Here is a 57,671-nt window from a genome sequence, read left to right as displayed (position 1 = left end):
TTGCAGCGGCGGCCTGTAGCCCGAGGCCAGTTCCTTTTTGGCCTGTTCCGTGGTGGCGCGGTAGTCCTCGGGATAGGGCGTAACCGTGCGCAGCTCCAGCAGCTCCCCGCCCGCCGCGGCCTGAATCTGCCCGGCGATGGTCCGGGTGTTGCCGGTACGCGAAAAGTAGGCAATCAGATGCCTGCCGCCCTGTGGGGCCGCGGCCCCGGCCTCGCCGGAACCGAGGACAGCGGGCGCGGCCAGCAGGCCCAGCCCGGCGGCGGCCAGCTTGCAGAAACGCCGCCGCGCCGTATTGACGGAACATTCGTGGTGCTTGCTCATACCTGTCTCCTTTGGGATGCCGGAGCATCCCGGAATGCATTTACAGCACCGACATTACAACTGTCCGCCAACGAAATGGATATCCGATCCTCTCCAATCCTTGCCCGATTCTCTCATACCGCCGCCGGAAACAGCCGTTCGTCGCGCAACGGGCTGCCTCTCAGTCCAGTTCGCGGCCCACCCACACCGCCCTCCCGATAATCCGCACCAGATCCGCCAGCTGTTCGCAGGTATCCGCCTCGATCGGGGCATAGTCCGGATTGACGCTGGTCAGGATCAGCTTGCCCGGCATGGCATTGACGATCTTCAGATAGACCATGTCCTCCACGCCCACGGCATAGATCCGTCCGGGCACGGGATCGCTCTGGGACTGGTCGATGAGCACCACATCGTTGTGCAGGATGCGCGGCTGCATGCTGTCGCCGGACACGCGCAGCAGCACCATCTGGGCGGGATTGCCCTTGCGGTGCAGAAAATCCCAGCGGAAGGCATAATGGCGCAGGATTTCGCCGCCGGTTTCAAAGCTGCCCGTGCCCGCCGAAAGCCGCGCCTCCACCATGGGCACCATGACCAGCCGCGCTTCGGGCGTGTCGAGAACATCGCCGTCGGCGTCGCCCTTGCCCGCCAGCAGCCAGTCCAGGGAGCAGCGCAGCGCCTCGGACAGGCGCACGGCAAATTCGCCCTTGGGCAATTGCCCGTTTTCATATTGCTGAATGGTGGTCAGGCTCACGCCCACCTGGGCCGCCAGATCCTGCTTGCGCAGGGCGAGCTGCACGCGGCGCTGACGCAGACGCTCGGCGAAACCGCTATGCAGGCCGCCGGAAGAGAGAGGAGCTGTTTTCATAAGGCTCTCGTTTTTAAGCTAAAGAAGCGCTGGTTAATGACCCAAGGGAGTTAGGGAAAACCTCCTGAGGAAATTAACAATTTTTCCTTTGGAAAAAATCGGAAAAATATATTAGAATAGGCATTGTTCTTAGTGAAGATAAACCGGTTTTATCTGTAACGCAAGGTTTCCCTTGAAATAACCACAATGCCTTTGCCCGGAGGCGACCTGGCGGGCGTGACCCGGCCGGGGATATTTTCACGCGTATCAGATGGAATTATTTTAAAAATTAAAATTTTTCTTTTATATATGAACATTTTTCTTGCAATACAACATAAAAATCTATAATCCATATGGAAACAGTTTCACATACCGGGAAACTTTCATGAGGGAGCATAGCATGTCCGAACTACGCGATGAAATCCAAAACCTGAGCGCTGTGCTGGAACTTTTGCAGACTGAGGCCCGCGCGGGCCAGCGGCCCGTGCTGCGGCTGGCAAGCGACCATTTGCGGCTGCTCGCAAGAACGCTGAAAGAATACGGATGCGGGGAAATCGCCGACCCCGCCGCGCCGCTGCCGCCGTCAAGCGCGCCCCGGCCCGCCGCCGTGACGGAGGCCTGCCATGTACGCCAGTAAGGCCGCATCCCGTCCGGGCCGTCCACCTCTGGCGCGGGGGCGCGATTCCTGGGGCCATGCCCTGCGCCTCTCCCAGGAGGAACGGGAATGGGAGGAAATTCTGCTCCATCTGCCGAACAACGTGCGCCAGCTCTGGGACGCCCTGCGCGATACGCGCCAGCTCTGGCGCGTGCTGCATGCCTACGGCGGCCAGGACCTGCGCGTGCCCCGGCAGGAGCCGAAGCGCGACAGTCCTCTGCGCCGCCGCCTGGGCCTGCGTTGCCTGCGCAAGCTTATGGCCGCTTTCGGAGGGACGCGGGTCTATGTGCCGCGCTGCAATGCCCTGCTGGGCAAGCTGCGCCAGCGGGAGATCATTGAGGGCTTCAGCCGCCATACGGGCCACGGCCTGAGCAGCACGGCCGCCGTGGCGGCCCTGGCCCAGCGCCACGACATGTCCGACCGGCGCATCTGGCAGATCCTCAAAAAGGAAGCCTCGGCCCCGGCCAAGGCCCGTGTGCTTTACCGCTTGGGCGATTCCGCGGCCCTGGCCGGAACCGGCGACGACGCGAAAAATGAGGACAACAGCATGTAATCATTGTCGATCTCAGGAAAAACCAACCTTAAAAAAATTTTAAGCCCGCGATTTCGCGGGCTTTTTTTTTGATTTCCGGGGAAGTCGGCCCCCCTGAAACCAGCTGCCCCTCGCCGTGCAAGGCTTTGGCCTTACTGAAACCTTTCACTCTTACGCGCGCCGGACTTTTTGGCATGTTCTCCTCACGGCCGCCGGAATTCACGGCGGCAACCCAAATTCCGCCAAGGAGCGCACCATGTCCGACGCCTTTCAACTGGCCCATGCCTTCACCGCCCGCTGGGAGGGCGGCCTGTCCGATCACCCGTCCGATCCGGGCGGCATTACCAACCACGGCGTCTCCCTGCGCTGGGTACAGGATCTGGCCCGGCAGGCCCGTGAAGAGTGCCGCCGTCTGCTCCGCTCCTGCGACGGCTGCCGGGAACGCGCCACGACCCGGTGCGGCTGGCACAGCCTGGACCTGGACACGGACGGCGACGTGGATGCCGACGACATCCGGGCCTGCACCAAAGCCCAGGCCGCCGCGCTGTTCAGAACCCATTTCTGGGACAAACTGTCCTGCAAGGCCCTGCCCCTGCCGCTGGCCGTGGCCCTTTACGACGGCGCGGTGAATATGGGGCCGGCGCGCGCCGTGCGCCAGCTTCAGCAGGCCATGAACACCACGGGCGAAGCCCAGCTTGACCACTACAGCCCCATTGCCGAGGACGGGATCATGGGCCCGCGCACCCGTGAGCTGGCCGAAGCCCTGGCCGGGGCTCACCTGGACTTTTACGCGGCACGGCTGAGCCTGCGCCTGCGCGAGACCTTCTACCGCGACCTGGCGGCCCGGCGGCCTTCCATGAAGGCCTTTCTGCCCGGCTGGCGCAACCGCGCGCGGGCCCTGGCGCAGTACCTGGCGGAACTGGAACGGGGGGCCGCCTGATGTGGGCTCTTCTGGGAAAACTGCTGGGCGGCGTCATCGGCGGCGCGGGCAGAATTCTGCCGGACCGCGACCGCCAGAACGAAGCTCAGAGCCGGATCAACGAAGCGGAAGTGGGCGGCGCGCCTTCCAGCCGCCTGCGGCTCTGGCGATCCTTTCTGGGCTGGATTCTGACCCTGCTCTTTGCCTGGGAAGTGGCGGGACGGCTGATCGTGATCCCCCTGCTCTTTCCGGACTGGGGCCGAAGCCTGCCGCCCTCGGCGCTGGATCAGATCATGGCCTTGCTGCTGGGCATGCTGGGTTTGGGCTGTTAGAGCATTTTGCGCTTGAAAGTATCGCTTAACGGCGAAGTAAATTCGCCTTGCGATAATTTCGCGGTGCGGATTTTCCGTGAAAATCCGCACAGAGCGTTGAGATATTTTCAATATCAAAACGCTCCAATGAAGCACTGAGTAATGGTCTTTTGCCCTTCGTCCGCAGTTCGTCGCCCCCGGCAAAGAACAAAAATCTTCATTACCCGGTGCTTCACCAACACATTGGAGTTTTCATGCTTACCGACATCTTCACCTCTCCCGGCGCGTCACTGCTGATCCTCATCGTCCAGGGCCTGTTCGCCTGGGCGCTCTGGAGCCTGCGCCGGGCCTTTGTGCGCAACGACGACTATCTGCTCCATCTCCAGCGCGAGTCCCGGCGCGAATCGGCCACGGCCCGTCGCCTGAGCGCCCTGGAGGAACATTTGCGGCAGATGCCCGCAGGCGATGACCTGGCCGGTCTGCACGAAGAACTGGCGGCCCTGCGCGGGGAAATCCAGGCCCTCAACGCGCGCATTTCCGGCCTGGACCGCCTGTTGGAACGCCTGGAACACGGCCTGGACCGCCAGGAAGACCGCCTCCGTCTGCTGCCCGGCCCACACTGCTCCGTAGGCACGCCGCTGAGCGGGAGCGCGCGCTGATGGCTGCCAACGCCGCCGGATCCGCGCGTGCCGGGACGTCCCTGCCGAACACCTTGCCTAAGACCCTTCTGGACAGTCTGGAAAAACGCCTGGATTTGCTCAGCCGCACCCTGAATGAAGCTGAAATCGCGGACAAGAGCATTGATATCGTCAGGGAAATCAAGGAATTGCACGCAATTTTGCGTTCACTCCGGGAACTGGCGGCCCCGGCCGAACAGAGCGCCCGGCGTCTGGTGGTGGTCTGGGGCGGTTCCGCCGGACAGAGTGGACGGGGCGCTTCCGCCGCCGGACCGGGCACGTTGTCCACGGCCCGCAAAGCCGCCGCGAAACCCGTAAACCTCACGAACGAGTAAGGCCATGCCCTGCGTGATCCCCTATTGCCCACGCCCGCTGCAATGGCGCTTTCACGAAGAACGCACGCGCTTCTGCGTGCTGCTCTGCCACCGCCGCTTCGGCAAAACCGTGGCCGCCGTCAACGACCTGATCCGCGAGGCCCTGCGCCGGGGACGCGAGGACTGGCGGGCCGCCTATGCCGCGCCCTTCCTGGGCCAGGCCAAGGCCGTGGCCTGGGATTACTGCAAACATTTCGCCGGAGCCGTGCCGGGCACGCGTTTTCTGGAAAGCGAGCTGACCTGCATCCTGCCCCACGGCGCGCGCATCCGCCTGCTGGGCACGGACAACGCCGAAGCCCTGCGCGGGCTCTACCTGGACGATCTGGTGCTGGATGAACCGGCGGACATGCCGCGCCGGGTCTGGAGCCAGGTGCTGCGGCCCATGCTGGCCGATCGCCGGGGCCGGGCGCTGTTCTGCGGCACGCCGCACGGCACGGACAATCTGCTCTACGACGTCTGGCAGCAGGCCGGGGCCGATAGTGACGGGCAATGGTCGCGCTTCTGCTTCCCGGCCTCACAGACCGGCTACCTGCCGGAAACGGAACTGGCCGCCGCCCACCGCAGCATGGACGAAGCCGAGTACCGGCAGGAATTTGAATGTTCTTTCGCGGCGGCCGTGCGCGGGGCTTACTATGCCGCCCTGCTGGACCAGGCCGAACGCGAGGGGCGCGTCACGCCGCTTTCCCCGGCGCCGGATCTGCCGGTGCACACGGCCTGGGACCTGGGCATGGACGACGCCACGGCCATCTGGTTCTTCCAGGTAGAGCCCTCAGGCCAGTGGCGCATGCTGGACTATTACGAGGCCAGCGGCGAGGGCCTGGCCCATTACGCCCATGTGCTGCGGCAAAAGGCCCTGCCGCCCGGCCAGGGCGAGAACGGCTTGGGGCGCGGCTTCTGCTACGGCCGGCATCTGGCCCCGCGCGATATCCGCGTGCGCGAGCTGGGCACGGGCCAAAGCCGCCTGGAAAGCGCGGGCCGCCTGGGAATTTGTTTCAGCGTGGCCCCGGCGCTCTCCCTGGCCGACGGCATCGACGCCACGCGCCGCATGCTGCCCCGGCTCTGGTTCGACGCCGCGCACTGCGCCCGGGGAGTCAAGGCCCTGCGCTCCTACCGGCGGCTCTGGAGGCCGCGCCTGGAGGTTCCGGCCTCCGGACCCCTGCACGACTGGGCCAGCCACGCGGCCGACGCGCTGCGCTACGCGGTCACGGGCTTCCGTCCGGTTCCGGATACGCGCAACGCCTCACGCCGCGCACGCACGGAATACAACTTTTTCAAGGAACCGGCGGGAGGAGGCCGCTGATGATTCCGCGCCGCCCACACGGCGCGTCACTGTCAAAAACATGCAACCAGCCAAGGAGCCTTCCATGTCTCAGAATAACGAATGCGGCTGCGGCCATCCCCAGCTCACCATGCTGCCCGTGCACGGTTTCGGCCTTGCCGTGGACGCCAGCGGCCTTGTGCCCGCGCCCGTCCCGACGCCCACCGGCCGCGAGCGCGTGGATCACGACATGCACATCTATGTCAACGGCAACCTTGCCGAATCCGGCGACGGCCTGAGCCCGGAAACAGCGGTGAAGAGCTATGAGGACGCCATTCTGGCCCTGTCGCGATATGACGGCTGTAATATGCGCGTTGCGACGATCCATTTCGCGGACCTGGATGATCCAGAGGCCGCATATCCGGACATAAATATCTACATTCATAGCTATGCCACATTCCTAGCCTTAGGCATTATGGGCATCTCCCACGAAACGACAATTCTCGGCAGAATATACAATGCCGAGGGAACCCGTTTGACACTTAAAAATGTATGCATTCCCTATGTCGTCTCAGTCGGTTGGCTGTGCATCAACGGCAAACTGGGGTTCAAGCCAGGCCAATCCGGAGAATCTCCGCTTCAGGCCAACTGGGGCGGCCACATTCGTTTTTTGGAGGGCGCTGAACTGTTTCTGAATCCGGGGAAGTATCAGGCGGTGATTGACAGCACAAACGGCCATATTCTTATTCATGGGCCCACGAAATTCCATACTCTCGGGGCCGTAACCACCGAGTACGGTTTTGTACGCGCCCGCGGCAGCGCCAGTATGTGGATTGCGGCGTCCGTGGATTTCTCGGGCTGTTCGACGATCACGGGGCGGAAGTACAATATTGTTCAGCAGGCCTGCCTGATCAGCGGGGGGGCGGTGTTACCGGGCTCCCTGCCCGGCGTGACCGCGAATAACGGCCTGTACCTCTGACACCTTTCACGGCGGGGATGAAAATTTTTCCGTCCCCGCCGAGGAGAGGGGCGAACTGCGCGCCGCGCGCGCAAAATACGGCTTCTTAGAAAGGAACGCGCTGATGGAACTGATCTACCGGCAATGCCTGGACAAGCGCGGCCGCGCGGCCCTTTTTCGACAGATGGAGGCCGAGGGCCTGCTGCCGTTCGCCATGAGCTCCCGGGCAAAGCCCGGCCTGGCGGACTGGCTGGCCCTGACCGCTTGCCGCGACGGCATGGTGCTGCTGTGCTGCGAGGACGAGACAGGACAAATCCTGGGCTGCGGGCTGTTCACCCGCCAGCCCTACCGCGTCTGGCATTTTGATTTCACGGCCTTCCGGGCGGGCTTTTCCGTGGCCGCGCAACAGGCGCGCGGCGGTTTCGCCTGGCTGTTCAAGCATCAGGACTGCACGTCCATCATGGGCGTCTGTCCGGCCCCCAACCGCCACGCATGGCGGCTGGCCTCCGCCTGCGGCTTCCGCGTTCTGGCCCGCCTGCCCAAGGCCTGCTGGCACGCCCGCAAAGGCCGCTATGTGGACGGCGTGCTGGTGCTCTGCACCAGCGCGGATTAACTTTGAGATTTTACAATCCCAAAGTTTTGAGGACGCCCGCTCCGGCAGTTAACAGCACAAGTAAATCGCGCTTATGTCTTCGCGGCGGGCGGCTGCTTCCGCAGCCTCCAGAGCAATTTCACTTTGAAATTGCTCTTAAAAAGATCTGAACATGGTCACACAACGACATCCGGAGGTCATCATGGGATTTGGAGGAGGCGGTACGCCCAGCATTCCCGAGCCCACGCCCGCGCCCAAGCAGGAGGTGCAGAAACCCGTCACCGAAGCGGCCACGGCGGCCCGTCAGAATCAGAGGGACAAGGCGGCCAAGGCCGCGGGCATCGGCGGGTCCATCTACACCAGCCCCCTGAACCGCGCGGACAGCACGACGCGCAAAACCCTGCTGGGGCAGTAAGCCATGAGCGCATCTCCCTCCGGGCACGAAGCCGCGCCCGCAGACGCGCAACGCGGAACCGACGTGCGCGAACCGGCCCGCCGCCACCGCGCGCTGCTGCGCCGACGCGCTCCCTGGGACACGGCATGGCAGAGTCTGGCCGACCACTTTCTGCCCACGCGCTGCCGTCTGCGCCCGGCGGACAATGACGGCGGGCAGACGGAAGAAGGCCCCATGCTCAACAGCCGCCTGGTGGACGCCACGGGCATCCTGGCCATGCGCGTGCTGGCCGCCGGTCTCCAGGGCGGCCTGACCAGCCCGGCACGCCCATGGTTCCGCCTCTCCCTGGACGACGCGGACCTGGCCAAAAGCCGCGCCGGCCAGGCCTGGCTGGACGAGGTGGCGGCGCGCATGCGCGTGGTCTTCCAGCGTTCCAATTTCTACAACGCCATGCATACCCTCTATGCGGAACTGGGCACCTTCGGCACGGCCTTTGCCTTCGAGCTGGCTGATCCGCGCTGGGGCTTCCGCTTCGTGCCGCTCTGCGCCGGGGAATACGCGCTGGACTGCAACGCCCGCCGCCGGGTGGACACGGTCTTCCGCCGCGCGTCCATGAGCCTGCGCCAGATCGAGGAAGCCTTCGGAACCGCGTCCCTGCCCGACAGCCTGCGCGAGACGGCCCGCCGCAATCCCGAAGAGCGGCGCACGGTGATCCAGGCGGTTTTTCCCCGTTCCGGCCGCGCGCCCGGGCATATGGACGCGCTCCGGATGCCCGTGGCTTCGGTGCACTGGCTGGAAGGCCGCGACGGCGGCGAGCATCTCCTGCGGGAATCCGGCTTCACGGCTTTTCCCGGCTTCGGGCCGCGCTGGGAGACGGCCGGGGGCGATGTTTACGGCCGCTCCCCGGCCATGGACGCCCTGCCCGACTGCCGCATGCTGCAACAGATGGGCATCACCACGCTCAAAGCCATTCACAAGGCCGTGGACCCGCCCATGAGCGTCTCCGCAGGACTCAGGGCCGTGGGCCTGGATCTCACGCCCGGCGGCATCAACTACGTGGACAGCCTGCCCGGCCAGAGCCCTCTGGCGGCCACGCCCCTGCTCCAGGTCCGGCCTGATCTGGCCACGGCCCGCAAGGCCATGGAGGCCGTGCAGAACCAGATCCGCGCCGGTTTGTACAACGATCTCTTCAAATTGATCCTGGAAGGCCGCGCCCAGGTCACGGCCAGTGAAATCGCGGCCCGTGAGGAGGAAAAGCTGGTGCTCATCGGGCCGGTGCTGGAACGCCTGCACGACGAGCTCTTCATTCCGCTCATCGACCGTACCTTCGAACTCATGCGCGGCCTGGACATGTTGCCGCCCTGCCCGCCCGAACTGGCGGGCCGCCGCCTGAAGGTGGAATTCGTCTCCCTGCTGGCCCAGGCCCAGAAACTGGTGGGCGTGAGCGCGGCGGACCAGTACCTGGCCCTGACCCTCAGGGCCTCCACGGCCTGGCCCGAAGCCCTGGACAGCCTCAACGTGGATAATCTGCTGGACAATTACGCCGAAAGTCTGGGCCTGCCCGTGAGCCTGACCCGGCCGCCCGAGGAGCGGCAGAGCCTCAGGGACGCCCGCGCCCGGGCCGTTCAGGGCGAGACCCTGGGCAAACAGCTTGGGGACGCGGCGGGCCTGCTCAAAACCCTGGCCCAGAGCCCGTTGGCCCAGGCGCGGACAGACGGCGGCGACGGCAGCGTGCTGGACGGCCTGCTCAGCCTGCTGCGCCGGGTGACGGCGGGCGGTCCGGCAACAGGCGGCACGCCGACGCCGTCCGCGCCCACGGAGGAACTTCGCTGATGGACGTCTTTGCTCCCTATGAACAGGCCCCGCAACGCGAGGCCCGGTCCCAACGCCAAGGGGCGCTGCTGGACCGGCGGCTGCGAGCCGCCGTGGACACGCTCATGGACGGACCGGATGGCCGCTGCCTGCTGCGCTGGCTGATCCAGGTCTGCCAGTGCTTCCAGGCCCTGGTCCCGTCCGGGGACGGCGACAGCCCGGAGGTCCACAGGCTTGTCTTCGCCGAAGGCCGCCGCTTTGTGGGCATGCGCCTGCTGCGGCTGTTGCAGGAGGCCGATCCCGGCCACCTGCCCCGACTTCTGCAAACCAAGGAGGACGATCATGGCATCTGAAACCGACATTCCTTTGCCCGGCTTTCTTCCGGATGAACCCACTCCCGGGCCGTCCGGGGTCGGTGCGACGGCCCCGGAGCCGGAGGAACCTTCCGGCGGGCCGGGCGCTGCGGCCTCTCCGGCGTCCTCCGAGCCGGAAGCCGCGTTCAGCGAACGCCTCATGGCCCGGCTGCGCGAGCATGAAAGCGCACAGCGCACGCGCTGGCAGAGCCAGGTTGAGCAGTGGCGGCAGGATGTGGCCGGAGATTCCGAACTGGGCGGCGACAATCTGACCGCCTCCGTGGCCCGTGCCCAGCTGGCCCTGGACCGTTTCGACCAGGACAAGAGCATCGGCCGCCTGCTGGAGCAATCCGGCTACGGCAATCACCCGGCGGTGATCCGCTTTTTCAACCGCATGGCCGATGCGCTCATGGAGGATACTCCTGCTTTGGGCCAGCCGGGGGGCGATATGGCCCCGCTAGAAGAGCGCATGTACGCGGGCTGGAGCTCCAGAGGCTGATCTTTGTGACGTCGGCTGCGTTAAGCGGCGCGGCCGCCTCGGTCGAGTAGGCGGCTACACTCCCTTCGGCGGCCCGTTTGCGTGCCTTGCCGGCGGACAAAAATATCAGCCTCTGGAACAACCGTTCAGAAAAACTGACAGGCGCACCCTACAACACACATTTTCATACCAGGGAAGCGCTGATTGATGAAGATTTTTGTTCTCTGCCAAGGACGGCGAACTCCGGGCGGAGGGAGCATATTCAAACCCGACCGTCGCACGGAGTGAGGCGGACGCGGGCAGAGGACAAAAAGACCATTACGCAGCACTTCCCGAACGAGGATAGCTATGTCCAACTCTCTGGGTTTCGTGGTTTCTCTGGCTGAAATGGAGCAGTTCTATCGCGGCGGCAAGGCCGGACAGATCATCGAACTGATGAACAAGACCAACGACATCATGGACGACGTGCTCTGGATGGAGTCCAACCAGTCCGACGGCCATCTGACCCGCATCCGCACGGGCCTGCCCGAAGTCTACTGGCGGCGGCTCTATCAAGGCACGCCGCCCTCCAAGTCGCAATGGAGCCAGGTCAAGGAAGGCTGCGGCATTCTGGAGGCCATTATGGAGCTGGACGTGGAGGAACTGCGCCTCTACGGCAGCCGGGACAAATCCTTCCGCATGAGCGAGGGGGTGGCCTTTGCCGAGGCCATGCGCCAGAAGGTGGCCGCCACCCTCTTTTACGGCGACAGCAATCTCAATCCCGACGAGTTCAACGGCCTGGCCATGCGCTACCCGGCCCGCGACGCCAACAACGTGCTGGACGCGGGCGGCCGCGACGAGGCGGGCTGCACTTCGCTCTGGCTGATTTCCTGGGGGGCCCAGGCCGTGCACGGCATCTACCCCAAAGGCAGCAGCGGCGGTCTCTCCCATGAGGATCTCCGGACCTACATGGCTCAGGACCCGGACGGCCGCAAATACCAGGTGGTGGGCGACAAGTACAACTGGCGCTGCGGCCTGGCCGTGCGCGACTGGCGCGGCGTGGTGCGCGTGGCCAACCTGCCGGTCAAGGATCTGGGCAAGCGCAAAGGCCAGAGCGGCTTCATTGATTTGCAGAAGCTGACCATCGAAGCCAAGAACCGCATGCCCCAGCATCTGCGCCAGAAGGCCGTCTGGTACGCCAACGCCGACGTGCTCACGGCCCTGGAACTTCAGAGTTCCGACGCGGGCAACGTGCAGTTGCAGTACGGCGAATTTTTCGACGCCAAGGCCGTGCCCGTGCTGCACGGACGCCCCGTGCGCCAATGCGACGCCGTGCTTTCCGGCGAAAGCGCTGTGTAAGACAGTTGCCCCGGACCATTCCTCCACACGAACACAAGGAGCTTTCATGGCCATCATCGACCGCAATGCCGTCTTTTTCGAAGGCCCGCTGACCGCCGACGCCCGAGGCCCGGCGGTGGCCCTCACCGCCCTGAAGATTCCGGGCCGCATGGAACCCATGCCCCTGCGCGTGTCCATCACTGAAGCCTTTTCATCCGAAGAGGTGCAGAGCCTGGCCTTCAGCCTGGAAGAGGCCGACGCGACGGACGCGCCCGACGCGGTGGGCGATTCCTGGTCCGCCGTGCCCGGCGCGGCCTGGACCGTCGCAGGCGCGCAGCTTGCCCTCGGCGCCCGTCTGGGGCCTCGCTTTCTGCCCCAGGGCGTGCGCAAGCCCTGGCTGCGCCTCAATTTTACGCTTACGCCGCAAAGCGGCAAAAGCGTGAGCGCGGGCAGGCTTTTCGCGGCCCTGCTGCGGGAGGAGGATATGCCGTATGAACCGGCCCTGCAGGTAAAATAAGGCGGCGTTCCGTTCTTTAGAGCAGATTTCCTTTGAAACGCTACACAGTTCAAAGGGTTCATTCCGGCAAAAAACGCGGCGCTGCTGGCGATCCCCGTATGGCTCCGTTGTCGCCAACGGGGACAGCCCTTCGGGCTGCCTTCGGTCGCTTTTCCGGAATCCACGCCGCGTTGCTCTCGATGCCTGTACGCCCTTTGGGCTACAGGCACGACCCTACGGGCCGCCCGTCGGGTCGGTCTTCGCGGCGCGCCTCACCGTGTTCGGCGTTAGAGCATTTTGCGCTTAAAATTATCGCTTAACGGCGAAGTAAATTCGCCTTGCGATAATTTCACGGTGCGGATTTTCCGTGAAAATCCGCACAGCACGTTAAGATATTTTCAATATCAAAACGCTCTAGGGTCTGTTAACACTATAGAATTTTTGTTCGCCTGCAAGGAAGATAAACCTGCTTTGAGGGAGTGTACTCTTCTGGTACTCGACCGAAAAAGCAGGTGAAATCTGACGCGGCAGGAGGGCAAAAAGGCATAGCGTTAACAGGCCCTAGCCCGCTGCCCGCGTCAAACAGCGCGGCCCGCCCCGGTCGTGTAGACGGCTACACTCCGCTGCGGCGGGCCGCTTGTTTTCCTTGCCGACGAACAAAACTCCTGTCCCGCCGATCCGCTTCGCCCGGTCATAATCGGCCTGCGCCGCCCTCCGGGGCGGAAGCACCATACCCCAAAGGATGCCCATGACCATCAGTCAAATCTCCATCTGGAACCGCGCCCTGGGCTTTCTGGGCACGCGCACCGTGGCGTCGGAGCGTGAAAACACGCCCGAGGCCCTGCAATGCCGCCTGTACTGGGATTCCGCCCGGCGGCAAACGCTGCGTGACTTTCCCTGGAATTTTGCCCAGCGCCGGTCCTGGCTGGCGCGCCTGCCCCTGCCCGAGGGTTTCGAGCGCGAGTTCCGCTTCGCCTACGCCCTGCCGGACAACTGCCTCAGGGTCCATGAAGTGCGCCACGAGGGCATTGCGCCCCGCCCCTTCAGTCTGGCCCAGAATACGGACGGCACGGCCTCCCTTCTGGTGACCGACGCCGCCCGCGCCCTGCTGCTCTACACCGAGGACGTGCAAAACAGCCGCCTGTTCGACGATCTTTTCGCCCACATGCTGGCCCGCAAGCTGGCGGCCCTCATTGCCGTGCCCCTGCTCAAGAATAACAGCCAAAAGGTGGGCGAACTGGAAAAACTCTATGCCGAGAGCCTGCCCCAGGCCCGCCAGGCAGCGGCCTCGGAGCGACGCGAACGCACGGCGGCCGACGCCTGGCTGGAGGCGCGGCAACGTCTCTGACCTTAGAGTATTTGCCACGTGGAGTAGTTGACGCATTCCATGCGTGAACTGCTCTGGGGGCGGTTTCTAGAGCAGATTCGCTTTAAAATTGTGCCAATTTCAAAGCTGACGCTGCCCTCAGCCTATCGTTGCTGTCGTCATCCATAAGCCGCCCAGCGGTTCTCTTTATCCGTACGGCTCACAAGTTCGCCTACGGCTAAAGCAAGGCGAGCCCTGGGCGAAGGAAGTATATTCAAACCCGACCTTCGCACGGGGCGATCCTGACGCAGGCAAAGGGCAAAAGGACAATTTAGAAATGCGCCCCTAAAGGAGCTAGTTATGACCATGCCCTACAGCGCAAGCCGCGCGCTTTTTGAAGGCAACGGCGCGGCCACGCAATTTCCCTTTTCCTTCCGGGTCTGGGACGAATCCCAACTGGTGGTCAGCCTGACCTCGCCCCAGGGCAAAACCAGCCGGGCCACGGGCTGGACCGCCGCGCTGACCGACACCGGCGGCACGCTCAGTTATCTGCACGAGGGTACGCCGCTGCCCGTGGGCTGGAAGCTGGCCATCGTGCGCAACATGCCCTTCAGCCAGGATATCGATCTGGTCAGCGGCGCGCGCTTTGACCCCCAAGTCATGGAGGATGGCCTGGATCAGGCCGCCGCCGAGCGCCAGCAGCTGTTGGAACAGCTCTCCCGCGCGGTGATCATGCCGCCCACCGGCGAGCAGAGCCCGGAAGAGGTGGTGGCAGACATCAAGGCCGCCCGCGACGCGGCGGGAGCCTCCGCCGGGGCTGCGGGCGACAGTGCCGCGCGGGCGGCCCAAAGTGCGGCAAATGCCGCTGCCGACGCCAACCGCTCGGCGGCCGAAGCCGCCGAGGCCGAATACTGGGCCGGGCGCGCCGAGGACGCCAGCAACAACGGCCCGGCCACGCCCGGGCACATCGGCGGCGTCAAACCCCGTCACGGCCTGTCTGTCATGGAGGACGGCACCCTGGACCTCAATACGGGCGACGGCCTGGAAATCGACGCGGCAAAAAATGCCCCGCTCGTCAACGCGTCCGGCATCCGGCACGGCATCCTGGCCGTGGCGCACGGAGGCACCGGGGCCGACACGGCCCAGGGAGCGCGGGACAACCTGGGCCTCAACGCCTGGCAGAAAGGCATGGAGAACACCAATCCCCAGCGCCTGCGCAACGTCATCCTTGCCGGTCGGGAAAAGGACGGCTATCCGGCCTACCTCGTGGGCCAGGAATTCATTGACATGCAGCACGAGGACGGCGTGTACATCAGCAAGCGCGGCACGGTCAGCGCCGGCGGGGAATACAGCACCTCATACCGGGCCACCAAGCCCCTGCGCAATCAGCTTGTCTACCAGTCCACAGGCTGGCTGACGCCCAACACCGTGACCAGCGGACAGTGGGAATACGCCTTTGCCGACCGGGCGCACGTGCTCACGGGCCTCTATCTCCAGAATTTCGACAACTCGCCGCAGTATTTTCCCCGGAAATGGCAGCTTCAGGGCTGGAATGAAAGCAGCGGTCTCTGGGAGGACATCTACCGCCGCGACAATGATCAGGCCCTGCGCGGCAGCCCGGACAATCTCAAGGACAACGGGCGGATGTACTGGTTCACGGAAAATGCCACGGCCTACCGGCGCGTGCGCATCAATATCGAAAGCAACCACGGCGGCGCGTACTCGCAGCTTTCCGTCATCCGCCTGTACGAGGCGGTCATTCCCGGCCTGCACAAATACGACCTGGCCCTGTACGCCACGCCCGAAACGCCCTTTGCGGCCTCCGTGGCCTGCGGCCTGAGCGCGGACGGCACGGCCCGCACCCTGGATCATCCGGTGAAGGTCACGGAGCACGTCGTTTTTGACGGGCGCAAGCTGGCGGAAATGAGCCGCAACTACATCTACGTCGTCCCGGCCGATGCAGGCACCGGCCGACTTCCGGACAATCTGGACGCGGACAGGGCCGTGCCCCTGCCCGGCAATGCGGCCTTTCTGTACGCGGACACCCGCAAACTGCACTACGGCACGCGCGGCGACATTGAAAAAGAGTGTTTCGCCCTGCTGCAATCCCGGCACACCGTGGCCTACGATCCGGTGCCCAACGGCATGTTCGAGATGAACCAGGGGGCCTGGAACCATCCGCTGTACTTCCAGAACATGCGGGTGGACCCCACGGAAAAGCCACGGGGCGCGGCCTCCAGCTACAGGTTTGCGGGCGGCGACAGCTTTATCGGCCCCAATGCCGACCTGACGGCATCCCTGCTCGGCAAAAACGCCCATCCCTACAGCAACGAATGCACCGTGGAGCTGGATTTCAAGTGGAACGGCCCGGCCCCGGAAACGACCGACGATTATTTTATCCTCTATGATAACGGATACTATACAAGCCGGGGCTGGACGCTGGCCTATCACAACCGCAAAAAATGCCTAGCCCTGCATTGGGGCAGCAAAACCGTCACCAGCTGGTGCTACCATGTGCCGTTCAATGCCGTTGACGGCACATGGCATACGGTTTCCGTGAGCCAACGCGATTCCAGCCTGTTCATCCATGTGGACGGCGTTTGCCTCGGCGCGTTCAACAACGTCTCCCTGTGCAATCCCAATTACCGCTATTGGTTTCTGGGCCGCTGGATACACTCGGGCAGCCACCAATGGTACGGGCATCTCAATAATCTGCGCGTCACCCTGGGCACGGCCCTGTACCAGGGGCGGGATTATGCCGTGCCCCCGGTTTTCAACCGTGGCCCGATTCCCGACAAAACCCTGTGGTACGACGCTGCGGAGGGCGTGGTCAAGGAATGGCAAGCGGATACGGGCGCGTGGCTGAAAACGCCCATGCTGCCCGTGGGACATGTGGATACCGGGCGAAAAGAGCACCTCATGACCGACCAGCCCAGGGGCACCTGGCTCAACCAGCCGACCAAATATGTGCTGCCCGAAGGTTACGGGTCTGACGGTGCATACGCAGGCAACACCACAGCCGCCAGCCTGTTCAATTTCGGTGACGGCGGGGCCAATGTCTATGGTTCGCCCAACAACGCCACAACCGAACATTTTATCCATATCGCGCTGGAACGCCCCATGGCTTTTGAGCGCCTGATGCTCACGCCCGGCGTGGGCACGTTTTCGTGGAACGCCTTCCCCTGTAAATTCAGGCTGTCCGGCGGCAATGAGGACGGGCAGCCCTGGGTGATGTTGATAGACCGCACGGCTTTTGCGGATGACGGGGGCATGATGTTTGAGGGCGTCAGCCCCAACGGCTCCAGCCCCAACCTGCGGGCATACAAGTCCTTCAGCTACGATAATCCCACGGCATTCAGCATGTACAGGTTGGATTTCCCGGCCAAAAACGACGTCCCCTTGTACAGGGATTACGGCCACACGGCCACAGCCGCCCTGTTCACCTTCCGTGACGCCAGGCCCGAAGTGCTGGGCATCTCCAGCTATGCCGCGGGCGAGGTGTGGAGCATCGGCCCCATTCCGCTGGGAGTGGGCACGGAGGCCGAAATCCCGGTGCCCTTCGGCAATCTGCCCTTTTCCGTGGACGGCTGTGTGGAGGAAGAGCAGGACTACCAGGTCAGAAAGCGCAGGCTGGGCGAGTTGTCCGGCTGGTACAGCAGCGGGTATTGCGTCACCGGTGAAGTTGTGTACCAGAAAAGCGACGCCGTGGTGCTGGTCACGGGAAACCACGCCATCAGCCACTACAACGGCGCGTCCTGGAACTCGCCGTCCGTGAATACGCAAAGCAACAAGGCCAACTACTATCTCAGCCTGCGACGGAGGGGCGTGTAATGCAAATTCTTACCTGGCTGACGCCCGAGAATGAAGTGTACTGCGCCGCGATGCCGCGCGGGGCCGGAGACACGGCCATCGCCGACAGACCGGCGGACATGCCGCAGGGCCGCTACAACCGGGAAAGCGGGCAGTGGGAACGGGTCTACGAGGAGCCCGGACCGGAAGACATCAGCCTGGGCGAAGCCGAGCGGCTTTACGCCTGGGCCGAAGCCCAGGGCGAGGGCATGGCGGGCATCATTCTCAAGGCTTTGGGGCTGTAAGAGGTCGCTATGCGCGTAGTCCCGCAAAACCTTGCCGTCGGAGCCACTTTGAGATGGGGGAAAGATGCGTAATCAAAAACCCAGCCAGCCAAAACCCTTGGCCATGATGGCGGCCAACGCGACCCAGCCGCCGATCTGCCACTTGAGCAGGCGCATTTCCGATTCCTTGATCTGGGCCTGCAAGCGCAGATCGACTTCTCTAATTTCCTTGCGCACCACTTCAATTTCTTTTTGCAGGCGCAACTCCGTCTCGCGCAGTTCCGCCTTGACGGCAAAAACGTCTCCCTTGGTGGCGAGGTCTTTCTTCTGTTCTTCATTGAGCTGCTCAAGGGCTCCAATGATGATCAGGGCGGCTTCCTCACCCACGGCCTTTTCCAGCTTCTTTCCGGTGTCAAACAGCAGCATACGGCCTCCGATGTTCCAGATATAGCTGTAATATCAAATGTTGCCAACAGGAGAGTTTCATGCCTCGCAACTATACCAGCAGCAGCAAACAGTAAGAAACAGAACATGCGCATAGCCCTGCAAAACTTCACCGGCGGCGAGGTGGCCCCCACCCTTTCCGCCCGCTATGATCTGTCCCGCTACCACAATTGCGTGGCCTGCATGGAAAACATGCTGCCCGGCCTGCACGGCGACGTGAGCCGCCGCCCCGGCACCCGCTTTCTGGCGGATCTGGGCGGCTATGCGGTGCTGATCCCGTTCAGTTTCAGCGCCGAGGCCGGACAGAATTTCGCGCTTGTTTTCGGCGAAAAAAGCCTGCGCATCGCCGACGCCGACGGCCTTGTGGGCAGTCAGCCGCCCATTGCCGCGCCATACGCGGCCGAAGACCTCCTGGAGCTCTCCCACGCCCAGGCGGGCGACGTGATTTACCTGGCCCACCGCCGCTACCCCCTGCACAAGGTGGTGCGCCGGGACGCCGCCGACAGCGAAACCGGCGGCTATGCCTGGAGCCTGGAGGAAGTGGTCCTGAACACGTCCCTGCCCGCCCCGGCCGCGCCCTCGGTGGCCTTTTCCGGCAGCGGCGGCTCCTACGCCCTGCGCTACAAGGTGGCCGCCGTGGACGACAAGGGCCGCCAGTCCCTGCCTTCGGCCGCCGGCGAGGGCGCTGGCGCGCGCCACCCCTCGGACTGGGTGCAGGGCAACAGCGCCGCCGTTTCCTGGCAAGCCGTGGAAGGCGCGACGGAATACAACATCTACCGGGAAGAGGCCGGGTATTTCGGCTTTATCGGCATCTCGCAAAGCACCACGTTCAGCGACCAGAACTACCAGGCCGACACCGCCGACACGCCGCGCGAAGACTGGAACCCCTTTGCCGAAAACAACAATCCCGGCGTGGTGGCCTTCCACCAGCAGCGCATGGTCCTGGCCGCCACGCCCGCCGCGCCCCAGGCCTTTTACATGTCGCGTACCGGCGATTTCGAAAATTTCCGCAAGTCCCGGCCGCTTCAGGACGACGATCCCGTGGAATACCTGATCGCCTCGGGCTCCATTGACGCCATCACCTGGGCGGCCAGCTTCGGGGATCTGCTGCTGGGCACCTCGGGCAGCGAGTACAAGGCCGGGGGAGGCGGCGACGGCGCGGCCATCACCCCCAACAGCGTGAGCATCACGGCCCAGTCCTACTGGGGCAGCGCCGGGCTCGCGCCCATCATCATCGGCAACTCCATTTTGCATGTGCAACGCCACGGCGGCCGCGTGCGCGACCTTTTCTACTCCCTGGAAAAAGACGGCTACGCGGGCAACGATCTTTCCATTCTGGCCCCGCATCTTTTCGAGGGCCACAGCCTGAAGCAATGGGCCTACCAGCAGACGCCGGGCTCCACCATCTGGATCGCGCGCGACGACGGCCTGCTGCTGGCCTTCACCTATATGAAGGAACACGACATCTGGGGCTGGTCGCGCCAGATCACGGACGGGCGCGTGCGCTCCGTGACAGCGCTTTCCGGCCGGGACAGCGACGTGCTGCTCCTGGTCGTGGAACGGCGGATTCAGGGCGAAACACGTTTTTTCCTGGAGCGTCTGGCTGGCCAGTGGCGGGACGACGCGCCCGTGTCCGAGGCCTTTTTCGTGGACTGCGGCCTGACCATCCGGCGGGAAAATCCTTCCACCCTGGTGGACGGCCTGGACCACCTGGAAGGCCGGGAACTCTCGGTGCTGGCCGACGGCAGCCCGGTGGAGGGCTGCGTGGCGCGGAACGGGCGTATTGAGCTGCCCTATCCGGCCAAAGTGGTCCAGGCAGGGCTGGGTTTTGTCTCGGCCCTCTCGCCCCTGCCGCTGGAAAGTGACACCCGGTCCGGCTCCACCCTGGGCCGCAACCGCTCCCACGGGCGCTGCACCCTGCGCCTGCACCGCAGCGTGGGCGGCAAATACGGCCCCAACCGCGACGAGCTCTACGACCTGCCCTTTCTGCCCGAGCGCTGGGGCGAGGCCGTGGCCCCTTTTTCCGGCGACGTGGACTGCATCCCCGGCGGCGGCCAGGCCAGTTCGGCCACGATCTGGCTGGTGCAGGACAGGCCCCTGCCCTTCCGGCTGGCGGCCCTGGTGCTGGATGTGGATTTCGGCGAAAAATGACGGAGGTACGCCATGCTCCATTTTCAGGAAGAAACCTTCGCGCGGGTGCGTGACGACGTCCAGGCTCTGACCCAGGCCCACTGGGACGAGGTGGAAGCCGCCCTGCACGGCGATCAGGCCTACAGACTGGACAAGGAACGCTATGCCGCCCTGGAACGCCTGGGCATGCTGGCCGTGATCACGGCCCGGCATGAGGACGGCCCGCTGGCCGGGTATGCCGCCTTTACCGTGCTGCCCTGCCCGCACCGGGCGGACATCACGCTGGCGGCCCTGGACGGGCTCTATCTCGCGCCCGATGCCCGGCGCGGCCTGGCCGCCCTCAACCTGCTGCGCCGCGCCGAACAATGCCTGGCAAGGCGGGGCGTGGGGCTCATCCAATACAGTTCCCCGGCTTCGCGCCCCTGCGACGCGCTCTACCGCCGCCTGGGCGCGCGGCACACCGAGAGCGTCTGGCACAAATCCCTTACTCACGAAGAGGAGCGATAAATGGCTATTGCAACCGGCACCGCCGCCATCATCGGCGCGGCCATGGCCCTGGCGGGAACGGCGGCGGGCGCGGCAAGCGCCGCCCGGCAGGCGCAGACCCAGAAACAGCAGGCCCGCTATCAATCCCAACTGGCGGCCCGCAATGCCGCAATCGCGGAGCAGAACGCCCGGGTCGCCGACGAGGAAGCCCGCGCGGCCCGCAAGGGGGGAGCCGAGGACGCGGCCCGCAAACGGCAGGAGACGGCCCGGATCATAGGAATGCAACGGGCCGGAGCCGGGTCCTCGGGCGCGCAAGTGGACGCGGGCGGTAATCTGGACCGCGTGCTGGACACGGCGGAAAAAGGCGAGATGGACGCGCTCTCCCTGCAACAACAGGGCGCGGACGCGGCCTACAACCAGCAATTGCGGGCCTGGGGCCTGCGCAACCAGGCCGAGAGCGCGAGCCTTGAGGCGCAATACCTGCGCGGGCGCGGCAACACCGATTATCTGGGCCTGACCACCACCCTGCTCAACAGCGCGGGCCGCACGGGCCGCAATTTCTTCAACCTGGATAGGCAGGGTCCGCGCCTGCCCTGAGGTCCCGCCGGACCCATCGCGACGTCATCCGCAAAAAATAAAATTTTTTTCTGACGGCGAGGCACGGGGAAATTAGGCTAATCTGTATTTCAATACAGCAAAGCAAATTTCATGGTATAACGCGCCCACGCGGAAAAATCCGACTTTGCGGCTGGCCGTTTGCGCGTATTCTTCCCCACGTGCATCTGTTCTGAAAACCTTTCCAATAGTTAGATAAGACCATGTATATAGAGCCCCCGCTCTCTCGCGGGGGCTCTTTGTCTATACTCCCGTTTCCTATAACTCTTTTGCAGGAGAAAACAGCATGGCCCAGCACCGTCCGCAGCACTCCGCCACAAGCCGCCCGTCCGGAAACTCCCGGCGGCGCGATGGCGCGCGGGCCGCCATACTGCGGCTCGATGCCTTTGTCGCCGCCGTCTACCTGCCGCACGTCCGGCTTCGCAAGCGGAGCTGGCGGGTGGACGAACGCATTGCCCGGCAACGCCTTTCCCCGGCCTTCGGCGCTCGGAGGCTGGACCGCATCCGGCGCGGCGAAGTGGAAGACTGGCTGCGCGATCTGGCGGAGGAGGGGCTGTGCCCGGCCACCTGCAACCGTATTCTGGCCGTCTTCAAGAGCGTCTGCTCTCTGGCGATGCTGCATGGCGTCCTGCCCGCCGGGCAATCGCCCTGCGCGGACGTGCCGCCCTTCAGAATTCATCTGCAACGGGAACGCTATCTCGCGCCGGACGAAGCCCAACGGCTCATGCGGGAGCTTGAGCGCTCCGCGCGGCCCGAGGCCGCGGCCATCCGGCTGCTTCTGCTCACCGGCGCGCGCAAGAGCGAAATTCTCAAAGCCCGCTGGGAAAATGTGCGTCTGGACCTGCGCCTGCTCACCGTGCCGTTGTCCAAGTCCGGCAAGCCGCGCCACCTCCCCTTGTCCGACGCGGCCGTGGCCGTCATCCGCGACCTGCCGCGCGGGCCGGGCTGCCCGTGGCTTTTTCCCGGCCATGCGCCGGGCAAGCCGCTCAGCGACGTCTATCTTTTCTGGGACGGGCTGCGGCGCGGGCTGGGCCTTGCCGATGTGCGCATCCATGACCTGCGGCACACCTTTGCCAGCTTTCTGGTCAATGCCGGACACTCGCTCTATGAGGTGCAAAAACTGCTGGGGCACAGCGATCCCAGAACAACCATGCGCTACGCCCATCTGGGGCAGGCCTCCCTGCTGGCGGCGGCCCAGAGCGTCAGTTGCTTTCTGGTCCCGGACAAAGGGAGAAAGAACACGAAATAAACGGGGCGGACAGACAAAAAACAGAAAAAAAGACTTTTCCCGTTTGTCCGTCCGACTTGGATGGACGCCGGAATGGGCGCTGACGGGCCGTATGCCAAGTGTTCATTGACAGATGCACTGTCAATGAACACTTGGTACAGAATACTGTCAACAGGATAAATGTGCAATATAATTTTTTATGTAAAGTTTTTCAAAATTTTTTGCTCTATAAAAGTCTTTATTATTTCATCGAGATAGCCTTCCTCCAAATCCACCTGTTTCCCCCAAAAGCCGACAGTGCATCTGTCGGCAAAGGAAGGGAGCGTTGGGCTCCGTATGAATTCTTGGGGAGCGAAGTCTCCCGGGAGGTATGCTATGCTTACGAAGGGCGCTATCGGCAATCTTGTCAACAAATACCGGGCCGTACTCAAAAAATGCGGCCTGCTCAACATTTTCGGCAGCCTGGCCCTGGCCGGGGCTTTGACTGTGGGCGCGGCGGGCATGGCCGTGGCGGCGGACATTTCTATCTCGGGGGACGCCACATATTCCGACGGAACCAGCGTCTGGACTGAGGGTGACATTTCTATCACGAACGGCAATGTCTCTGTCAGCGGTAAAGGCTCGTTTCATCATCCCAGTTATCCGAATGAGACCTGGCGCGCCGGTTCCATGATCTGGGCCGAGAACAGCCTGAATATGAGCGGCGGCACAGTGACTCTGGACAATTACGGGGGCATGGGCGTCAGCGGCGATGTCGGGGAGTCCTCCAAAGACCATCAACTGAACATCACCGGCGGCGAGGTCAAGCTGAACAGCTCCGATTCCAATCAGGTCGCCTATCTGCGCGCTTCCGCGACCGCAGATTATTCCTCGGTCCTCAATCTGGGCGGCGGAACGGGAACAGCCACGGTTTCCGTGGCCAACGGCAAACACGGCTTCATCGCCGCTGAAACCCTGAACATGAATAAGGGCGGCAGCATCACCGTGACCAAGGGCGGTTATCTGACCCTGGCGGGCAGCCTGCTTTTCAAGGAAAATACAAACGCGGTCATCAATCCCGCAAGCCCCACCGGGCTGACCATCTCGGCGGGTAAAAACGGACTGCTGCCCAACCTGAATCTCAATGATGCCACCATCGTGGTAAACGACGATGCGAATGTCAAAGCCGGCAATCTGAACTTCAGCAACAGCGCCAGCACCATCAGCGGCCTGCACGGCAGCGATGCCGACAGCACATTTACTTTCGGCGCGGACAGCACGGCTGGCCCCACTGTCGTGCTTGAAAACGGCGGCGCGATCGGCAACAACGGCCAAATCGTCATCGCCAGCGGCAATTTTACGGTCGCAGGCGTGGGCACGTATGCCTCCAAGGGCGTAAAAACGGAAGAATGGCGCAAAGCTTCCATGATTTCCTCGGAGACGGGCATCACCGTCAACGGCGGCAGTATTACCTTGGGCGACCACGGCCTGCTCAGCGTCAGCGACCATGCCAGCACTCCGGCGGTTCTTTCGCTCAACGGCGGCACGATCTATATGGATGGTTCCGCCGCTGACAAGGCCGCCGTGATCCGCCTCACGGAAGCTGATCAAAACACCGTAGCGGCCAAATTCACTCTTAGCGACGGTTCTCTGAATGTGGGCGACGGCAAATATGGCGTCATCGCCGTAGCCGACAATAACTTTGACGTACAGGGCGGCACGCTCAATGTGGCCCGGAACGGCACCCTGGAACTGATCGCCAAGCTGGACCGCACCGCTGGCGCCGCGCTGGTTTCCACTGCGGCGGGCAAAGGCCTGACCGTGACCGGAACGTCCCTGGAAGTCTCAGACGGCGCGGTCAACGTCAAGGACGGCCTGACCCTGAATAAAGACGGCAAGGTCAATGTCAGCGGCGGCACGCTGGTCGTGGACGGGGCCACCACCTGGACGCCGGTTTCCGGTGGCGATACGTCCGGCAAGCTCACCATCGGCAGCGGCAGCGTGACCCTGATGGAGAGCAGTATTCTGGGCGCGTATGACGCAGGCACCCAAAAATATGCCGTGGCGGATCAGCTTACAAAGAACAATGCTCTGGATACAGACAAGTTGGGACTGACTGGCGGTGTTCTCTATTTGACTCGTACGGAATCGTACACCACCGCCCAGCTCGGGGCGGCAAGCACAGCTTTGAACGGGAGCACTGTCGCCTTTTTGGGGGCCAAGCTGGAAACGGAAAATGCCACGGACGTACATATCAACGGCACACAGACCGGGGGCGTTGGGGGTGCGGTAACTATTGCCAGCGGCAATAAGACGACCATTGAAACAGGTGGGGCTTCTGTTATCGACGTGCCGCTTCCCGACAACAGCGTCGCCGTGACGGATAACTCCAAAAATCTGCTGACTACCAACGACATCACGCTCAATTCCAGCAACACCGCAGGCGGATTGACCGTGGGCAATACGAACACCGATACGGCGGTCAAACTCACCTTTGACGGCAGCTCCACAAATACGCTGGTGGGTGTTAATGGCAGTTTGGTCCAGAATGAGCAGGGGCAGGCCATCATCACCGACGCCGAGGTCAAATCCGGTTCCACGCTGAATCTCGGCATGAGCAACAATGTGAACGCCCAACAGGTCAACCTCAACAACCTCACCGTGGCTGGTACGGTGGTGTTTGACGGCAATAATGATTCCACATACAGCGTGGCAGGCAAACTGAACCTCAGCGGCCAGGTAAATGCACTCAATTCAGTGACCACCATCAACGAACTGGACGGCACCGGCACCCTCTATGTGGACCCGGCCTATGTCAGCATTGCCACTCTTACCGGCGGTACGCTGGGCAGCGCCCTGCTGGTGGGCGACGGCTCTGTGGTGAACATCGGCGGCATGAGCGGCGCTGATCTCCGCACGGCTCTGGCCGAAGCGGGCATGAGCGTCGGCCCCAACCTGACCCTGGGCGACGGCCAGTCCGCGTTGGCCCTGGCCTCGCCGGTGACGCTGAGCGGCGCGGGCAAGATCGTGGTGGACGCCAATGTGGACAACAGCGGTAGCATCAATGCTAATCCTGTTACTCAAGCTGCTTACTTCGGCGCTGATTCCGCCCTTGTGGTGGACGCTTCCAAACTGAACGGTAAGGCCGCTATCACCGGAACAGGGACAAGCACGGCTCTCATTGCCCCCGACGCCCGATTGCAGGTCGTCAACGCCACCAAGGGCGAAGTCACCCTGCTGGCCGACTTCGCCGCTAACGGCATCACCAGCGATGGCGCCACAGGCACCGACTACGGCTGGGTCAAGAACAGCGTGGCCAATCCGGACCGCATGCTGACTTCCACGGCTGCGGTGGACGCCGCCGCTGGCAGCGTCACCCTGACCAACACGGTCAACAAGGCCAGCGATGTGCTGCCCGGTCTGGACGGCGAGCTGAATCCGGCCATGGCCGATGTCTGGGACAACGCCCAAAATGACGTGAACGCCGAGGCCAGGGGCGTGCGCTTCCTCAGCCGCGCCGCGCGCGCCGACTACATTGCCGACGCCAGGCAGGCCGCCGTGACCATTGAAAGCGCGGCGCGCATGGCGCTCGTCGGCGCGGTGCCGCAGATGACCATGGCGGCCAGCAACGCGGCGGGCAATGCCGTAACCCAGCGTACCGGCCTGGCCCAGCCCGGCGGCAACGCCATCCAGAGCATGGGCACGGACGGCTCCATGCAAACCGGCGCTTCCGCGGGCGACGCCGCCAAGACCGGCTTCGCCATGTGGATCATGCCTCTCTACCAGAGCTCCAACGGCTTCGGCATGAAGGCCGGAAACTTCGACATGGACTTCAGCGGCGGCCTGGGCGGCGTGGCCATCGGCGCGGACTACACCTTCGACAACGCCATCCGCGCGGGCATCACCTTCAACATCGGCGGCGGCTACGCGCAGGGCTCGGGCGATCTCAACGAAACCACCAACAACATGAACTTCTGGGGCATCGGCGCGTATGCCGGATGGGCTCAGAACAACTTCGGCGTGACCGCCGACGTGAACTACACCTCCACCTACAACAAGCTGGAGCAGGACCTGCCCGCAAGCATGCAGATGGGCAAGCTCAAGAGCGACGTGACGGCCTATGCGATCAGCGCGGGCCTGCGCGGCGAATACAAGTTCGAAACCAGCGTCATGGACATCACCCCGCACGTGGGCGTGCGCTACATGAGCCTGAACACCGACGAATACGACGTGAAGTCCGGCGGCACACTGCTCAAGGGCGACGCCATCAACCAGAACATCTGGACCTTCCCGGTGGGCGTGGCCTTCAGCAAGCAGATCGAGACGGGCAACGGCTGGCACTTCAAGCCCAGCCTGGACCTGGCCGTGATCCCGGCCGCCGGGGACATTGACGCCCGCAGCGACGTGCGCTTCACCGGCACGGGCACCAAGGCGGAACTGGACACCCAGACCATGGATTACGTCTCCTACATGGGCCAGGCCGGTCTGGAATTCGGCAACGATACCACGTCCCTGGGCGTGAACTACAACATCCAGCTCGGCGCGAAGAGCACGGCGCACGGCGTGTTCGGGACGTTCCGCTACGAGTTCTAGAGGGTGTCGCCATGAGTGGCTTTTCGGTTATCTCCGCGTCGGACATCGCCTTTTATTTCGGTCGAGTACCAGAAGAGTACACTCCCTGCATAAAAGGCTCGTTCTCCTTGACATAGCACGAAAATCCATCTCATGACGACACCCTCTAACATCAGCGCGGCGGCTCCGTTGGGTAAGGAGCCGCCGCGCCCGGACCTCCGGGAGGCGGGGGCTTCCCGGGTCCGGTTGCCGTCCACCGACATCGCTTCCCCGGCGGGCGGCACCTCCTGAAGTCCGCGCTCTTGTCCCTTCCTGAAGGGCGCGGGCAACGGCGCGGCGGGTGAATTCCGCCGCGCCGTTTTTTGGGGCGAGGGGGGCTTGTCGCCCGGACTGGATTTATAGTGCCCTGCGGGCACAGGAGCTTTACGCCTCCCGGCGATGGACCGCCTATCGTTGCTGGCTTCATCCGTAAGGCTGCCTTGCCGCCAACGGCTGAAGCCTCCCTCCGCGCCGCGCAATTGCCATTGACGGCTGGGCTTCGAGTCAAAACGCCGTCCGCTGCCGGAAATTGACGCGCGGCGATTTCGGGGCGCAGCGAGCCACGCGAGCAAGACCCGTGGGACGCCGCGTCACCACGTTACGACGTACAGCGGGGGCAGGGGGTTGTAGGGGGCCTGGGGGCTGCCGCCCCCGGCCCCCTGCCGCGCGCCGCGTAGGCGGCCAAAACGGCGGCACGCCGTAAGCACCCGTGCCCGCAGGGCACACAAAATATCATCCATATGACAAGACCTTTCCGTCTGGCAGGATAAAAAAAGCCCTCAATGACACGACAAAAAAAACAGGAAACCATCCCCATGCGCCACATTGCAACAACCCTTGCCCTCACGGCCCTCCTTGCCGCCTGCCTCCTGGGCGGCTGTCTGGAGGGCAGCACCAGCGCCGCGCCCCAGACCGCCGTGGTCGATCTGGAGCGGATCATGTCACAATCCCGCGCCGCCGAGGCCGGGCGCGCCCATCTGGCCCAGGCCCGCCAGCGCCTGGAACAGGGCTTTGCCGACCTGCAAAAAGCCTGGGCCAAAGCTCCGGACGAGGAGCGCGAGGCCGTGCTCCGCGACGGCGCGCTGACCCTCCGCCGCCAGATGGCCGCCGAGGAGGCCGCCGTACAAAATGTCGTCAACGGCCTGCTTCTAGAGGAGGTCAAAGCCTGGCGCAAGGCCCATAAGGCAGCCCTGGTTCTGCCCCGCCGGAATGTGCTGGACGCCGACGCCAGCCTGGACATCACCGCAGCCATACTCAAGGGCATGGACGCCCGCAAGGCCGTCTTCCCGGCGTTGCCCGTGGTGTCCGTCAAGCTGCCCGGCGAGAAGGGGAAAACGCCGGAAACCCCCGGCCAAGCCAATCACAACGCCGCCCCCGGCGCAAAAAGGAAGTAAGCATGAGCGCACAGAAAAATTCCGGCAAGACCGGGGCCGAAACCGCCGCTCCCACCGAAGGCCAACAAATCCGCGTGGCCCTGAACAGCGCGCGGCTCCGCACGTCCTACGCCAATGTCTTCCAGACCCGCTGCACGGCGGAGGAGGTCATCCTCTGCTGCGGCCTGAGTCAGCCCGAAAGCCTGAACACCCAGAACGGCGGTACTGAAAACGTCCTGGCCGTGGACCTGGACCGGCGCATCGTCATGACCCCGGCCTCGGCCCAACGCCTGCTCCTGGCCCTGGACCGCACGCTCAAGGAGCATGCCGCCCGTTTCAGCGGCAATATCGGCGGGGAAAACGCCTGACACGAGTAACCCGGCAAACGCGGCAAGGCCCCCGCATTCCGATGGATGCGGGGGCCTTGCCGTCTGAGGAAAATAAGCTCAGGCCATGAACGCGTCGTACAGATCAATGCCGGTCCAGCACTCATAGAGCACCAGAATCATCAGGATGGTATTGCCCACTCCGTGAATCAGCGGCAGCCAGAAGCGTTTTTTCTTGTATTTGTTCATGATCCCGCCGGTGATCAGTCCCAGAATGGACAGAACGATGATCGGCCAGGCCAGGGTGGCGTGGATGCCGGTAATATGGGTGGCCCCGAACAGGCTGTGCGTCACGTAAAAGCCGAAGGCCCCGGCCGTCCAGAGCAGCAGCCCCACAGTGCCCAGGCGCACGTGGGTCCGCCAGGGAAAAATGACCTTGCGGCCCCGCAGCATTTCAATGCGCTTCCAGCCCTGCCACATGGCAAGCAGGCCGATCAGCACCGCCAGGCTCTGCATGGCCGGATGCACCCAAAGAACCAATGTATCCCACATAGCACAATCTCCGGTAATAACGGTATGGCGACGTCCGACGCGCCACGCAAAAAAAGCCCGCGCGCCTCTTGCGAAAGAGGGCTGCGCGGGCGGGCGTGGAACAGCTTTAGAACGTGTAATTCAGCTCTTCAAAATAGGCTTTGGGATGGGCACAGGCGGGGCAGACGTCCGGCGCGCCGGTGCCTTCCACCAGACAGCCGCAATTGAGGCAGCGCCACACGGTAGGTTTGGAGCGCATGAACATGCGGCCTTCCTTGATGTCGCCGGCCAGTTTCAGGAAACGCTTTTCATGATAGGCTTCGGCCACGGCGATGTTGCGCATGACCGAGGCGATTTCGGAAAAGCCTTCCTTGGCGGCCACATCAGCGAAAGAAGGGTACATCTGGGTGTGTTCGTAGTTCTCACCGCTGGCGGCCTCGATCAGGTTGGCCTCGCTGCCCGCGATGACGCCGGCGGGATAGGCGGCCTGAATTTCCACTTCGCCGCCTTCCAGGAACTTGAACAGGCGCTTGGCGTGTTCTTTTTCCTGCAGGGCCGTTTCCGTAAAGATGTCGCTCACGAACACGTAACCGTCTTTCTTGGCCTTGGAGGCGAAGTAATCATAACGGTTACGGGCCTGGGACTCACCGGCGAACGCGGTCAGAATATTTTTTTCGGTCTGGGTGCCTTTCAGCGATTTCATAACCACCTCAACTCTGAACATGCCTGGCATGGTTGAACAGTTGAAAAGACAAGGGGATAGAGCGGTTCACGCATGAAATGCGTCAACCGCTCTACAAGGCTTTGCCTGCAAATCCTTGCCACGAAATGCGAGTAGGCGGGCTTTGCTCGCCGCAAACGAGCATTTCAAGCGTACATCTCACTAGACCCGCTATCCCCTGTTTCTTTTTCGTAACCTTTATCAATTTGCCTGTCAAGGCATGCCCGCGCCCGCTTTATGGCCTCAGGCCTGCTCGGCGGCGTTGAGCTGGGCCTCCAGGGCCGCGATCTGGGATTGCAGGGCGTTCATCTTGCTGGTGACGCCCGCATCCGCCCCGCCGCCGCTCAACTGGGAAGCCATGCTCATAAGCTGGCTCTTGAGCGACTCAATCTGCTTCTTGATGGCTTCCGTGCTGTCGCTGCCCGAAGCGGACGCGCCGCCCGATCCGCCGCTGGCCCCGCCGCCCTGGGCTTCGGACGCCTCGGTTTCTTCTCCGCCGCTGTTCTGGTTCGCGTCCGCGGTTGTCGTTGTGGAGCTGCCCTTGTCATACTGATGAATTTTTTCCGAAAAGAGCTTCCGGGCCTCATCGGAAATGTCCACAGTATCGCCGGAAGAACCGCTTTGCCCCGTGGACGAGGATTTTTGCGAAGAGGAATCCACGCCGTTGAGGGCGTTGAGATCCCAAAGGCCGCTTGCGCTGTAGGCGGATCCGATTTCCATGGTTACGCTCCTGTGCTGGCTGGAGGGTGCCGTCATGAGATGGATTTTCGTGTTATGTCAAGGAGAACGAGCCTGTTATGCAGGGAGTGTACTCTTCTGGTACTCGACCGAAATAAAAGGCGATGTTCGACGCGGAGATAACCGAAAAGACACTCATGGCGACAGCCTCTGGGAAAATATTGCTCCCACTGGTTGTCCCCGGCCTCTACAAAGCAAGTTTCGCGCCAAGAACGTCCGGGCTGTCGGCACACCGCTTTACAGCCTCCCCGGCCTGTGGCAGCCTGCCCCCATGCCTGCAAAAATTGCCGCCCCCTCGCCGGACGCCACGGCGGACTTCACGCTTGCCGACGGCACGCGGCTCACGGCCCGCGTGCGCCGTTCGGCCCGCGCCCGGCGGGCGCGCCTGAGCCTGGCCCCGGACGGCGGCTTGTTACTGACGGTGCCCGGCCACTGGTCCCCCTCCGCCGTGGACCAGACCCTGCCCCGCTTTCTGCCCTGGCTGGAACGGGCATGGCAGCGATATCAGCGCCGCGCGCCGGAAAAAGGCCTGCCGAACGCCGTGGTCCTGCCCCTGCCGGGCCTGGAGTTCCGGGTGGAAACGGCCGGAGATCTGGCCGAGGGGCGGCGGCACAGCCAGGCCGCGCATTCCATGTTGGTCAGCCAAGGGGCGCGCCGCCTTCTGCTGCTGGAAACGCCGGGCCTGCTACGTCTGTTCGGCCCGCCGGAGGACGCGGCCCTTGGCGCTCTGGCCCTGCGCCGCTGGTGCCGGGAGCAGGCCGCCCGTCTGCTGCCGCCCTATCTGCTGCGCCTGGCCGCCAGGGAAGGTTTTGCCGTGTCCGGCGTGAGCGTGCGGGACCAGCGGAGCCGCTGGGGCAGTTGTTCGCGGACCCGGCCGGACGCGCGGGAACAACGCGCGGCCCGTCCGCGCCGCAGCGTCAGCTTCAAGGATTTTCTGGGCAGGCTGCTGGGCGGGAAGAGTGAAAATGAGCCGGACGGCGGCGCTGCCGTACAGAACGCGGCGGGGCACATCAACCTGAACTGGCGGGCTCTGCTCCTGCCCGTGCCCCTGCTGGAGCACCTTTGCTGGCACGAGCTCTGCCATCTGCGCCAGATGAATCACTCCCCGGCCTACAGGGCCGAACTGGCGCGCTTTTCACCGCACTGGCCGGACATGGAAAAAGAGCTCAACCGCGCCTGGCGCGACCTGCCCTGGTGGGCCCTGCCCGGAACCGTCCCGGACGCGCGGAACCGCTGAAGACTACCGGTAACCGGCACCCATTCTATCCCCGCCCGCAGGCTATGCCGTGCCTGCGCAGTTTGGCGTAAAGGGTGGGAATCTTCATGCGCAGCAGCGCCGCCGCCCCGCCTTCGCCCCGCACCCTGCCTTTGGCCAGCCGCATGACCCGGCGCAGGTAGAGCGCCTCGGCCTCCTCCAAGGTCGGCAGGTTTTCCGGCGCAACCGGGCCTTCCGGGAGAGGCGGCTCCGCCTGTCCGCCTTCCTTGCCCCCGGCGGCTGTCGCCGGGCCGCCGTGCAGACCGAACAGCAAGGGCAATCCGCCGCCCCGGTGCAGGATCACGGCCCTTTCCACAAGACTGCGCAGTTCCCGGATGTTGCCGGGCCAGGCATACGCCAGCAGTTCCCCGGCCTGCGTCTCGCTGAGCGGGGGAACGGTTTTGCCGTAGCGGCGGGCGAAGTGGCGGATGAAGGCGTTGGTCAGCGGCAGGATGTCCTGCCTGCGCCTGCGCAGGGGCGGCAGGGTCAGCGGGAACACGGCAATGCGGTAGAGGAGGTCCTGCCGGAAACGCCGCTCGCGCACCTCCTGCCAGAGATCGCGGTTGGTGGCCGCGATGAGCCGGAAGCGCGAATGCAGCTCCCTGGTGCCACCCACGCGCATGAAGCGCCGCTCCTGCAGAACGCGCAACAGTTTGGTCTGCACCAGGGGCGACATTTCGCCGATCTCGTCAATGAACAGCGTGCCCTGATCGGCCATTTCAAACAGGCCGATCTTCTGTTTGAGCGCGCCGGTGAACGCGCCCCGCTCATGCCCGAAAAATTCGCTCTCAAAAAGACTCTCGACCATGCCCGCCGGGTGCACGGGGATGAACGGCCCCGGCCGCCCGCTGGCCGTGTGGATGTGCCGGGCCATGAGCTCCTTGCCCGTGCCCGTCTCGCCGCAGATCAGGATGGGCACGTCCGTGACGGCCCCGCTGGCGGCCTGAAGCAGAAGGTCATGCAGGCCTTCGCGCAGCACCAGGCAGTCGTCGCGGTCTTCCCGCAGAAAAATCGTGCGCAATTTGTCATGCTGCTGGGCTATTTCCCGCTCCCTGAAGGCTTCCAGGCGCAGGATCGCGCGCAGTTCCGCAGCCAGCAGGCGGCCTCCCCGCAAGAGCTCTTCCGCCGGGACAGTCTCCGAAGGCGGGCCCGCCGCGTACAGGCTGCTCATCCACAACAGCCAGGGACGGCCGTCGCTCTCGGCCAGGCGCAGCACCAGGCCGTGGCGCTCGTGCCGCAGCAGCGGGCGGCGGCTCCGCCGCGCGGCCTCGGCCAGCCAGTCCAGGCAGGGGCGCATGGCCGGGGAGCGCAGTTCCAGGGCGGACACGTTGGCGATATGCGCAAAGCGCGGCTCCCCTCCCTCGCCGGGCCGGAAAAGCCCGCCGCGCTCCTGGCGGAAGGCGTCCATGGCCGCCCGCACGAAATGCTGCAGGGCCTCCTCGCGGGTATCGGGCATGTCGAGCGCGCTGAAAATGGCGTGACAGCGCCCGGACACGCTCTTGCCCGCCATTCCCGCTTCGGAGAAGGCCGCCCCGAAAAGCTCGAAAGCCGCCGGGCGCACCTCCATGCAGGCCCGGCAGGCCTCGTGGTACTCCACGCCGCGCAGGTCCCGTCCCGTGGCCTCGCGCACCATATCATGCAGCAGCCTGGCCTCCCCGGCGTCGCCGTCGCGTTCCCGGGCCCGGGCCAGAGCGTGGACCGTAAGGGTCAGGGCGTGCGGATCGCCCAGAACGCGGAAAATATCCAGGCTTTGCCGCAGCAGGGCCACAGCGTCGCGCGGCAACCCTGCCGCATCCAGCAGTTGCAGGGCCCGGATGCGCATGGCCGTGCCTTTCAGATGCCGGTTGGCCCCCTGCAGAAAGCTCCGCAGCAGGGGGTCGGCTTCATAGCCGGGAATGGCCGGCCAGCCGTTGCGCGAAAAGACGTACAGCATGTCCAGCACCAGGGGGTCCTTGAACGTCACGGGCTTGTCGCCCCGCGCCAGCAGATGCCGGGTCCGGACATCCAGCAGGGTGTGCGCACCGCGCGCGTCCCCCTCCATGAAAAGCAGCAGGGCATGCGCCCTGGTGACGTGGGAATGCACGATGGCGTGTTCCGCATAGAGCGGCGAGGCCTCCAGACCGCGCAGCACGGCGCGCATGCGCTGCCTGTCGCCCTTGCGCAGGAGCAGAAAGCAGGAATTGCTCCGGAACATGGCCGCCGTAAGCTCGTCCCCGGCCAGCACGGCCTTGCGCTGAAAGTGCTCCACGCTGCCGAGCGCGAAATGGAACTGATGCAGGTAGCCCGCGCTGAACAGGGCGCAGACCCCCAAGGTGTCGTAAAAACGGCGGTGGCACCAGGCCATGTCTTCGGGACAGCGGTTGAAACAGGCGATGATTTCTTTGAGATCCCCGCGCATATAGGCCAGTTGCCCCTCGAACAGGGGCAGAAGGCTGTCCTCTTCCGGCCCCAGGAAAGCCTTGACCGTATTCAGGGCCGCTTCCAGCCTGTCGGCCAGACGGCTGGAGTTATTGCCCACAAAAACGTGCAGATAAAGGCGGGAAAGCAGCAGCATGGCCATGAAGCGCTCATTGCCGCTGTTGCGGGCCATGTGATAGGCGCGCGCCGTCAGGCGCAGAATTTTGCGCAGCAGGGAGAGAGAACTCAGCGGGAAGCCCTGCAGCGCGAAGAGCAGGTTCAGAAAGTCGCCGTCCAGAGCCGCCGGGTCGGCGGCGCGGCGCGCGCACCAGCGCATCAGAAAAGCCACCAGCACTTCCAGCAGGGGCACCAGCTCCACGTCCGCGTGGCCGCCTGTCCAGCCGCCGCGCAGGATGTCCGCGCACCGGCGCGGTCCGGCCCCCTCGTCAAGCAGGCTCAGAAGGGCTCCGGCCCGATGTTCCGGCGGCCAGAGGCCCGCGAAGAGCCGCGCCCGGACAAAAGCCCCGGCCGCGGGGCCCGCCCGCCAGCATGGCGTGCCGCCGGGCACGCGCTCCGCCATGCGCAGGCGCTCCAGTGCGTCCAGGTCCTGTTTTCGGGCCGCATCGCCGGGCCGCGCTGCCTCGCCCGTAAGCCAGCGGAGCTCATCGGCGTTCAGGGGACGGGGGGCAAGATATAGGGCCAGAACATGGGCCGCTTGGCCGGGCGACAGCATGGCGGGACTCCTTCATCAGGCGCGGATACGCGCCTCCACGGCTTTGTATACAAAGCTATATTTATTCAAAATCAAAGACAAGTTTTGAATAAATTTTCATACAAAGCAGCGCCACCCTTCTCCTTTCTTCATAATAACTCTCTGTTTTATAAAAGTATTTTTCAGAACAATTTCTGGCACCTCCCTTGCTCCATGCGGAGTACGGGCCGCCCTCCGCGCGGTCCGAAATTCCGCTCCACACGAGGTGCCGTATGCAATGTTGCGAAAAGACCCTGTACCACAATGGCCGCATCGTCACGCTGGACGCCGGGGACCGCACGGCTGAAGCCGTTCTGACGGCGGGCGGCCGCATTGAAGCCGTGGGCGGGGCGGGGGAGCTGCGCCGCCTGGGCGGCCCGCGCCTGAAAGAAACGGATCTGGACGGGCTGGTCGTCTATCCCGGCTTCATCGACACCCACAGCCACCCGGACATGCTTGCCGCCTGGGCCCCCTATGCCTACTGCGGCGGCACGGCCGACCTGGCCTCGGCCCTGGACGTTCTGCAACGGCACGGCCGGGAGCAGGATCAGCCCGTTCCCATGGGTTACGGTTTCGACGACACGGCCGTTGCCGAACAGCGCGGCCCGAACCTGGCCGAAATGGACGCCCTTTTTCCGGACAGGCCCGCGCTGCTGCTGCACATCTCCATCCACGCGGCCTACGTCAACAGCCGCATGTACGGCCTGCTGGGCATTCCCCCGGACCGGCCTTCGGACAATCCGGACGCGGTCTGTGAAAACGGCCGCCCCAACGGCCTGATCACCGAAACTTTGGCCCTGGAAGCCCTGGGCAAGCTGCCGCCCGTGACAACCACAGCCCTGAAACAGGGTCTGCTCCGCGCCGTGGAAAGCTACAACGCCCAGGGCTTCACGGCCTGCATCGGCGGCGGCGCGGGCCTGGGCGGGCTCACGCCCTGGATGGTTTACGAGGCTCTGGCCGGGCTGGAGATTGAGGGCCGCCTGCACCTCCATGTGCACATGCCCGTGTTCGCGGACTGGTTTGAGCGGGTGCTGGAAACGGGCCTGCTGGCCGGAACAGGTTCGCCCCTGCTGCGCTTCCACGGCATCAAGCTGCTCGTGGACGGCTCCATCCAGGCCTACACCGCTGCCGTGCCCGAGGGCTATCACAGCCGCCCCGAAACGCGGCCCGCCCCCATCATTCCCCAGGAAGAACTGGAGAACGCCGTCTTCAAAGCTCACAGCGCGGGCCAGCAGGCCGTCATCCACGGCAACGGCAACGGCGCTGTCGAAGCCGCCGTCCGCGCCGTGGAAAAAGCCCAGGCCCGCTGTCCCCGCAGGGACCCCCGCCACCTGCTCATCCACTGCCAGATGGCGTCGGACGAACAACTGGCGCGGATGAAGGCCGTGGGCCTGTGGCCCTCCTTTTTCGGCCTGCACGTCTGGAACTGGGGCGACCGCCACCACGACATCTTTCTCGGGCCGGAGCGCGCCGCGCGCATTGACCCCTGCGGCGGCGCGACGCGCCTGGGCCTGCCCTTCTCCCTGCACGCCGACACCCCGGTGCTGCCGCAGATGACCATGCAATCCATCCACACCGCCGTGAACCGGCGCACACGCGCGGGCCGCCTGCTGGGCCCGGACCAGCGCGTGCGTGTTTTGGACGCCCTGCGCGCCTACACCACCCATGCGGCGGCCATGTGCTTCGAGGAAGACCGGCGAGGCAGCATCGAACCCGGCAAGCTGGCCGACTTCACCTTTCTGGATGCGGATCCGCGCGCCGTTGCGCCGGAAGACATCAACAAAGTCAACATCGTCTCCGTGATCAGCATGGGCCGCCCGGTTTGGGGCGCTCTGAAGGACTGACGGTTTCCGCTCCCCACATGAAAAGCCGCCCGGACGGGCGGCGCCACAGCACGAGGAGGATTCCATGGGCTGGTATCTCGGCTACATCATCGTCTATTTCCTGATCATGTTCGGCATCGGCTTTTACTATTTCCTGAAGGTCAAGAACGCCGACGACTATCTTATCGGCGGCTGGAGCATGGGCTTCTGGCCCATTGTGGGCACGGTCATCAGCACCTGGTGCGGGGCTTCGGTCTTTATCGGCACCGTGGGCCTGGGCTTCCAGGTGGGGGCTTCGGGCTATATCCGTTTCAGCCTTGCCAGCGTCATCTTCACCCTGATTCTGATCCTGGCCTTCGGCCGCGCCCTGCGCCGCCAGCGCCTCTACACCCTGGCCGACCTTTTCGGGCAGCGTTTCGGCGTGCGCGCGGGCATCATTCCCTCCCTGCTCTCGGCCGTGGTCTACGCCATTCCCACCACGGCCATGCAGTATCTTGCCATGTCCACCATCTGGTCGGCCTGCTTCGGCATGGACGTGGGCAACGCGCTGGTTCTCTCGGCCGTGCTGGTGCTGGCCTTCACCGTGCTGGGCGGCCTGCCCGGCACCATCGTCACCGACGCCCTCCAGGCCGTACTGATCATCACGGGCATCGTCATCCTGGCCGTGGCCTCCGTGAGCCTGGCCGGGGGCATGGGGCCCATGCTGGCCGCCACCCCGCCGGAATTTCTCTCGCCCTCGGGACCATACGGGGCCAAGGAGGCGGCCCTGTTCTTCATCTCCGTGGGGCCTTTTTATCTGGTCTGGCAATCCTCCTGGCAGCGCATCTTCGCCGCCAAGTCCGAAAAGGTCTCGCTCAACGCCAATACCCTGGGCGTGCTGATCTGCTGCGGGGTCTTTGTCTGCCCCATTCTCATCGGCCTGGCCGCCCGGCAGTTCCTGCCCCCGGACATCAACCCGGACCTGATCTTTTCCACCGTGACGCGCGATCTGCTGCCCCCCTACGTGGGCGGCCTGATCTACTGCGCCCTGCTGGCCGCGCTGGTGACCGGGGCAGACTCCTTCATCCTGCAGGGCTCGTCCAACCTGACCCATGATTTCTACCGCCAGCTCATCAATCCCAAGGCCGACAACCGGCGGCTCATGCTGGTTTCGCGGCTCACCGTGGCCCTGGTGGCCCTGGCCGCGCTGTGGGTGGCCTTCAACTTCACGGGCATCATCGCCATCTACCAGTGGGCCCTGCGCCTGACGGCCACCACCATCGTGCTGCCTTTCCTCGCCACCATGCTCTGGCGCGGCCTGACCCGCGCCGGGGTTATGGCGGGCATGCTGGGCGGCCTGGTCTCCACAGTGCTCTGGCCCTATCTGGGCCTGGACTTCGACCAGACCCTGTTCGGCTTTCTTTTCAGCGCGCTGGGCGTGTTCGGCGTGAGCCTGGCCACCCGGCACCATCCCGAGGAGCATGTGGCCGCCGTGCTGTGGGAGGATCTGCCCACCGCCGGCATGCGGCGCTGAAGCCGCCGTATTCCGGACGCATCCTCCGGTCCTGAAAGAAGACCGCGGCCTCCCCCAACGGCAGCGTCCCGCGAATTTTCGCGGGACGCTGCTTCATCGGCTCGAAATAAACGAAAAGTTCCAGAGTAGTTCAACGTTGAAATGCTCCAGGTGTAATGTTTCAACAGGTTGTTCACCCTGCCTCGAATCGGTAAAGCCGGAATTAGCGGACAACAGCAAACCGGGCCGAGGACAGAGTGAACAGCCTGTTGAAACATTACACCTACGGCTGCAGATCGCCCATGGAATCCGCCCGCCCGGCCACCACCAGGGTGTCGCCGCGATGCAGCACCGTGCGCGCCGGGGGCACGAAAATGAAAGAACGCTCGCCCACCGGGCGAATGCCCATGACCATCACATTGAAACGCTGCATGAGGTTGAGGTCCACCAGGGTTTTGCCGTCCCAGTGGTCCACGCGCAATTCCTGGATGGCGATGCCCCCGTATTTGGGGATCAGGTCCAGCATGCCCGGATAAGTAAGCTGATGGGCTGCCATGACCGCCGCGTCGGTTTCCGGCACCAGGGCGCGGTCCACGCCCAGGCGCTGGAGAATCTTGCGGTGTTCCTCGTTGGAGGCCTTGACCAGGATTTTGGGGCCGCCCAGTTCCTGCACGTTGAGCGTGACGTTCAGGGACTGCTCCACGCTCTGCCCCACGCTGATCACCACCCAGTCCAGATCCTGGATGTGCAGGGAACGCAGCACGCTGATATTGGTGGCGTCGGCCCGATAGACCGAGTTCAGGGTCTCTTCGGCCAGTTGCACGCGGGTTTCGGACATGTCGATGCCCACCACGGTATGCCCCAGGGAAACCAGGGTGGTAGCCATGCGCAGGCCGAACTTGCCGAGGCCGATGATCCCGATCTCCAGTTTTTTTTCAGGCATGTGATTTCCTTTCTTCCACATTTGAAACAGGTGGATTTTTCGTCGCTGACAAGGAAGGCAAATTTTTTATGAAGGGCGTGAACTCTTCGGTTCACAACCGGAATAAAAAACGAGGCCTGACGCGGTCAGCGGCGAAAAGGCCGCCTGTTTAGCCGATGGGGAGCTGGGCTTCGGCTACGGTATACGCCTTCTTCGGCTGCAAACTCTGCACGGCCATGAGCAGGCTGAGCAGGCCCACGCGTCCGGCGAACATGTTGAAGATGATAATCATTTTGCCTTCCGCGCTCAAATCCGGGGTCAGGTTCACGGAAAGGCCCACGGTGCCCAGCGCGGACACGGTTTCGAAAAGCAGGCGCAGCATGGAGACGCCCTCGCGCCCGGTGCGGTGCAGAATGCCGTTTTCCGTAATGCTCAGCAGAAAAGTCGAAACCGCGATGAGCATGGAATAGAGAAAAAAGAGGGTCAGGGCGCGGGTGACGTTGCCCCTGGTCACGCCGCGTCCTTCCAGCACGATCTGCCGGTCGCCGCGAAACTGGGCGGCCACGTAGCCCGTGAGCACCCGGAAGGTGACCACCTTGATGCCGCCCGCGCAGGAGCCGGGCCCGGCGCCGATGAACATCAGGGCCATGAGCACCATGAGGCTCGCCTCGCTCAGAGCGGCCATGTCCACGCTGTTGAAACCGGCGGTGCGCGCGATCACGGACTGGAAAAAGGAGGTAATCGCCAGGTCGAAGCCGTCGCCCACGCTCTGCTCGTTGCCCGCCCGGAAAAATTCGATGCAGAAAATCAGCACGGTGCCCGCCACGATCAGAAACAGGCTGGTCTTGACCACCAGGCGGCTGAAACGGCTCAAGCGATGCACAGGGGCGCCGAACCTGCCGCCGCTGAGCAGGCCCAGGAATTCCCGCAGCACGCCGAAGCCGATGCCGCCCAGAATGACGCTGCCCGCGATCACCAGGTTGACCACCGGATCATCGCGGAAGGGCATCAGATTGTCGGGGCTCAGGGCGAAGCCCGCGTTGCAGAAGGAGGAAACAGCGTGGAAAACCGCGCTGAAGGGGTGAAAAAAGCGGGGATCATGCAGATAGAGCAGCATGGCGGCAAGGGCTTCGATACTGAAAACCAGGGCCAGCACCTGGCGCACAAAAGCCGCCAGATTGAAATCGCCGCCCAGCAGGGCCTGGCTGACCGCCTCGCGGTTGGTAAAAGGCACGTTGTTGCGCCAGAGCAGAAAGATGATGCTCGTATAGGTCATGACGCCCAGGCCGCCCAACTGGATCAGGAAGAGCAGCACGCCCTGGCCGAAGGGGCTGAGCACCGAACTGATGTCCACGGGCGTGAGCCCGGTGACGCAGACCGCCGAGGTCGCCAGAAAGCAGGCGTCCAGGGTCTGCAGTTCCCGGCCCGGATGCCAGCTCGGCGGCAGGCAGAGCAGCACGGTGCCCAGGGCGATGGCTCCCAGAAAGGAGAAGACCGGCCAGGTAAGAGGGCTGAACAAACGCTTGCACTGCATTGCAGTGGTGTATTCCAGGCGTGGGGGGATTGCAAGGCGCGCCGCCCGCGCCGAAGCGGGTCAAGCCCTTCGGGCCCGGAGGCTTTACGCATGCAGGCCCCTGGGGCTTCCGGCGCGGGCGGGCTTCCGGGAGACGGAAAAGGCCCGCCTCTGGGGCGAATCCGTCCGGGAGGCTCCGCAGCGGCCCGAGCCGGTATATTTTTTAGCCCCGCGCGCGGCGGCCTTGCCTGAAGCTCCACCAGGGGCTAAAGTAATCGCGCTGTCCTCTTTCATACTTATTCAATTCCACAACGGATGCGCCCCGTTTGGAATCCCCTGTCGGTGAGGATGCCATGGCCGTTACTTCCCCGGGCAAGACATGCATACAGATGGAACGCCGCCGTGTCCTGCTGGGCGCGAGCCTTCTCTGCCTGGGCATTCTGGTCCTGTCCGCCTTTTCCTGCTGGAGTTTTTCCAGCCTGCTCGCAAGCCAGACCAGCGACCACGCGGTCAAGCTCGCCCGTTTGTCCATCAGCAAGGATCTGGCCCTGCGCGCCTGGGTGGCCGATCTCGGCGGGCTTTACGCGCCGGTGACCCCGGGCACGCCCCCCAATCCCTGGCTGGCCCCTGAAAACCGCGATTTCACCCTGAGCAACGGCATGGCCGTCACCCGCATCAACCCGGCCTATGCCTTCCGCCTGGTGCAGGAACGCTGGATGAAGGCCTCCACCGGCCAGGGACGGCTGGTGAGCCTCAGGCCCATCAGGCCCGCGAATCAGGCCGACCCGTGGGAAGCCGCCGCCCTGGAGGAATTGATCCGCAACGGCGGCGAGGAAAAGCTCGGCCGGGACGATACGGGCGGGCAACAGCGCGTCCGCCTGATCCATGTCCTGCGGGCCGAAAAGAGTTGTCTGACCTGCCATGCGGTTCAGGGATACAGGGAAGGCGAGGTGATCGGCGGGCTCAGCGTCAGTCCGCCGCTGGCGGAAATGGCCCGGATGCAAGAGGCGCTGAGCGGCAAAATCACCCTGCTGCACGTTCTCTTCGCTCTGTTCTGCATTCTGGGCGTGGCCTGGTTCTGCATGCGGCTGCTGCGGCGCGTTGACCAGCGCAACGCCGCGCGCGACGCGCTCCAGCATCTGGCCGACAGCCTGGAACGACGCGTGGAGGAACGCACCCGCCAGTTGAGAGCCTCCCAGGCGCACAGCCTGCGCCTGCTCAACGCTACCAGCGACGGCATCATCGGCACGGACAGGGACGGCGCCATCAGTTTTGCCAACAGCGCCGCCCAGGCCATGCTGGGCTATGCGGAAAACGAGCTGATCGGCAGAAACCTGCATGAAACCCTGCATCCCATCCTCCCTGACGGCTCGCTCAATCCCAAGGAGAGCTGCACGCTCTGCCGGGCGCGGCTGGGGTCGGAGAGCATGCGTTTCAGCCTGAAATCCTTTCTGCACAAAAACGGCTCCATCGTGCTGGTGGACGGCAGCATCGCCCCCATTCTGGAAGACGGCGCGGCCACGGGCTCCATTCTGGCTTTTCACGATGTGGGCGCCGCCTACAAAACCGAACTCTGGCAGCGCCTCATTTTCGACAGCGCCGGGGAGACGTTCTTCATCTGGGATGAAAACCACAAGCTCCGGGACTGCAACGCGGCCGCGGTCAAGTGGCTGGGCGTGGGCTCCAAGGAGGAGGCGCTGGCGCGCATCAAGGAACTGCAGCCGCCCCTGCAGGAGGACGGCACGCCCACCGCCCGGGCCCTGGCGCGTGTTTTCTCTCTCTGCGATCGAAAAGGCATGGTGCACGCATGCTGGATGTTCCGCCACGCCGACGGCAGCCCGCTGCCCTGCGAAGGGGTGATGGTGCGGCTGACCTCATCCCTGGGCCGGGGCTACTTCGCCTCGGTGCACGACCTGCGGGAAATCCGCGCCTATGAGGCGACGCTGCAAAACGAGCGCCGCCTCTTGAGCGACGTGGTAGAGGCCGCGCCCTCGGCCATGCTGATCTGTACCGGCGAGGGCAAGGCGCGCATGCTCAACCCTTCGGCCGCGCGCCTGACAGGCTTGGCCGCGGGGGAAAACTGCTCGGGCATCTGGGCGGATTATCAGGGCTATCTCGATCTCTGCGCCGGAGCAGAGCAAGGCCTCCCGGCGGTCAACGTTCCCATGGCCGTCCGGCGGCTGGACGCTCCGGACGGCCCGTGCCGGGAAACCCTCGCCGGCATCAGCACCATCAATTACCGGGGCAATCCGGCTCAGCTGATCTGGCTTCAAGACATCACCGAACTCAGGGCCGCGCGCTTGGCGGCGGAGGCCTCCACCCGCGCCAAAAGCGACTTTCTGGCGCGCATGAGCCACGAAATCCGCACGCCCATGAACGCCATTCTGGGCATGACCCACCTGCTGCTCCAGACCCGCGTGGACGAACGCCAGCGCCACTATCTGGAAAGCACCCGGCAAGCCGCGCGCAATCTGCTGGGCCTGCTCAACGACATTCTCGACTTTTCCAAAATCGAAGCCGGGCGCATGACCATGGAAAACGCGCCTTTTCTCCTTTCGGAAGTGTTGGAAAATCTTGCGGACCTGCTCGTTTTCAGCGCCGCGGAGAAGGGCCTTGAGCTGCTCTTCTACGTGGGGCCGGACGTGCCCTACGCTCTGGTGGGCGACAGGCTGCGCTTTTCGCAGGTGCTGACCAATCTCGCCAACAACGCCCTCAAATTCACCCATCAGGGCTCCGTGACCCTCAGCGTATACCTGGAGTCCAAAGACGCGCATCAGGCGCGCCTGCGGGTGGAGGTGCGCGACACGGGCATCGGCCTGACCAGGGAACAGGCCGGCACGCTGTTCCAAGCCTTCCAGCAGGTGGACACCTCCACTACCCGACGTTACGGCGGCACCGGCCTGGGGCTCGCCATCTGCGAGCGTCTGGTGGGCATGATGGACGGCCGGATCCGGGTGGAGAGCGAGCCGGGCAAGGGCAGCGTCTTTGTCTTTACCGCCGTTCTGGGCCTCGGCGACGGCGCGCCCGTGGACGCCGCCCCGAGGGAATTTCGCGGCAGGCGCGTGCTGCTGGCCTCAGGTTCCCCCGCATGCCGCGACGTGCTGGCGCGCCTGCTGGACGACCTGCGCATGACGGTGCGCACCGTGGATTCCGGCACGGCGGCCCTGGAGGCGGCGCGCGCGGCCCTGGCGGAGGGCGCGCCCTTCGACCTGGCCCTGGTGGACCATTATCTGCCGGGAGCGGGCGGCCTGGACTGCGCGGCAGCTCTGGGGCGGCTCAGCAACGGCCTTCTGCCCAGGCTGCTGCTGGTTCCGGCTTCCTATATGGATCAGTACCACGACGCACCCGGCCTGGACGCCGGGACGCGCATCCTGCCCAAGCCCGTCTGGCGGGCCTCGTTGCGCAATGCCGTCGTGGCGGCCCTGGGCCTTGACCTGCCTCCCATCCCCCTGCGCGGGAGCATGGAGCGGGACGAACCCGACGATACGCGCGCCGTGGCGGGCGGGCGCGTCCTTCTGGCCGAGGACAATGAAATCAACCAGGAAGTGGCCCTCAATCTCTTGGAAAGCCTGGGCATGCGGGTCGCCCTCGCCAAGGACGGGGCCGAGGCCGTGGAGCTCTGCCGAGGACAGTCCTTTGACCTGATATTCATGGACATTCAGATGCCCATCATGGACGGACTGACCGCCACCCGCAAAATCCGCGCGCTGCCGGGAATAGGACCGTCCGAGCCGCCGATTATCGCCATGACGGCCCATGCCATGAGCGGCGACCGTGAAAAAAGCCTGGAAGCGGGCATGAACGACCATATCACCAAGCCCATTGATCCCCGGACTCTCAGACGGAAACTGTGTGCCTGGCTGGCGCGCAAGACAGCGTAGGCCTTTCGCCGAGGGGAGGCGGGGCGCAAGCCCCCCTGCGGGCAACGATCCTCGGCCAACGGCAGGCGGCGCGGCCCGTTGAGCACGCGCACAAAGTCCTTTACAGCGCCACGGGGCCAAGCTATAGATGACGGGAGCTAGGGGAGCCGCGCGGGATGTGTTTTGCGAAAACACGTCCAGGGCGGCTGAGAGTGGGGAATCAGCCCCAGACCCTGTGAACCTGACGCAGTTCGCACTGCCGGAGGGAAGCTGCAGCCGCACCCGCTTTCCCCGCAGGTTGTGGCTTTTTTTGCGCCCTGCGTCGCAACCCGCGAGGCACTCATGTCATCTTCGCTCTGCTCGAAAAACGCCGCCCTGCGCGGCCTGCTCGACCGGCATTTGGCCGCCCTGGCCCAGGAGGAGGGCCTGGCCCCCGAAGCCATCACCAGCGCCCTGGAAGAGGGCAGCATGGTGCTTCTGGGCAACCCGGCCCATGAGGGACTCAGGCCCATCCTGGTGGGCCAGCCCTCCCGGATCAAGGTCAACGCCAACCTCGGCACGTCGCCGCTCTGCAACTGCCCGGAAACCGAAAACCGCAAAATCAAAGCCGCCCTGGACGCCGGGGCCGACACGGTCATGGACCTGTCCATTGCCGGAGACCTGGACGCCATCCGCGCGGGCATGCTCAAGGCCTGCCCCCTGCCCCTGGGCACGGTGCCCATGTATGCCGTGGGCCAGCAGATTCTGGACGCCGAGCGCGACATCAGCAGCATGAAGCCGGACGACCTGTTCGCTGAGATCGAAAAACAGGCCCGCCAGGGCGTGGATTTCGTCACCGTGCACTGCGGACTTTCCCGGCGCGGCGCGGAACTGGCCGTCAAGGACAACCGTGTGCTGGGCATTGTTTCGCGCGGCGGCTCCATGCTGGCCCGCTGGATGCTGGAAAATGGCCGTGAAAATCCGCTGCTGGAATATTTCGACCGCCTGCTGGACATCTGCCTGCCCTACAACGTCACACTGTCCCTGGGCGACGGCCTGCGCCCCGGCGCGGGCGTGGACGCCGGCGACGCCGCCCAGTGGGAAGAAGTGATCAACCTGGGGCAACTCGCCAAATACGCCTTGGAAAAGGGCGTGCAGTGCATGATCGAAGGTCCGGGCCACGTGCCGCTGAACCAGGTGCGCACCCAGATCCAGGGCATCAAGCGCCTGACCAACAACGCGCCCCTCTATGTGCTGGGGCCGCTGTGCTGCGACAGCGCGCCCGGCTATGACCACATCGCCGGGGCCATCGGCGGCGCTCTGGGCGTGGAAGCCGGTGTGGACTTTCTCTGCTATCTGACCCCGGCCGAGCATTTGACGCTGCCGGACGTGGACGACGTGCGCGCCGGGGTGATGGCCTCGCGCGTGGCCGCCCATGTGGGCGAAGTGGCCCTGGGCCGCCCCAGGGCCGTCGAACGCGAAGCCGCCATGAACGCGGCCCGCAAGGCTCTGGACTGGGAAGGCATGTCCAGGGCGGCCCTGGACCCGGACCAGCTCGCCAAACGCCGCGAGGCCCACAAGAGCGAGGAAGTCTGCGCCATGTGCGGGAAGTTCTGCTCGGTGAAGATGCTGCGCGGCCATTAGGAGCTATTTCTAAATTGTCCTTTCGCCCTCTGCCTGCGTTAGGCTCGCCCCGTGCGAAGGTCGGATATATTTGAATATACTCCCTTCGCCCAGGACTCGCCTTCCTTGGCAGAGAACGAAAATACTTATTTAGAAACAGCTCCTAGAGCGGATTCACGTTAAGAATCTACATTCTTAACCTTTAAAGACTCTCACTTCGGCGCTTAACAGCGCGAATAAATTGCACTTACGCCTTCGTGGCGGGCAATTTTAAAGTGAAATTGCTCCAGGGCCTGTTGATACTACTGGGATTTTGTTTGCCGGCAAGGAGAACAAGCCTTTTATGAAAGGAGTGTACTCTTCTGGTACTCGCTTCAGCCGTTGCGACGAAGGAAGCTACGGATGAGGACAGCAATGAGTTACACAAAACTCCTCTCATCGAAATCACTGTCGCTATCCGTAACACAGCAGAGCTGTGAACGGCTGGCGCGACTGGAATAAAAGGCGAAGTTCGACAAAGCCAGCGGGCAAAAGAATGTAGTGTCAACATGCCCTAAGCTGAGCAAAATGATTAATGAGTAACGAAAAAGCCCGGCGTGATCTCTCACGCCGGGCTTTTTCGTTACACCATGCATCCGGCAGGCGTGATTTTTTGCTCGCCGTCAAGGCAAACAAGCGGCCCGGCGCGGGAACGCAGCTTACTACGTGACCAAACCGGGCCGCGCGGTTTAACGCCGCCAGCGACAAAAAGGCGCGTCTGCCGCCTACAGTTTGCCCACCAGATCCAGACCGGGCTTCAAGGTCGCCGCGCCGGGCTTCCACTTGGCCGGGCAGACCTGGTCGCCGTGCTCGGCGACGAATTGCGCGGCTTCCAGCTTGCGCACCAGTTCGTCGGCATTGCGGCCGATGCCCAGGTCATGCACCTCATAGGCTTTGATTTCGCCCTGGGGGTTGATGATGAAAGTGCCGCGCAGGGCCTGGCCTGTCTCTTCAATGTAAACCCCGAAAAAGCGGGAAAGCCAGGTGGCGCTGTCCGAAAGCATGGGATAGCGGATCTTGGCGATGCTTTTGGAGGCGTCGGCCCAGGCTTTGTGCACATAGGCACTGTCCGTGGACACGGAGTAAATTTCGCAATTCAGTTTCCGGAACTGGTCGTAATGGTCGGAAAGGTCTTCCAGTTCCGTGGGGCAGACAAAAGTGAAGTCCGCCGGATAGAAGAAAATGACCGACCAATGCCCCTGCAGATCCGTATCGCTGACATCCTTCAACTCGCCGTTGTGAAAGGCCTGGACGGTGAAGGGTTCCACTTTCTTATTAATCAGACTTTCCATGATACTTTCCTTTATCCTTATAGTGAAGAAGCGCGGCTCGCTCCCGTTGTTGAGGACTTCTGAACTCGGCCCCTTGATTTAATGAAAATGATATTCATTTCTTATTAGCTTTGTCAAGCCTTCAGCCGGGTCAGAACTGAAAGAATTGTACACCGGACGCTTTCCACCGGCAAGACGCGAAATACTCGGGGAAATCCCGCGAAAAAATGCGGTTTCCGCGGGGCCGGGAGCAGCCGCCCTCTCTCACGGTCGCGGGGCAGTTGCCCATTTTCAATCTGAACATATTCTATTTATTATGCTTGTGCCAAAGCACGAAAAAAACCGAGCCCACTGTCAGGCAACAGGCCAGGATCATACGGCCTGAAATAGTTTCTCCGCCCAGCCACCAGCCGAGAAAAATGCCGATGACCGGCACCACATACTCATAGGAGACGGCAGTGGCGATGGAAACATGGGCCAGCAGCCAGAAATAGCTGGAATAGGCGATGATGGAGCCGCCGATGGTCATCCAGGCGAAGGCCAGCACAACTTCGGGCCGCAGGTTTTCCCAACGGGTCATGGCCGCCTCGCCGCAGGCAAAGCCCAGCAGCAGGCTTTCCAGGCCGCCGATAAGCAGCAGCAGGCCGCAGGACTGCAAGGCCGAAAGCCGGGTGGACAGGGGAAAACGCCGTGTCAGCAGAGAACCGGTCACCCAGCCCAAGGTAGCCCCGAAAACCCAGAAAATGCCGCCCAGGCTGCTCTGCTCCGCGCCGGAACCGGCCTGGCTGAAGCCCAGCAGAGCCAGGCCGCACAGGCCACCGGCCAGTCCCAGCCACTGCATGGCCGAAGGGCGCTGCTCGCCGCCGAACAGCCAGGCTCCCACCAGCATGGAAATAGGCGTGGAACCGGTAACCACGGCGGCCACGCCGGAAGAAATGTACTCCTGCCCCTTGCCCAGAAAGCCGCTGGCCATCAAGACCATGAACACGGCAAGCCAGCAGGCGTGCCGCCAGTCGGCGCGCGAGGGGCGTTGCCAGCGGCCCGTGCAGGCGATGGCCGCGCAGAGCAGCATCCCGGCCAGAAACATGCGCGAACCGCAGGCCAGAAAAGGTCCCAGCACTTCCAGGGTGAATTCAAAGCCGATATAGGTGGAACCCCAGGAAATATAAACCAGAAAGAGGTTGAGCAGAATTTTCAGACTCAGAGGGGAAAGGCGCACGGCGGAACTCCTTGACGCTCGGGCATTCCCGCATTCCGCACGGGAAAGCGCGGGAGACGCCGTGCGCCGCCGGTTTTCAGAGAGGCGGCGCGGGCTGGACAACCTTCGCCATTGGCGCGGACGGCGGAAGCGGCAGCCGCTGGCGAGTCTTCGAGCCGTACGGATACCGATGGCACGTGGTTTATCACTGCCGTCCCTGCCCGCAAGCCCTTTTGGGCGGGCGGGGACGCCTCCGGCCGCTTCCTTGCGGTTGGGCGCGGTGTCCGCTCACGCGGCCGCCGGAGCAATTCACTCATTTCAAGCGTGAATTGCTCTATCCAGGCGTATATCTTCTGTCAAGCCGCCGGAGCAAAGGCGGCCCGATCCGACCGCGCGGGCCACTTGGCAGAAAGGCATACCCCGTGCTAAAAGACTATGGGGGTTGGTTATGTCCAAACAAAACAACGCGTCCCTGGCGGACTTCCTGGACTTCATGAGCCGCAAGGGGCTGAACACCACATCCCAGCGACGCGTCATTGCCGAAGCGTTTTTTGAACTCCCCGGCCACCATTCGCTGGAAGAGTTCTATCAATATATTCTGAGGCGCGATCCGGGCATCGGACAGACCACGGTCTACCGTACGCTCAAGTTGCTCTGCGACGCCGGGCTGGCCACGGAAATCCATTTCAGCGACGGCATCACCCGCTATGAAGTGGCCCGGCCCGACAGCCACCACGACCACATTGTCTGCCTCTCCTGCGGCAAAATCGTGGAAATCTGCGATCAGCGCATTGAAAAACTGCAGCGCGAACTGGCGGAAAAGCACGGGTTCAGCCTGAACGGCCATGTGCATAATCTCTATGGCCTGTGCGCGGACTGCCGCGCCGCTGAAAGCAAGGACTGAATACGGCCCGGCCTGATCCACCGCGTGAACGGCTCAGCCCGCTTCGGATGGTGGACAGCCCTGCCGGTTACGGGTCTTTTTTTATAGAGCCGTAACGAACTTGACATTCATTTTCATAACGGTCATACTTGACTTATGACGGAAAGGCGGCGTCCTGCACATCCGCCCTCCTGCCCGTCTGTTCCCACCCGACTCCGCAGGCTCCGCATCCCGGCACGCCTGCACGGGCACGTCAAGCAAAGGTGAAACTCATGGATATGCAATTGCTGCTGATCATTATCTGCGTGGCTGCCGCGCTTTTTTTCATCGGCCGCCGTTTCTACCGCTGCCTGCGTAAAGGACAGTGCTCCTGCGGCTGCGAAAACGACGGCAAAAAAAACGGCTGCCAGGGCGGCTGCTCCGGCCATAAACTGCCCTGACCCCTATCCAGGGGTACCTCCTCCACTCCCACAGGACAGCAAAGCCTCCCGCTTTTACAGGCGGGAGGCTTTCGGCATTAGAGCGTTTTGCTATTGAAAATATCCCAACGCTCTGTGCGGATTTTCCGTGAAAATCCGTACCGCGAAATTATCGCAAGGCGAATTTGCTTCGCCGTTACACAATAATTTTAAGCGCAAAAAGCTCTACAGTGCCCGCCATGTTAGGGAAAGGCGGGATGGAATGATCTGTCCAAAAGGGCTTACACGGCGTAATCCAGCGCCTGGCGCGAGGCGCTGACGGCCTTGACCAGCCTGCCGAACTCCAGATGGACGGGATGCTCGGCATAGGCCTTCAGCCCGTCCATGTCGTCATGCAGAGATTGCAGCACCACCTGCACGGGCACTGTGCTCGTGGGCTGAATTTCATAGGAAACCTCCACGGAACGCACCGAGGGGATGCCGCTGAGCGGGGCCGAGGCCTCTTTGATGCGCCGGGCGTTTTCCGCCGCCGTATGCCCGTCCGCCTCGTCCTGAAGCGTCCACCAGACGATATGCCGGATCATGCTTTTCTCCTTGGTTAGATTCAACTTTGAGTTGTGCTATTTATATAATAAAATTTTTAATAAAAATATTTTTACAAACTTTTGTACCCGCATAGTTACCAACACTTTTTGTGGTTTCAAAAGGAACATATCGGCCCTCTATGGATAAAATATCTTTCCTTTCGGGGGTAAGGCGTAGAAGAGTCGCCTTATAGACATTCACCGATTCCGCCAATAAAGCCAACGAGACATGAGTAGCGAGGATAATGCTCCGCTTATTGCATATCTGGTGCAATTCATTCTGGTTTTGCTTCGGGAGCGTTACGGACATATGATTACTCCCAGACAGAGAATGTCATCGACGCTTCCGTGCGGCTTCCTCTCTCCCAAAAAGTAAAAGAAGCTTACTCTCGAATAATTCATGCTTTTTAATAGCTTAAAATTATTATAATTTTTATATAAAATCATTCGCAACCCAAATACTCTCGCCGTTTGCGTTCTTTCAAGGTAACGGCCGGGAAGTACTCTGACCGATTCTCGACATGGGAGCGAGGATATTCTCCGTCTGTTTTGTCCGCTCTATCAAGCGCGTGAGGGCAACTTTTGCAAGGCATCCACCAAGGCCTGCGTTTTGAGCCGTCTGTGCATCGCCGCGTAGTTGTCGCTCTTCATCAGCTCGGCCTCCTGCCAGGCCGCCAAGCGCGAATCGCCGCGCAAAGCCAGATAGCCCAGGATGTTCCGGGAGAAATACGGCCAGCAGAAATCAAACCCGTAGGACAACATGGGTCCGCCCTCAAACTGCGTGCCCGGCCCGTATTCCATTATTTGCCGGAGCAGGGGCAGCGCATCAGGGGCGGAAACGAGAAAGAGCAGTACATCCGCGCAAAAGGCGCAACTGAACTGGGCAAACTCCTGAACGAACCAGTCCGGTTTGGGCGTATACTGGTTATAAATATGGTATCCGTAACGGGACAGGGATGCCCCCAACAGATTCTGAAAACGGGGATTTTTGCGCCCGAAGTCCACCAGCCTCACCTGCTCCCTGACGTTCAGGCGGCGCGCGGCAAAGGCCAGGTCATACATGGCGGCAAGACCGGGCAAGCCCATGTATTCCTCCACCCGTTGACGGATGCCGGCATCGGCGAAGCACATGAGCAGCAGCGGAAAGTCTTCCGGCAGACTTGGCAGAGCCTTGAATATATCTTCCAGGTAGCCGCACTTTTTCAGAATATAGAGTAGGTAAACGGTATCGCCGTTAGAACAGTAATTCACGTTCCGCTCATCCGCGAAAAGCACGGGACTTCCTATGCCGTACCCGGCGGTGAGCTTGTAGGTGAAGTCTCCCCCCCGTTCAGTGGCCGCTTTACGCAGCAGCGCCTCAAGGTCTAATGTGCCTGAATATGTAGCCAGAAAATGGTTGATGAAGGGCGCGTCGAATTGAGCTTCGCGGGTACGGTACTCACATAGATTATAGGCGTCACGTTCGTACTTGCGTTTGTTTTCGGCCATAGCCGGATCAGCGTCGAACAGTTCCGGGCTGGCCGCATATTTTTCATTATGCGCCGCGGCAAAACAGCGAAAAAGATAGGCGTCGGTACCCTTGAGAAGCGTTTTACGTCGTGACTCCGGTTTGCATGCATCCCACATGCGCTTGACGGGTACCGGGCCTCGCTCCAGCCAAGTCAGCGGCAGGGTGGACAGCTCCTGGTATGGCGGGATGTGCGAAGGCCATCGCCGGTAATAGCGCGCCTTCGCTTCCCGCACCACGGCCGACGCCTCCAGCCAAGCCGTCACAGCCTTGTTGGTAGAACACCGCTGGCAACCGTAGTCCAGGGCTTTTATCCTCGTGGCCGCCGCTTCCTCATCGCGTCCCAAGCGAAGAAGCCACATTGTCCGGACATCGGGAAAAGCGGTGTTCGTGTATCCCAGGTATTCATCCGGTTCCACCGCCAGCCGGTCCAGAAAATCCACGGCCTGCGCGGGCGCAAGTTCCGGATCCTGCAAAAACTCCAGATAGCGCACCCAAGTGGATTCAAGAGCTCGATCCATGAGCATAAGTTCATTTATCATCTCTTTTATTTTCCTGATCGGGGAAATTGAGGCGCTTTATCATACGACTCTCCCATTACTCAAGCAGTCTTTAAGGGATGAGCTGTTGTAGGAAAAAATTGATGCCATTGCGGATGGTATACCCCTTTGCCATAACTTCTGCGGCAATATATGTTCCGCAAAGGCAGCCCATATTCCATAGGGGCAAAAGGCACCCTTCGGCAACGGCTGGCTACGCTTCGTCTCGCGTGACATTGCTTCTGATCCTCGCCCCCAAGATGCCGTATTCCATATGGTGGGGGCTTCATCTCCGCTCGCAATACCCGCAAGCCTTGCTGTGCTCGGCAACGGGCACGGCCCCTGCGGGGCCGCCGCCCGCTATTGTTCGCGCCTCCGGCGGTCAAGGACTCAATCAACACAATTCTGCAACAGAATCTTAAGAGAGTATCCTTCCTCAAGCCGTCTTTCGTCATGGCTTTGGTTATGTCGATGTTCCACTGTATAGGCCGCGTTTTTTGACAGAATGGCCCCTTTAAAGCGTGTATCGTTTCAAAGGTAATCTGCTCTAGATGCCGCGCCGCAGTCTTGCGGCCCTGCCTTTCAGAAATCAGCGCCTCAATTCTTGCGGCGCTTGAGCCGGTCCGTGCGCTCCTGCATCAGGAAGCGCCCGGTCACGGACTCGGGATCGGCCACAATGGCCTCGGGCGTGCCCGCCGAAACAATCAGCCCGCCGTTTTCGCCGCCGCCGGGGCCCATGTCCAGCACGTGGTCCGAGGCCAGAATCATGTCCGTATTGTGCTCAATGACCACCACGCTGGCCCCCTTGTCCACCAGGGCGTGCAGCACCTTGATCAGCTTGCCCACCTCATGCATATGCAGGCCGGTGGTGGGTTCGTCCAGAATGTACATGGTGCCGGGCAGGGAACGCTTGCCCAGTTCGCGCGAGATCTTGATGCGCTGGGCCTCGCCGCCGGACAGCGTGGTGGCGGGCTGGCCCAGGCGCAGATATTCCAGGCCCACTTCCTCCAGCACGGCCAGCCGTCGCTCCAGTCCGGGATAGTTCTCAAAAAGCTGCCGGGCCTGGCGCACGGTAAGGTCCAGCACTTCCGCGATGTTCAGCCCCTTGTAGCGCACTTCCAGGGTTTCATGATTGTAGCGTTTGCCCTTGCAGACGTCGCAGGTCACATAGACGTCGGGCAGAAAGTGCATTTCCACCCGGATCTGGCCGTCGCCGCCGCAGGCCTCGCAACGGCCGCCGCGCACGTTGAAGCTGAAGCGTCCCGGTTTGTAGCCGCGCTTGCGCGCGTCCGGGGTCATGGAAAAGATGTTGCGGATCTCGTCGAAGATTTTGGTATAGGTGGCCGGATTGGAGCGCGGCGTGCGGCCGATGGGCGTCTGGTCAATGGCCACGATGCGCTCCACGGGCGCGCTGTCGCCCTCATAGCTCAAGCCCCCGATGGCGCCGGGCTGGTCCACGCGCAGGCCCAAGTTCAGGGCCAGATGCTTGTAGAGCGTGTCCACCACCAGCGAACTCTTGCCCGAGCCGGACACGCCGGTCACGCAGGTCAGCACGCCCAAGGGGATGCGGCAGTCAATGCCGCGCAGATTGTTGGTGGTCACGTTATGCAGCACGATTTCGCCCTGGGGCTCGCGCCGGGCGTCGGGCAGGGGAATGGATTCGTCCCCGCGCAGATAGCGGGCCGTCAACGTGTCGGCCTTGCCCAGCAGATCGTCCACCGGGCCCTGGAACATCAGCTCCCCGCCCTGCGAGCCGGAGCCGGGCCCCAGTTCGATGACCGTGTCCGCCGCGCAGATGGTGGCCTCGTCGTGCTCCACCACCAGCACGGTATTGCCGCGCGCCTGGAGGGAACGCAGGGTGCCCAGCAGGCGTTCGTTGTCGCGCGGGTGCAGGCCGATGGAGGGCTCGTCCAGCACATAGGTCACGCCCACCAGGCCCGAGCCCAGTTGCGAGGCCAGACGAATGCGCTGGGCTTCGCCGCCGGACAGCGTGCTCATGGAGCGGCCCAGAGAGATATATTCCAGGCCCACGTTGCGCATGAAGGAGAGACGGAAGGTCAGTTCCTTGAGCAGGGGTTCGGCAATCAGGGCATGGCGGCCTGTGAAGCTCCGCTTTTCCAGCCATTCCAGGCCCCGCTCCACGGAAAGCGCGCAGAACTGGGCGATGTTCAGATCGTCCACGCGCACTGACAAGGCCTCGGCATTGAGGCGCGCGCCCTTGCAGTCCGGGCAGTCCATGGACTGGCGGAAGCGGGCCAGCACTTCCCGCCAGGCTTCGCCGTACTGCATGCCCTTTTCCAGCAGGGGAATGACGCCGGGCCAGCGTTTGTCGCTCACGGCCAGCGCGCTCTGGGCTTGCTGGGCCTCCGCGAAATGCTCGCTCTGGTAGTCGCCCGCCGCGCCCAGGGCCACATTGCCGCCCATCCAGTTGCGGCGCAGGCCCAGGGAGCCGGCGGCGGGCTTGCCGTGCTCGTCCTCGCCGTAGAACAGGGCGGCCAGAGCCGCATCCGAAAACTGATCCAAAGGCGTGGATAATGTGAACTTGAAACGTTTGCCCAGAGCCTTGAGCGCCGTTTCGTAGCGGCTGAACATCTTGTCCGTGGCCCAGGGCAGCAGCGCGCCGGTATTCAGCGAAAGGCCCCGGTTGGGCGCGATGAGGCGCGGCTCGAAATAGTCCACGCTGCCCAGGCCCACGCAACGCGGGCAGGCCCCCTGCGGGCCGTTGAAGGAAAAAAGCTGCGGGCTGGGCGCGGGCAGGGAAATATGACAGTGCGGGCAGACCGAGGTGGTGGAATGGACGGTGTCGCGTTCGGCCTCGGGCCTGTCCGGTTCGTGCAACACGAGACGACCTTCGCCGTAGCGCAGGGCCAGTTCCACAGAGTCGGCCAGCCGACCCCGGATACCCTCCTTGTTCACCAGGCGGTCCACCACCAGGTCGATGCTGTGCTTCTTGTTCTTGTCCAGGGCGGGCACGTCGTCCAGGGTGCAAAACGCGCCGTCCACGCGCACCCTGGCAAAGCCTTCGGCCTTGAGCTTCTTGAACTTGTCCAGATGGGTGCCCTTCTGCAATTCCACCAGCGGGGCCAGGACCATGAATTTGGTCCCCTGCGGCAGGGCCAGGATGTCGCCGATGATCTCGTCGGCGGCGCGGGCCTCGATGGGGCGGCCGCACTGCGGGCAGTACATGCGGCCCAGACGCGCGAAAAAGACGCGTAAAAAGTCGTGAATCTCCGTCACCGTGCCCACAGTGGAACGGGGATTGCGCGAAACGCTCTGCTGCTCCAGGGAAATGGCCGGGGAAAGGCCCTCGATCTTCTCCACGTCCGGCTTGTCCATCTGGGGCAGGAACTGCCGGGCGTAGGCCGAAAGGGATTCCACATAGCGGCGCTGGCCCTCGGCGTAGACGATGTCGAAGGCCAGGGTGGATTTGCCCGAGCCGGACGGCCCGCAGATCACCACCAGTTCGTCGCGGGGGATGTCCAGGCTGATGTTTTTGAGATTGTGCTGACGGGCCTTTTCAATATGGATGCAGGGCTTGTTGTCCGTTTTCATGGAGTGTTATCTAAGCAGCTCCGGAGCTCTTGGCAAGGCGTGATTTTTCGGAGCCCGCCGCGCCCTCTTCCCCGGCATCGCGCATGCCTTCGATGATGGCGTCCAGTTCCCGAGCCAGGCGGCTCAATTCGGCCACGGCCTCAGCCGAGGCGCTCATGTTGCGCGCGGTTTCGTCCGAGAGCGCGTTGATTCTGTCCACCGTCTCGGAAACCTCGCGGCTGGTTTCACACTGGCCGTCGGCGGCCGAGGCAATGGCCCGCATGCCTTCGGCCGTGCGCGCGGCCATCTGCCGGATGCGCTCCAGCGCCTCCCCGGACTGCCCGGCCCGGCGGCTGGACTCGCTCATGACATTCACCATTTGCTCCGTGGTCTTGCCGTTTCCGCTGACGCTCCGCTGGATTTCCTCCACGGCCCGGGTAACCTGCCCGGTGGCCTGCATGGTCTTTTCGGCCAGTTTGCGCACCTCGTCGGCCACCACGGCGAAACCGCGCCCGGCCTCGCCCGCGCGCGCCGCCTCAATGGCCGCGTTGAGCGCCAGCAGGTTGGTCTGGTCCGCCACTTCCTCGATAAGCGTGATGACCTGCGAAATGCTTTCGGCCTTTTGGCCCAGCTCGCGCATGTTTTCAGCCAGGACCGAAGTTTCTTGCGCGGCCCGGTTGATGCCGCCGGTAACGCCCTCCACAATGCGCACGCCCTCATCAGCCTCCTGCCGGGTGCTCTCGGCGGTGCGGGCCGTATCCCCGGCCGAAGCCGAGACACGCCCGGCCTCCTCGGCCACGGCGCGCATGGCCCCGGCGGAACGGGCGGAGGCCGCGTCCTGCTCCTGGGCCATCCGGCTGGAGGCGTCGATCTGCTCGGAAAGCCGGGCGGCCGCGCCGGCCAGCCTGCCGGAAACCACGCTCGCGGCCTGGGCAACCTGCGCAATGCGTTCGTTCTGCACGCGGATGATCTCACGCTGCCGCACGGACTCGGTGACGTCGGTCATCAGGGTGAAGGCGCCCAGCAGCTTGCCGTCCACATCCAGCAGGCGTGCGGCGTTGACCAGCACATGGCGCGTCCGGCCGCCCACCGTGAAGGTATAGGGCTCGTCCTCAATGTCGGCATTGTTCAGAAGCACCTTTTTGGTATTGGTCATTCTGTCGGGATCATTGAAAAAGGCCTCGCCGCGCAGCCGTCCCTTGTAGTCCTCGGGCCGCCCCTTGAGGTTGTAGATGTCCACAGCCCGCTGATTCA

49 protein-coding genes and 1 riboswitch (2 of these 50 only partly in view) are annotated in these 57,671 nt (G+C 63.3%); of the genes, 32 read left to right on the top strand and 17 right to left on the bottom strand.

Features of this window, described 5'->3' with window-relative positions; translation table 11 throughout:
* A protein-coding gene (locus tag AXF13_RS02160) for a flavodoxin (protein WP_062251484.1) crosses the window boundary here: on the bottom strand, positions 1-321 show its 5' portion. 294 nt of this gene lie to the left of the window's left edge; only the first 321 of its 615 coding nucleotides appear in the window; its start codon is at positions 319-321; its stop codon lies off the left edge, out of view.
* Positions 322-481: 160 nt separating this feature from the next.
* Entirely contained in the window at positions 482-1,165 is a 684-nt protein-coding gene (locus AXF13_RS02155; protein WP_062251483.1) for an XRE family transcriptional regulator, read from the bottom strand.
* 379 nt (positions 1,166-1,544) lie between these two features.
* Here AXF13_RS02155 and AXF13_RS02150 point away from each other — a divergent pair, with 379 nt between their 5' ends.
* Entirely contained in the window at positions 1,545-1,781 is a 237-nt protein-coding gene (locus tag AXF13_RS02150) for a hypothetical protein (protein ID WP_062251482.1), read from the top strand.
* The gene (locus AXF13_RS02145) at positions 1,768-2,352 is read left to right on the top strand and encodes a Mor transcription activator family protein (RefSeq protein WP_062251481.1); all 585 of its coding nucleotides are present in this window, start codon (positions 1,768-1,770) and stop codon (positions 2,350-2,352) included. The genes AXF13_RS02150 and AXF13_RS02145 overlap by 14 nt, the downstream gene beginning before the upstream one ends.
* 28 nt (positions 2,353-2,380) lie before the next feature.
* On the opposite strand, the gene AXF13_RS16405 is transcribed toward AXF13_RS02145, so the two are convergent.
* Positions 2,381-2,614, bottom strand: coding sequence for a hypothetical protein (locus AXF13_RS16405; RefSeq protein ID WP_150116053.1), 234 nt, complete (start codon positions 2,612-2,614; stop codon positions 2,381-2,383).
* On the opposite strand from AXF13_RS16405, the gene AXF13_RS02140 reads away from it, so the two are divergent.
* From AXF13_RS02140 to AXF13_RS02060, 16 genes are all read left to right on the top strand, one after another.
* A complete protein-coding gene (locus AXF13_RS02140; protein ID WP_062251480.1) occupies positions 2,588-3,271 on the top strand; it encodes a glycoside hydrolase family 108 protein in 684 nt (227 codons plus the stop codon). The genes AXF13_RS16405 and AXF13_RS02140 overlap by 27 nt on opposite strands.
* Entirely contained in the window at positions 3,271-3,582 is a 312-nt protein-coding gene (locus AXF13_RS02135; protein ID WP_062251479.1) for a hypothetical protein, read from the top strand. Before AXF13_RS02140 ends, AXF13_RS02135 begins: the two co-directional genes overlap by 1 nt.
* Before the next feature lie 233 nt (positions 3,583-3,815).
* On the top strand, positions 3,816-4,220 hold the full coding sequence (locus AXF13_RS02130; protein WP_062251478.1) for a DUF2730 family protein: 405 nt from the start codon (positions 3,816-3,818) through the stop codon (positions 4,218-4,220).
* Positions 4,220-4,573: a hypothetical protein gene (locus tag AXF13_RS02125; protein ID WP_062251477.1), complete on the top strand. Its 354-nt coding sequence runs from the start codon at positions 4,220-4,222 to the stop codon at positions 4,571-4,573. The genes AXF13_RS02130 and AXF13_RS02125 overlap by 1 nt, the downstream gene beginning before the upstream one ends.
* 4 nt (positions 4,574-4,577) lie before the next feature.
* Positions 4,578-5,912, top strand: a complete 1,335-nt coding sequence (locus AXF13_RS02120; RefSeq protein ID WP_062251476.1) for a terminase large subunit domain-containing protein — start codon at positions 4,578-4,580, stop codon at positions 5,910-5,912.
* A 64-nt stretch (positions 5,913-5,976) separates the two neighbouring features.
* Complete coding sequence (locus tag AXF13_RS02115) at positions 5,977-6,849, top strand: hypothetical protein (RefSeq protein WP_062251475.1); 873 nt, start codon at positions 5,977-5,979, stop codon at positions 6,847-6,849.
* Positions 6,850-6,952: 103 nt separating this feature from the next.
* Positions 6,953-7,441, top strand: coding sequence for a GNAT family N-acetyltransferase (locus AXF13_RS02110; protein ID WP_223299956.1), 489 nt, complete (start codon positions 6,953-6,955; stop codon positions 7,439-7,441).
* Between the two features lie 181 nt (positions 7,442-7,622).
* A complete protein-coding gene (locus tag AXF13_RS02105; RefSeq protein WP_062251474.1) occupies positions 7,623-7,835 on the top strand; it encodes a hypothetical protein in 213 nt (70 codons plus the stop codon).
* Positions 7,836-7,838: 3 nt separating this feature from the next.
* Positions 7,839-9,647 carry a portal protein gene (locus tag AXF13_RS02100; RefSeq protein ID WP_062251473.1) on the top strand — a complete coding sequence of 603 codons (1,809 nt, stop codon included), beginning with the start codon at positions 7,839-7,841 and terminating at the stop codon, positions 9,645-9,647.
* Positions 9,647-9,979: a Bbp19 family protein gene (locus AXF13_RS02095; RefSeq protein ID WP_062251472.1), complete on the top strand. Its 333-nt coding sequence runs from the start codon at positions 9,647-9,649 to the stop codon at positions 9,977-9,979. The genes AXF13_RS02100 and AXF13_RS02095 overlap by 1 nt, the downstream gene beginning before the upstream one ends.
* The gene (locus AXF13_RS02090; protein ID WP_190276369.1) at positions 9,969-10,478 is read left to right on the top strand and encodes a hypothetical protein; all 510 of its coding nucleotides are present in this window, start codon (positions 9,969-9,971) and stop codon (positions 10,476-10,478) included. Before AXF13_RS02095 ends, AXF13_RS02090 begins: the two co-directional genes overlap by 11 nt.
* Before the next feature lie 327 nt (positions 10,479-10,805).
* The gene (locus tag AXF13_RS02085) at positions 10,806-11,795 is read left to right on the top strand and encodes a major capsid protein (protein WP_062251471.1); all 990 of its coding nucleotides are present in this window, start codon (positions 10,806-10,808) and stop codon (positions 11,793-11,795) included.
* A gap of 46 nt (positions 11,796-11,841) precedes the next feature.
* On the top strand, positions 11,842-12,291 hold the full coding sequence (locus AXF13_RS02080) for a hypothetical protein (RefSeq protein ID WP_062251470.1): 450 nt from the start codon (positions 11,842-11,844) through the stop codon (positions 12,289-12,291).
* A gap of 727 nt (positions 12,292-13,018) precedes the next feature.
* On the top strand, positions 13,019-13,618 hold the full coding sequence (locus AXF13_RS02070; protein ID WP_062251468.1) for a phage connector family protein: 600 nt from the start codon (positions 13,019-13,021) through the stop codon (positions 13,616-13,618).
* Positions 13,619-13,936: 318 nt separating this feature from the next.
* On the top strand, positions 13,937-17,407 hold the full coding sequence (locus AXF13_RS02065; RefSeq protein WP_062251467.1) for a hypothetical protein: 3,471 nt from the start codon (positions 13,937-13,939) through the stop codon (positions 17,405-17,407).
* Complete coding sequence (locus AXF13_RS02060) at positions 17,407-17,670, top strand: hypothetical protein (RefSeq protein WP_062251466.1); 264 nt, start codon at positions 17,407-17,409, stop codon at positions 17,668-17,670. Before AXF13_RS02065 ends, AXF13_RS02060 begins: the two co-directional genes overlap by 1 nt.
* A 72-nt stretch (positions 17,671-17,742) precedes the next feature.
* Here the strand turns inward: AXF13_RS02060 and AXF13_RS02055 are convergent, their stop codons facing one another.
* On the bottom strand, positions 17,743-18,075 hold the full coding sequence (locus AXF13_RS02055; protein ID WP_062251465.1) for a hypothetical protein: 333 nt from the start codon (positions 18,073-18,075) through the stop codon (positions 17,743-17,745).
* Positions 18,076-18,180: 105 nt separating this feature from the next.
* Here AXF13_RS02055 and AXF13_RS02050 point away from each other — a divergent pair, with 105 nt between their 5' ends.
* The 5 genes from AXF13_RS02050 (at position 18,181) to AXF13_RS02030 (ending at position 27,124) form a co-directional block, all read left to right on the top strand.
* Entirely contained in the window at positions 18,181-20,244 is a 2,064-nt protein-coding gene (locus tag AXF13_RS02050) for a phage tail protein (protein WP_062251464.1), read from the top strand.
* A 12-nt stretch (positions 20,245-20,256) separates the two neighbouring features.
* Positions 20,257-20,730, top strand: coding sequence for a GNAT family N-acetyltransferase (locus AXF13_RS02045; RefSeq protein ID WP_062251463.1), 474 nt, complete (start codon positions 20,257-20,259; stop codon positions 20,728-20,730).
* Complete coding sequence (locus AXF13_RS02040; RefSeq protein ID WP_062251462.1) at positions 20,731-21,306, top strand: hypothetical protein; 576 nt, start codon at positions 20,731-20,733, stop codon at positions 21,304-21,306.
* Between the two features lie 304 nt (positions 21,307-21,610).
* Positions 21,611-22,573 (top strand): tyrosine-type recombinase/integrase, encoded by a 963-nt coding sequence (locus tag AXF13_RS02035; RefSeq protein ID WP_062251461.1) that lies wholly within the window; start codon positions 21,611-21,613, stop codon positions 22,571-22,573.
* 354 nt (positions 22,574-22,927) lie between these two features.
* Entirely contained in the window at positions 22,928-27,124 is a 4,197-nt protein-coding gene (locus AXF13_RS02030) for an autotransporter domain-containing protein (protein ID WP_062251460.1), read from the top strand.
* Positions 27,125-27,732: 608 nt separating this feature from the next.
* On the opposite strand, the gene AXF13_RS16985 is transcribed toward AXF13_RS02030, so the two are convergent.
* Positions 27,733-27,882, bottom strand: a complete 150-nt coding sequence (locus tag AXF13_RS16985; protein WP_190276368.1) for a hypothetical protein — start codon at positions 27,880-27,882, stop codon at positions 27,733-27,735.
* 75 nt (positions 27,883-27,957) lie between these two features.
* Here AXF13_RS16985 and AXF13_RS02020 point away from each other — a divergent pair, with 75 nt between their 5' ends.
* Positions 27,958-28,536, top strand: a complete 579-nt coding sequence (locus tag AXF13_RS02020; protein ID WP_062254672.1) for an OmpH family outer membrane protein — start codon at positions 27,958-27,960, stop codon at positions 28,534-28,536.
* A 2-nt stretch (positions 28,537-28,538) separates the two neighbouring features.
* Positions 28,539-28,883 (top strand): DUF3467 domain-containing protein, encoded by a 345-nt coding sequence (locus AXF13_RS02015; RefSeq protein ID WP_062251458.1) that lies wholly within the window; start codon positions 28,539-28,541, stop codon positions 28,881-28,883.
* A 78-nt stretch (positions 28,884-28,961) separates the two neighbouring features.
* Here the strand turns inward: AXF13_RS02015 and AXF13_RS02010 are convergent, their stop codons facing one another.
* The 3 genes from AXF13_RS02010 to AXF13_RS02000 form a co-directional block, all read right to left on the bottom strand.
* Positions 28,962-29,393 (bottom strand): hypothetical protein, encoded by a 432-nt coding sequence (locus tag AXF13_RS02010; protein WP_009303622.1) that lies wholly within the window; start codon positions 29,391-29,393, stop codon positions 28,962-28,964.
* 106 nt (positions 29,394-29,499) lie between these two features.
* Positions 29,500-30,075, bottom strand: a complete 576-nt coding sequence (rbr, locus tag AXF13_RS02005) for a rubrerythrin (protein ID WP_062251457.1) — start codon at positions 30,073-30,075, stop codon at positions 29,500-29,502.
* A gap of 261 nt (positions 30,076-30,336) precedes the next feature.
* Positions 30,337-30,813, bottom strand: a complete 477-nt coding sequence (locus tag AXF13_RS02000) for a FlxA-like family protein (RefSeq protein ID WP_062251456.1) — start codon at positions 30,811-30,813, stop codon at positions 30,337-30,339.
* A gap of 289 nt (positions 30,814-31,102) precedes the next feature.
* On the opposite strand from AXF13_RS02000, the gene AXF13_RS01995 reads away from it, so the two are divergent.
* Entirely contained in the window at positions 31,103-32,068 is a 966-nt protein-coding gene (locus tag AXF13_RS01995) for a M48 family metallopeptidase (RefSeq protein WP_062251455.1), read from the top strand.
* Between the two features lie 25 nt (positions 32,069-32,093).
* Here the strand turns inward: AXF13_RS01995 and AXF13_RS01990 are convergent, their stop codons facing one another.
* Positions 32,094-35,216: a sigma 54-interacting transcriptional regulator gene (locus tag AXF13_RS01990; protein WP_062251454.1), complete on the bottom strand. Its 3,123-nt coding sequence runs from the start codon at positions 35,214-35,216 to the stop codon at positions 32,094-32,096.
* Positions 35,217-35,467: 251 nt separating this feature from the next.
* On the opposite strand from AXF13_RS01990, the gene AXF13_RS01985 reads away from it, so the two are divergent.
* Both AXF13_RS01985 and AXF13_RS01980 read left to right on the top strand, forming a co-directional pair.
* Entirely contained in the window at positions 35,468-37,078 is a 1,611-nt protein-coding gene (locus AXF13_RS01985; RefSeq protein WP_062251453.1) for an amidohydrolase, read from the top strand.
* A 64-nt stretch (positions 37,079-37,142) separates the two neighbouring features.
* Positions 37,143-38,570: a sodium:solute symporter family protein gene (locus AXF13_RS01980; protein ID WP_062251452.1), complete on the top strand. Its 1,428-nt coding sequence runs from the start codon at positions 37,143-37,145 to the stop codon at positions 38,568-38,570.
* Between the two features lie 262 nt (positions 38,571-38,832).
* On the opposite strand, the gene AXF13_RS01975 is transcribed toward AXF13_RS01980, so the two are convergent.
* Positions 38,833-39,492: a potassium channel family protein gene (locus tag AXF13_RS01975; protein ID WP_008685441.1), complete on the bottom strand. Its 660-nt coding sequence runs from the start codon at positions 39,490-39,492 to the stop codon at positions 38,833-38,835.
* A 148-nt stretch (positions 39,493-39,640) separates the two neighbouring features.
* On the bottom strand, positions 39,641-40,990 hold the full coding sequence (locus tag AXF13_RS01970; RefSeq protein WP_223299955.1) for a TrkH family potassium uptake protein: 1,350 nt from the start codon (positions 40,988-40,990) through the stop codon (positions 39,641-39,643).
* Between the two features lie 347 nt (positions 40,991-41,337).
* Here AXF13_RS01970 and AXF13_RS01965 point away from each other — a divergent pair, with 347 nt between their 5' ends.
* Positions 41,338-44,865, top strand: a complete 3,528-nt coding sequence (locus AXF13_RS01965) for a response regulator (RefSeq protein ID WP_062251450.1) — start codon at positions 41,338-41,340, stop codon at positions 44,863-44,865.
* A 129-nt stretch (positions 44,866-44,994) separates the two neighbouring features.
* Positions 44,995-45,129: riboswitch (TPP riboswitch) on the top strand.
* A gap of 57 nt (positions 45,130-45,186) precedes the next feature.
* Positions 45,187-46,467: a phosphomethylpyrimidine synthase ThiC gene (thiC, locus tag AXF13_RS01960; protein WP_062254670.1), complete on the top strand. Its 1,281-nt coding sequence runs from the start codon at positions 45,187-45,189 to the stop codon at positions 46,465-46,467.
* Positions 46,468-47,210: 743 nt separating this feature from the next.
* Here the strand turns inward: thiC and ahpC are convergent.
* Both ahpC and AXF13_RS01950 read right to left on the bottom strand, forming a co-directional pair.
* Complete coding sequence (ahpC, locus tag AXF13_RS01955) at positions 47,211-47,777, bottom strand: alkyl hydroperoxide reductase subunit C (protein ID WP_009303614.1); 567 nt, start codon at positions 47,775-47,777, stop codon at positions 47,211-47,213.
* A 286-nt stretch (positions 47,778-48,063) separates the two neighbouring features.
* The gene (locus tag AXF13_RS01950) at positions 48,064-48,975 is read right to left on the bottom strand and encodes an EamA family transporter (RefSeq protein ID WP_062251449.1); all 912 of its coding nucleotides are present in this window, start codon (positions 48,973-48,975) and stop codon (positions 48,064-48,066) included.
* Between the two features lie 427 nt (positions 48,976-49,402).
* Here AXF13_RS01950 and AXF13_RS01945 point away from each other — a divergent pair, with 427 nt between their 5' ends.
* Both AXF13_RS01945 and AXF13_RS16390 read left to right on the top strand, forming a co-directional pair.
* Entirely contained in the window at positions 49,403-49,858 is a 456-nt protein-coding gene (locus AXF13_RS01945; protein WP_062251448.1) for a Fur family transcriptional regulator, read from the top strand.
* A 251-nt stretch (positions 49,859-50,109) separates the two neighbouring features.
* Positions 50,110-50,277: a hypothetical protein gene (locus AXF13_RS16390; RefSeq protein WP_009303612.1), complete on the top strand. Its 168-nt coding sequence runs from the start codon at positions 50,110-50,112 to the stop codon at positions 50,275-50,277.
* A gap of 260 nt (positions 50,278-50,537) precedes the next feature.
* Here the strand turns inward: AXF13_RS16390 and AXF13_RS01940 are convergent, their stop codons facing one another.
* The 4 genes from AXF13_RS01940 to AXF13_RS01925 all read right to left on the bottom strand — a co-directional run.
* Positions 50,538-50,840 (bottom strand): Dabb family protein, encoded by a 303-nt coding sequence (locus tag AXF13_RS01940; protein WP_062251447.1) that lies wholly within the window; start codon positions 50,838-50,840, stop codon positions 50,538-50,540.
* Positions 50,841-51,401: 561 nt separating this feature from the next.
* Entirely contained in the window at positions 51,402-52,889 is a 1,488-nt protein-coding gene (locus AXF13_RS01935; RefSeq protein WP_062251446.1) for a hypothetical protein, read from the bottom strand.
* A 594-nt stretch (positions 52,890-53,483) separates the two neighbouring features.
* Entirely contained in the window at positions 53,484-56,438 is a 2,955-nt protein-coding gene (uvrA, locus tag AXF13_RS01930; protein WP_062251445.1) for an excinuclease ABC subunit UvrA, read from the bottom strand.
* A gap of 10 nt (positions 56,439-56,448) precedes the next feature.
* On the bottom strand, positions 56,449-57,671 hold the 3' portion of the coding sequence (locus tag AXF13_RS01925; protein ID WP_062251444.1) for a methyl-accepting chemotaxis protein. 865 nt of this gene lie beyond the right edge of the window; the window shows 1,223 of its 2,088 coding nt (coding positions 866-2,088); the start codon falls outside the window, past its right edge; the stop codon is at positions 56,449-56,451.

The organism is Desulfovibrio fairfieldensis, from assembly GCF_001553605.1.
Classification (GTDB): domain Bacteria; phylum Desulfobacterota; class Desulfovibrionia; order Desulfovibrionales; family Desulfovibrionaceae; genus Desulfovibrio; species Desulfovibrio fairfieldensis.
The sequence above is the reverse complement of the archived record's forward strand: the minus strand, read 5'-3'. Positions and strand labels throughout refer to the sequence as shown.

Excerpts from the sequence above, each read along its gene's own strand:
- AXF13_RS02030 (WP_062251460.1), top strand. The coding sequence starts at position 22,928 with ATGCTTACGAAGGGCGCTATCGGCAATCTTGTCAACAAATACCGGGCC.
- AXF13_RS02080 (WP_062251470.1), top strand. The coding sequence starts at position 11,842 with ATGGCCATCATCGACCGCAATGCCGTCTTTTTCGAAGGCCCGCTGACC.
- AXF13_RS02050 (WP_062251464.1), top strand. The coding sequence starts at position 18,181 with ATGCGCATAGCCCTGCAAAACTTCACCGGCGGCGAGGTGGCCCCCACC.
- AXF13_RS01975 (WP_008685441.1), bottom strand. The coding sequence starts at position 39,492 with ATGCCTGAAAAAAAACTGGAGATCGGGATCATCGGCCTCGGCAAGTTC.
- AXF13_RS01965 (WP_062251450.1), top strand. The coding sequence starts at position 41,338 with ATGGCCGTTACTTCCCCGGGCAAGACATGCATACAGATGGAACGCCGC.
- AXF13_RS02035 (WP_062251461.1), top strand. The coding sequence starts at position 21,611 with ATGGCCCAGCACCGTCCGCAGCACTCCGCCACAAGCCGCCCGTCCGGA.
- AXF13_RS02105 (WP_062251474.1), top strand. The coding sequence starts at position 7,623 with ATGGGATTTGGAGGAGGCGGTACGCCCAGCATTCCCGAGCCCACGCCC.
- AXF13_RS02120 (WP_062251476.1), top strand. The coding sequence starts at position 4,578 with ATGCCCTGCGTGATCCCCTATTGCCCACGCCCGCTGCAATGGCGCTTT.
- AXF13_RS01985 (WP_062251453.1), top strand. The coding sequence starts at position 35,468 with ATGCAATGTTGCGAAAAGACCCTGTACCACAATGGCCGCATCGTCACG.
- AXF13_RS02040 (WP_062251462.1), top strand. The coding sequence starts at position 20,731 with ATGGCTATTGCAACCGGCACCGCCGCCATCATCGGCGCGGCCATGGCC.
- AXF13_RS01995 (WP_062251455.1), top strand. The coding sequence starts at position 31,103 with ATGCCTGCAAAAATTGCCGCCCCCTCGCCGGACGCCACGGCGGACTTC.
- AXF13_RS02095 (WP_062251472.1), top strand. The coding sequence starts at position 9,647 with ATGGACGTCTTTGCTCCCTATGAACAGGCCCCGCAACGCGAGGCCCGG.
- AXF13_RS16405 (WP_150116053.1), bottom strand. The coding sequence starts at position 2,614 with ATGGGCCAGTTGAAAGGCGTCGGACATGGTGCGCTCCTTGGCGGAATT.
- AXF13_RS02100 (WP_062251473.1), top strand. The coding sequence starts at position 7,839 with ATGAGCGCATCTCCCTCCGGGCACGAAGCCGCGCCCGCAGACGCGCAA.
- AXF13_RS01935 (WP_062251446.1), bottom strand. The coding sequence starts at position 52,889 with ATGATAAATGAACTTATGCTCATGGATCGAGCTCTTGAATCCACTTGG.
- AXF13_RS02140 (WP_062251480.1), top strand. The coding sequence starts at position 2,588 with ATGTCCGACGCCTTTCAACTGGCCCATGCCTTCACCGCCCGCTGGGAG.
- AXF13_RS02020 (WP_062254672.1), top strand. The coding sequence starts at position 27,958 with ATGCGCCACATTGCAACAACCCTTGCCCTCACGGCCCTCCTTGCCGCC.
- AXF13_RS16985 (WP_190276368.1), bottom strand. The coding sequence starts at position 27,882 with ATGGATGATATTTTGTGTGCCCTGCGGGCACGGGTGCTTACGGCGTGC.
- AXF13_RS02110 (WP_223299956.1), top strand. The coding sequence starts at position 6,953 with ATGGAACTGATCTACCGGCAATGCCTGGACAAGCGCGGCCGCGCGGCC.
- AXF13_RS01980 (WP_062251452.1), top strand. The coding sequence starts at position 37,143 with ATGGGCTGGTATCTCGGCTACATCATCGTCTATTTCCTGATCATGTTC.
- AXF13_RS02135 (WP_062251479.1), top strand. The coding sequence starts at position 3,271 with ATGTGGGCTCTTCTGGGAAAACTGCTGGGCGGCGTCATCGGCGGCGCG.
- AXF13_RS01940 (WP_062251447.1), bottom strand. The coding sequence starts at position 50,840 with ATGATCCGGCATATCGTCTGGTGGACGCTTCAGGACGAGGCGGACGGG.
- AXF13_RS02045 (WP_062251463.1), top strand. The coding sequence starts at position 20,257 with ATGCTCCATTTTCAGGAAGAAACCTTCGCGCGGGTGCGTGACGACGTC.
- AXF13_RS02010 (WP_009303622.1), bottom strand. The coding sequence starts at position 29,393 with ATGTGGGATACATTGGTTCTTTGGGTGCATCCGGCCATGCAGAGCCTG.
- ahpC (WP_009303614.1), bottom strand. The coding sequence starts at position 47,777 with ATGGAAAGTCTGATTAATAAGAAAGTGGAACCCTTCACCGTCCAGGCC.
- AXF13_RS02130 (WP_062251478.1), top strand. The coding sequence starts at position 3,816 with ATGCTTACCGACATCTTCACCTCTCCCGGCGCGTCACTGCTGATCCTC.
- AXF13_RS02155 (WP_062251483.1), bottom strand. The coding sequence starts at position 1,165 with ATGAAAACAGCTCCTCTCTCTTCCGGCGGCCTGCATAGCGGTTTCGCC.
- AXF13_RS02090 (WP_190276369.1), top strand. The coding sequence starts at position 9,969 with ATGGCATCTGAAACCGACATTCCTTTGCCCGGCTTTCTTCCGGATGAA.
- rbr (WP_062251457.1), bottom strand. The coding sequence starts at position 30,075 with ATGAAATCGCTGAAAGGCACCCAGACCGAAAAAAATATTCTGACCGCG.
- AXF13_RS16390 (WP_009303612.1), top strand. The coding sequence starts at position 50,110 with ATGGATATGCAATTGCTGCTGATCATTATCTGCGTGGCTGCCGCGCTT.
- AXF13_RS02145 (WP_062251481.1), top strand. The coding sequence starts at position 1,768 with ATGTACGCCAGTAAGGCCGCATCCCGTCCGGGCCGTCCACCTCTGGCG.
- AXF13_RS02085 (WP_062251471.1), top strand. The coding sequence starts at position 10,806 with ATGTCCAACTCTCTGGGTTTCGTGGTTTCTCTGGCTGAAATGGAGCAG.
- AXF13_RS02125 (WP_062251477.1), top strand. The coding sequence starts at position 4,220 with ATGGCTGCCAACGCCGCCGGATCCGCGCGTGCCGGGACGTCCCTGCCG.
- AXF13_RS02015 (WP_062251458.1), top strand. The coding sequence starts at position 28,539 with ATGAGCGCACAGAAAAATTCCGGCAAGACCGGGGCCGAAACCGCCGCT.
- AXF13_RS02150 (WP_062251482.1), top strand. The coding sequence starts at position 1,545 with ATGTCCGAACTACGCGATGAAATCCAAAACCTGAGCGCTGTGCTGGAA.
- AXF13_RS02060 (WP_062251466.1), top strand. The coding sequence starts at position 17,407 with ATGCAAATTCTTACCTGGCTGACGCCCGAGAATGAAGTGTACTGCGCC.
- AXF13_RS02115 (WP_062251475.1), top strand. The coding sequence starts at position 5,977 with ATGTCTCAGAATAACGAATGCGGCTGCGGCCATCCCCAGCTCACCATG.
- thiC (WP_062254670.1), top strand. The coding sequence starts at position 45,187 with ATGTCATCTTCGCTCTGCTCGAAAAACGCCGCCCTGCGCGGCCTGCTC.
- AXF13_RS02055 (WP_062251465.1), bottom strand. The coding sequence starts at position 18,075 with ATGCTGCTGTTTGACACCGGAAAGAAGCTGGAAAAGGCCGTGGGTGAG.
- AXF13_RS02000 (WP_062251456.1), bottom strand. The coding sequence starts at position 30,813 with ATGGAAATCGGATCCGCCTACAGCGCAAGCGGCCTTTGGGATCTCAAC.
- AXF13_RS01945 (WP_062251448.1), top strand. The coding sequence starts at position 49,403 with ATGTCCAAACAAAACAACGCGTCCCTGGCGGACTTCCTGGACTTCATG.
- uvrA (WP_062251445.1), bottom strand. The coding sequence starts at position 56,438 with ATGAAAACGGACAACAAGCCCTGCATCCATATTGAAAAGGCCCGTCAG.
- AXF13_RS02065 (WP_062251467.1), top strand. The coding sequence starts at position 13,937 with ATGACCATGCCCTACAGCGCAAGCCGCGCGCTTTTTGAAGGCAACGGC.
- AXF13_RS01990 (WP_062251454.1), bottom strand. The coding sequence starts at position 35,216 with ATGCTGTCGCCCGGCCAAGCGGCCCATGTTCTGGCCCTATATCTTGCC.
- AXF13_RS02070 (WP_062251468.1), top strand. The coding sequence starts at position 13,019 with ATGACCATCAGTCAAATCTCCATCTGGAACCGCGCCCTGGGCTTTCTG.